Origin of the sequence: Pediococcus stilesii, from assembly GCF_001437075.1 — a bacterium.
GTDB classification, from domain to species: Bacteria; Bacillota; Bacilli; order Lactobacillales; family Lactobacillaceae; genus Pediococcus; species Pediococcus stilesii.
Genome location: NZ_JQBX01000003.1, coordinates 57672 through 113868, shown reverse-complemented (window position 1 = coordinate 113868; position 56197 = coordinate 57672). Strand labels below are relative to the sequence as shown.

Sequence of the window (56197 nt, the reverse complement as noted above, 5' to 3'; positions counted from 1 at the left end):
CTTGAACTTCATTTAGGAATGGCCGCTCGTAATCTTGGTATTCATATGACCACACCGGTTTTTGATGGTGCTCAAGATAAGGATATTTGGGAAGCTGTTGCTGAAGCTGGAATGGATTCGGATGCTAAGACTGTTTTATATGATGGTCGAACAGGTGAACCGTTTGAACAACGTGTAGCCGTAGGTGTCATGCACTATATGAAGCTTGCTCACATGGTTGATGATAAGATCCATGCTCGTTCGATTGGACCTTACTCACTTGTTACACAACAACCACTTGGTGGTAAAGCTCAATTTGGTGGGCAGCGTTTTGGTGAAATGGAAGTTTGGGCTCTTGAAGCATACGGAGCTGCATACACACTTCAAGAAATTCTGACTTATAAATCCGATGACGTTGTTGGTCGTGTGAAGACTTATGAAGCCATCGTTAAGGGTGAACCAATTCCTCGTCCAGGTGTTCCGGAATCATTCCGAGTGCTTGTAAAAGAATTACAGGCTCTAGGATTGGATATGAAGGTGCTTGGTGATGATAACGAAGAAGTTGAACTTCGTGATATGGATGAAGACGACGATGATGTTGTTAATGTAGATGCACTTAGCAAGTATGCTGAAAAGCAAAACGAAAAGGCTAATGCAAGTGAAGCGGAAACTAAGTCAACGGAATCTGCTCCTGTTGAAACTGAAAACAAACAAAAATAATTTTTAAAAGAAAGAGGAGGTCAGCCCGTTGATCGATGTTAATAAATTCGAAAGTATGCAAATCGGTTTAGCTTCTCCTGATAAGATCCGTATGTGGTCTTATGGTGAAGTTAAGAAACCGGAAACCATTAACTATCGAACTTTAAAACCAGAAAAAGATGGATTATTCGACGAACGAATTTTTGGACCAACTAAAGACTATGAATGTGCCTGTGGAAAGTACAAGCGAATTCGTTATAAAGGGATCGTTTGTGATCGCTGTGGTGTTGAAGTTACAAAGTCTAAAGTTCGTCGCGAACGCATGGGACATATCGAACTTGCTGCACCAGTAACACACATCTGGTACTTCAAGGGAATCCCAAGTCGAATGGGATTAGTTCTTGATATGAGTCCTCGTTCACTGGAAGAGATCATTTACTTTGCATCATACGTAGTAGTAGATGCAGGAGATACTCCACTAGAAAAGAAGCAATTACTAACAGAACGCGAATATCGTTCTAAGTTAAGTGAATATGGCGATAAGTTCACTGCCAAAATTGGTGGAGAAGCAATCCAAGCCCTTCTTGAAACAGTTGATCTAGAAAAAGAAGCTGCTTCATTAAAAGAAGAGTTAAAGGAAGCATCTGGTCAAAAGAGAACTCGTGCGGTTCGTCGTTTAGATATCGTTGAAGCATTCCTTAAGTCAGGTAATCACCCTGAATGGATGGTAATGGATGCCATCCCGGTTATTCCACCTGATTTACGGCCAATGGTTCAATTAGATGGTGGACGTTTTGCAACGTCTGATTTAAATGATTTATATCGTCGAGTAATTAACCGTAATAACCGTTTGAAACGCTTATTGGACCTTAACGCTCCTGGAATTATCGTTCAAAATGAAAAACGAATGTTACAAGAAGCCGTTGATGCTTTGATTGATAACGGTCGTCGAGGCCGTCCGGTTGCCGGTCCTGGTAATCGTCCATTAAAATCTCTTTCACATATGTTAAAGGGTAAGCAAGGGCGTTTCCGTCAAAACTTACTTGGAAAGCGTGTAGATTATTCTGGCCGTTCAGTTATTGATGTTGGTCCATCATTGAAGATGAATCAAATGGGTCTTCCAGTTCCAATGGCAATGGAATTATTTAAACCATTTATCATGAAAGAATTGGTTGGTCGTGGACTAGCTTCAAACATTAAAAATGCTAAACGTAAAATTGATCGTAAAGATAACGACGTTTACGACGTTTTAGAAGACGTAATTAAGGAACATCCAGTTCTTTTGAACCGTGCCCCTACCTTGCATCGACTTGGTATTCAAGCTTTCGAACCTGTATTAGTTAGTGGGAAAGCTATGCGTCTACATCCGTTAGCTTGTGAAGCTTACAATGCTGACTTTGATGGAGACCAAATGGCTATTCACGTTCCACTATCAAATGAAGCCCAAGCTGAAGCACGTCTTCTCATGTTGGCTGCACATCATATTCTTGCTCCTAAAGACGGGAAACCAGTTGTTACGCCATCACAAGACATGGTTATTGGTAACTACTGGCTAACAATGGAACGTGCTGAGAGTGTTGGCGAAGGAATGATCTTCAACGATCTTGATGAAATTCGCTTAGCACTTCAAAATGGCTACGTATCAATTCATACAAGAATTGGTGTTCGTGCTAGTTCAATGCCTGAGAAGCCATTCACTGATGCACAACGCAAGCAAGTTTTGATTACAACGGTTGGTAAAATGCTATTTAACGACATTTTGCCAAAGGGATTTGTCTATCTTAACGCACCAACCAATGAAAATTTAGTCGGTGGAACACCGGATGAATTCTTCTTGGAAAATGGTGAAAATATTCATGAACAGTTGAATCAACGTCCATTGATCGATCCATTTAAGTCTGGATTTTTAAGTGATGTAATTGCCGAAGTATACAAGAAGTACAAGGTTACAGAAACTTCATTATTACTTGACCGTATGAAAGACTTAGGATTCTATCGTTCGACACTTTCTGGTTTAACGGTGGGAATTGCTGATATCACCAATCTTCCAGATAAGCCTGAAATTATTGCTGCAGCTCATAAACAAGTTGCAACTGTCACCAAGCAGTTCCGTCGAGGTTTAATTACTGATGACGAACGTTATGAACGAGTAATTGGAATTTGGAACGACGCCAAAGATGAGATTCAACAACGATTGATGGATACATTTGATCAACAAAATCCAATCTTTATGATGTCCGACTCCGGAGCTCGTGGTAACATTTCTAACTTTACACAGCTTGCTGGAATGCGTGGATTGATGGCTGCCCCTAATGGTAAAATCATGGAGCTTCCAATTCTTTCTAACTTCCGTGAAGGACTTAGTGTTTTGGAAATGTTTATCTCTACTCATGGTGCTCGTAAAGGTATGACCGATACGGCTTTGAAGACCGCTAACTCTGGTTACTTGACACGTCGTCTGGTTGATGTTGCGCAAGATGTTATTGTTCGTGAAAAAGATTGTGGTACTGATCGTGGCTTGTTAATTTCAGCAATCGCTGATGGAAATGAAATGATCGAACCATTATACGATCGTATTCTTGGCCGTTATACAATGAAATCAGTTTTCGATCCTGAAAACCATGAAACAATCATTGGACCAAATGAGATGATCGATGAACAAATTGCTCAACGAATCATTGAAGCTGGTGTTCAAGAAGTAACGATCCGTTCAGCATTTACATGTAATACTGCTCATGGTGTTTGTGAGAAGTGTTATGGTCGTAATATGGCTACTGGTGATCGTGTTGAAGTTGGTGAAGCAGTTGGTACAGTTGCTGCTCAATCAATCGGTGAACCCGGTACACAGCTTACAATGCGTAACTTCCATACTGGTGGTGTTGCTGGTAACGCTGATATTACCCAAGGACTCCCTCGTATCCAAGAAATTGTGGAATCTCGTAATCCTAAGGGACCTGCTGAGATTTCAGAAGTAACTGGTGCGGTTGAATCAATTGAGGAAGACCCAGCAGAAGGAACAAAGGATATTACGATTAAGGGTGAAACCGATACTCGGACATATACTTTGCCAATTACTGCTCGTATGAAGGTTGCTGAAGGTGATTATATTCATCGTGGTTCAGCCTTAAACGAAGGTTCAATTGATCCTAAAGAGTTAATTAAGGTTCGTGATGTGCTTTCTACTGAGAATTACTTGCTTAGTGAAATTCAAAAAGTTTACCGTATGCAAGGGATTGAAATCAGTGACAAGCACGTTGAGATTATGATTCGTCAAATGCTTCGAAAAGTACGTGTTATGGATCCTGGTGACACAGATATTCTTCCAGGAACATTGATGGATATTGATGATTTCAAGAATGATAATTACAAGACATTGATTGCTGGTGGAATTCCTGCCACATCACGTCCTGTCATTCTAGGAATCACGAAGGCAGCTTTGGAAACAAATAGTTTCTTATCTGCAGCCTCATTCCAAGAAACAACACGTGTCCTTACGGATGCTGCTATTCGTGGTAAAAACGATCCACTTGTTGGTTTGAAGGAAAATGTTATCATTGGTAAGATTATTCCTGCGGGAACTGGTATGACTGATTATCGTCAAATCAAACCCGAAATTGTTGGCGGTAACGTTGAACAACCCCAATCATTGAGTGACGTTGAAAAAGAAATGAACGAAACTGTTGAAAAATAGTTCGAAATAAATAATAAACCTTACCATTTCGATGGATATATTGAGGATTTTTCCCAAATATATTTGTTAAAAATGGTAAGGTTTTTTATTTTGGCACAAAAATTAAAAATGATGTCAATAAATAGGGAATAAAGGGAACCGAGCGATTTTTAAAGATCATCATTGAAAAAAGTGCTAGACCTGAAGAAATAAAAACAGCTCGGACCGTTAAACTAAATGTAAATAATAAATTAAAAAACAGGATAACTTCCAAATCACCTTGTCCAAATTTAGAAAAGAAAAATGTATTTTCAAAGTCATTTGAGATAAAGAATAGAAGACAAAGAAGTGCAAAAAAATTAGTTAAGTCAAAATTAAGAATGGTGTAAAAGAACGCCGGAATGGCGAGCAAGGAGGTATTGGATCTTTTGATCGCTAAATCTTCAGTCGCAAGATAACTGACAAGCATTAAACTGGCAGCAAAAAATAAATTTTCCAGAAAAAGTTGGTGACAGTATAAAAAAATGATTCCAGATAAAAATTCAACGCGTAATGATTGAGCAGAAATGACACTACCACAGAAACAGCAACGATGGTGACCAATTTGATAGCTAAAAATTGGAAAAAGTGACCAATAGGGTAGTTTATTTTTACAAAAATCACAGTGAGAAGACGGAAAAGCAATTGATAAACTAAGTCTTGTTCGCTCATAAACTAAAAATAAAAAAGATCCCCAGCAGGTGCCGAGGTAAAAGAATAAAAATAGCAATGTGAAAGTCATAATTTCATACGCTCCCTTTAAGAATAGATATTGAAATATACGCAACAGACGAGCACTTTTTTTATTTAATTTACTTGCAATAAAAAAAATTGCGTGATATTCTATTTAAGGTGCTTTTTGTGGACAGGTTTTCTGCTGAATGCAGACATGCTGACTGGAAACGTTAGCCCTGGTACTTGTCCGGGCCATATTTTTTTGTAGCAAAAAAAGAACCGCCTGGATATGTGTACTTAAAAGAATACTTAATTATTTCATTTATTTGGAAGGAGAAACATCGATGCCTACAATTAACCAATTGGTTCGTAAGGGTCGTCGTTCACAAAGCTCGAAGTCAAAAGCTCCAGCTTTGAACTACGGCTATAACAGCATGAAGAAGTCTCAAGTTAACAATCCAGCTCCTCAAAAACGTGGAGTTGCAACGCGTGTTGGTACAATGACGCCTAAAAAGCCTAACTCAGCTTTGCGTAAATACGCTCGTGTTCGTCTATCAAACTTGATCGAAGTTACAGCATACATTCCTGGTATTGGTCACAACCTTCAAGAACATAGTGTTGTTCTTATTCGTGGTGGTCGTGTAAAGGATTTACCTGGTGTTCGTTATCACGTTATCCGTGGTGCGCTTGATACAGCAGGTGTTACTGATCGTAAACAAAGCCGTTCTAAATACGGTACAAAGAAACCTAAGAAGTAAGGAGGTCGTGTATAAATGCCAAGAAAAGGTCCAGCACCAAAACGCGAAGTATTACCAGATCCAATTTATAACTCAAAGCTTGTTACACGCTTAATTAACCGTTTAATGTTAGATGGTAAGCGTGGTAAAGCTTCAAAGATTCTATACAGTGCTTTTGATATTATTGAAAAAGAAACTGGTTCAGAACCTACAGGAGTATTTGAAGAAGCAATGAACAACATCATGCCTGTCCTTGAAGTTAAGGCTCGTCGTGTTGGTGGTTCTAACTACCAAGTTCCAATCGAAGTACGTCCTGATCGTCGTACAACTCTTGGTTTACGTTGGTTAGTTAACTACGCTCGTCTCCGTGGTGAACACACAATGCCAGAACGTCTTGCACGTGAAATTATGGATGCTGCTAACAATACTGGTGCATCAGTTAAGAAACGTGAAGATACACATAAGATGGCTGAAGCTAACCGTGCATTTGCACATTACCGTTGGTAAAATTCAGTCGTTGCAATTAATTATTGCAACCATGATGACTATTATATGGATGCATATAGTAGTCATTTTTTCTAACAAGCTATTAATTGATTTTATATTGGAAGGAGAACCCTTAATATAATGGCTAACAAACGTGAGTTTCCCTTAGAAAAAACTCGTAACATCGGTATCATGGCCCACATTGATGCCGGTAAAACAACTACTACCGAACGTATCTTGTACTATACAGGTAAAATTCACAAAATTGGTGAAACCCATGATGGAGCTTCACAAATGGACTGGATGGAACAAGAACAAGAACGTGGTATTACAATCACATCTGCAGCAACAACAGCCGCTTGGAAAGGTCATCGAATCAATATCATCGATACACCAGGACACGTTGATTTCACAATCGAAGTTGAACGTTCATTGCGTGTGCTTGATGGTGCTGTAGCAGTGCTTGATGCCCAAGCTGGTGTTGAACCTCAAACAGAAACTGTTTGGCGTCAAGCTTCAGATTATAGTGTTCCACGTATTGTATTTGCTAATAAGATGGATAAACTTGGAGCTGACTTCGATTTTTCAGTTCAATCAATTCATGACCGTTTACAGGCAAATGCTCTACCTATCCAAATGCCAATTGGTGCCGAAGATGACTTCGAAGGTGTTATTGACCTTGTTGAAATGAAGGCCGATTTGTATGACGAAGACGAACTTGGAACAGAATGGGATACAGTTGATATTCCTGATGAATACAAGGAAGAAGCTGAAAAGCGTCGTAACGAAATGCTTGAACAATTAGCTGATATTGACGAAAACATCATGGAAAAATACCTTGGTGGAGAAGAAATCTCAGTTGCTGAAATTAAGGCTGCTATTCGTAAGGGAACCTTAGCTCTTGAATTATTCCCAGTTCTTGCTGGTTCAGCATTTAAGAACAAGGGTGTTCAAATGATGCTTGATGCAGTTGTTGATTACCTACCATCACCATTAGACGTTAAGCCATATAAGGCTACTGACCCTGAAACTGGCGAAGAAGTTGATTTAATTGCTGGCGATGATAAGACATTCGCAGCCCTAGCATTTAAGGTAGCTACTGACCCATTTGTTGGTCGTCTAACGTTTATCCGTGTTTACCAAGGTACTTTGGAATCAGGTTCATACGTTCTTAACGCAACAAAAGAAAAACGTGAACGTGTTGGTCGTTTGCTACAAATGCATTCTAACCAACGTCAAGAAATTTCAGAAGTGTTCTCTGGTGATATTGCTGCGGCAATCGGTCTTAAGAACACAACAACTGGTGATTCATTAACTGATCCAGATCATCCTTTACATTTGGAATCAATGCAATTCCCAGATCCAGTTATTCAAGTTGCTGTTGAACCTAAGTCAAAAGCTGATCAAGATAAGATGGATATTGCACTTCAAAAACTTGCTGAAGAAGATCCTTCATTCCGTGCTGAAACAAACCCTGAAACAGGGGAAACAATCATTGCCGGAATGGGAGAACTTCATCTTGATATCATTGTTGACCGTATGAAACGCGAATTTAATGTGGAAGCAACAATTGGTGCTCCTCAAGTATCATATCGTGAAGCATTTACCAAGAAGACATCTGCTCAAGGTAAGTTTGTTCGTCAATCTGGTGGTAAAGGTCAATATGGTGATGTTTGGATTGAATTCGAACCTAATGAAGAAGGTAAAGGATTTGAATTCGAAGATGCCATTGTTGGTGGGGTCGTTCCTCGTGAATACATTCCTTCAGTTGAACAAGGTCTAAAAGAATCAATGAATAATGGTGTTCTTGCTGGATACCCATTAGTTGATTTGAAGGCTAAACTTTATGATGGTAGTTATCATGATGTCGATTCTAGTGAAGCCGCATTTAAGGTTGCCGCATCAATTGCGTTGCGGGCTGCTGCTAAAACTGCTGCTCCCGTAATTCTAGAACCAATCATGAAGGTTGAAATCCGTGTCCCAGAAGAATACATGGGTGATATCATGGGTCAAGTAACCGCTCGTCGTGGACGCGTTGATGGTATGGAAGCAATTGCTGGAGCCGAAGAAATTCATGCATATGTACCTCTATCAGAAATGTTTGGTTATGCAACAACACTTCGTTCTGCTTCACAAGGTCGTGGTACATTTACAATGACTTTTGACCATTACGAAGCTGTACCAAAATCAATTCAAGAAGAAATTATCAAGAAAAATGGCGGACATGCCGAATAATTTCTAAAAAATTAAGAAGTCTAATCACTGATTTATAAATTTAGTGAAAGGGCTTCTTTTTTTATTTTAAAATAAATTTATCAAAACCCTTGTCATACAAGGAATTATCATGTATTATTATCAAGTACCGTTTTTAGAGAGGGAGTATTATGCCCTCCGAACGGTGGTGTATAAGCATAGCGTTGATGTGAAAGGTTGCGACACACCCGGCCGCTTTGCCACAGGGTGTGGCGGTAATTTTCACGGAGCAAGTCTTATTTTTTAAAATAGACGAAGGAGGTAACACAATGGCAAAACAAAAAATTCGTATTCGCCTTAAGGCTTACGAACACCGCATTTTAGATCAATCTGCTGACAAGATTGTTGAAACAGCAAAACGTACTGGTGCAACAATTTCGGGTCCAATCCCATTGCCAACAGAACGTACAGTATATACTGTTTTGAGTTCTCCACATAAGTTCAAGAAGGCTCGTGAACAGTTCGAAATGCGCACACACAAACGATTGATTGATATCGTTAACCCAACACCAAAGACAGTGGATTCATTGATGAAGCTTGACTTGCCAAGTGGTGTAGATATCGAAATCAAACTATAATTTAATCACAAACGGAGGTGTACTAATGACCACAAAAGGAATCTTAGGTAAAAAGGTCGGAATGACACAGGTTTTTACTGAAGCAGGTGAATTAATTCCCGTTACAGTAATCGACACAACTCCTAACGTTGTCTTACAACTTAAGACTGTTGAAAACGATGGTTATTCATCAGTTCAATTAGGTTTTGACGACAAGCGTCAAGTGTTGAGTAGCAAACCTGAACAAGGCCACGTAGCAAAAGCAAATACAAATCCTAAGCGCTTCATTCACGAAATCAGAAATGTTGAGCTTGGGGACGTCAAAGTCGGAGACACAATTGCAGCTGACATTTTTGAAGCAGGCGAAATCGTCGATGTAACTGGTACTACTAAGGGACATGGTTTCCAAGGTGTTATCAAAAAAGACGGTCAAAGTCGTGGTCCGATGGCGCACGGTTCTCGTTATCACCGTCGTCCTGGTTCTCTTGGAGCAGTTATTAACCGCGTATTCCCAGGGAAGAAATTACCAGGTCGTATGGGTAACAAAACAGTTACAATTCAACATCTAGAAATCGTTAAGGCAGATACAGAAAACAACGTATTATTAGTTAAGGGTAATGTACCTGGTGCTAAGAAATCATATGTAGTTGTTAAAAGTACTGTAAAGAACACTAAATAAGAGAGGAGGACCAAATAAATGGCTAACGTATCATTATTCAAACAAGACGGAACTCAAAATGGTGACGTTGAATTAAATGCCGACATTTTCGGTATTGAACCTAATAACGACGTAGTTTTTGAAGCTGTAGTTATGCAACGCGCATCTATGCGTCAAGGAACTCACGCTGTTAAGAATCGTAGTGCTGTACGTGGTGGTGGTAGAAAACCATGGCGTCAAAAGGGTACTGGACGTGCTCGTCAAGGTTCAATTCGTTCACCTCAATGGCGTGGTGGAGGAATTGTCTTCGGACCAACTCCTCGCTCATATGCTTACAGCATTCCAAAGAAAATGCGTCGCTTAGCATTGAAGTCAGTACTTTCACAGAAGGTATTGGACGAAAGCTTAGTAGTCGTTGACGAATTTAAGTTCGAAACTCCAAAGACTAAGGACTTCGCTAAATCATTAAGTAATCTTAATGTTGAAAAGAAAGCTCTATTAGTTCTTGAAGAAGATAACGAAAGTGCTGTATTGGCTGCTCGTAATTTATCTAATGTAAAGATTGTTGAACCTTCAGGTATCAACGTTTTAGATATTATGAATAGCGACAAACTTGTCATTACACAAAAGGCTCTTTCTCAAGTAGAGGAGGCTCTAGCATAATGGAATCACGTGATATTATTTTACGCCCTGTTGTTACAGAAACTTCAATGGCGCTAATCGATGACAAACGTTATACATTTGATGTAGATCCACGTGCTACAAAGACTCAAGTTAAAAAAGCTATTGAAGAGATCTTTGAAGTTACGGTTACAAAAATCAATATTATGAACGTTAAAGGAAAGTTAAAGCGTCAAGGCCGTTACGCTGGTTACACAAAGAAACGTCGTAAGGCAATCGTTCAACTTTCTGAAGATTCAAAAGAAATCCAATTATTTGGTGAAGAATAAAAAAATATAGGAGGAAAACAACGTGGGGATTAAGAAATTTAAACCAACAACGAATGCTCGTCGTGGCATGACACAATTGGACTATTCTGAAATCACAAAGAAGAGTCCAGAAAAGTCATTGTTGGAATCTCAAAGCCATACTGCTGGTCGTAATAACTACGGTCGTATGACAGTTCGCCATCGCGGTGGTGGAAATAAACGTCAATATCGTATCATCGACTTTAAACGTATTAAAGATGATGTTCCAGCTACAGTAAAAGCTATTGAATATGATCCAAATCGTACAGCTAACATTGCTTTGCTTGTTTATGCTGACGGTGTTAAATCATATATCATTGCTCCTAAGGGACTAAAGGTTGGCGACAAGGTTCAATCTGGTCCAGAAGCTGATATTAAAGTAGGTAACGCACTACCACTTACAGATATTCCTGTTGGTACGGTTATCCACAATATTGAATTAAAACCTGGTAAGGGTGGACAACTTGTTCGTTCCGCTGGAACATCTGCTCAATTACTTGGTAAAGAAGGTAAGTATGTACTTATCCGTCTTGCTTCTTCTGAAGTTCGTATGGTTCTTGCAACAAACCGTGCAACAATCGGTGCAGTTGGTAACGAAGAACATGAACTTATCAATGTTGGTAAAGCTGGACGTACTCGTTACGCTGGTCAACGCCCACATGTTCGTGGTTCTGTAATGAACCCTAACGATCATCCACATGGTGGTGGTGAAGGTAAAGCACCTATCGGTCGTCCATCTCCACTTTCTCCATGGGGTAAGAAAACAATCGGTAAGAAGACTCGTAACAAACATAACAAGTCAAACAAATTTATCGTTCGCGGTCGTAAGCGCGGTCGCTTAGGTAATATCTAGAACAGTTTTCGAAGGAGGTCAAATTAATGGGTCGTAGTTTAAAAAAGGGACCATTTGCTGATGAACATCTTTTAAAGAAGATTGATGCTCAAAAAGATTCTGACAAGAAGTCAGTTATTAAAACATGGTCACGTCGTTCAACAATTTTTCCAAGCTTCATCGGATACACAATCGCTGTATACGATGGTAGAAAACATGTTCCAGTTTATATCCAAGACGATATGGTTGGTCATAAGCTTGGCGAATTTGTTCCAACTCGCACATTCCGTGGTCACGGTGGCGACGACAAAAAGACATCTGGAAAGTAAGGAGGATGAATCATGGCTGAACAAGTAACATCTGCACAGGCAACTGCAAAGACTGTTCGTATTGCCGCTCGTAAGGTTCGTCTCGTAGTCGATCTTATCAGAGGTAAAAGTGTCGCTGAAGCTTTTGCAATTCTTAAATTTACACCACGCAGTGCTTCACCTGTTGTTGAAAAGGTTTTGAAGTCTGCAGTGGCAAATGCTGAAAACAACTTTGATTTGGATCGTGAAGATCTAGTGATTAGCAAAGTTTTTGTTAACGAAGGACCAACGTTGAAACGTTTCCGTCCTCGTGCGAAAGGTTCTGCATCACCAATCAACAAACGTACAAGTCATATTACAGTTGTAGTATCAGAAAAACAGGAGGGATAACGCGTGGGTCAAAAAGTAAATCCTAATGGATTCCGTGTTGGTGTCATTCGTGATTGGCAAGCAAAATGGTATGCTGATAAAGACTTTGCAAAGTTTTTAGCCGAAGATATCAAGATTCGTGAATTTATCGCAAAGCAACTCACTGATGCTTCTGTATCTACTGTTGAAATTGAACGTGCTGCAAATCGTGTAAACATTTCAATTCACACAGCTAAACCAGGTATGGTTATCGGTAAAGGTGGATCAGAAGTTGAAAAGTTGCGTAATCAATTAAATCAATTAACTGGCAAACGTGTTCACATTAACATTGTTGAGATCAAAAAACCTGATCTTGAAGCAAAACTTGTTGGTGAAAACATTGCTGCTCAATTAGAAGGTCGTGTTGCATTCCGTCGTGCTATGAAGCAAGCAATGCAACGGACAATGCGCTCTGGCGCTAAAGGTATTAAGACACAGGTTGCCGGTCGTTTAAACGGTGCTGATATGTCTCGTGTAGAACACTACTCAGAAGGTAAAGTTCCTCTTCACACACTTCGTGCTGATGTGGACTATGCTTGGGTTGAAGCTCGTACTACATACGGACAACTCGGTGTTAAGACATGGATCTACCGTGGTGAAATTTTACCTGAAGTAAAGGAAGTAAAGAAAAACTCTAAAGAACAAGGAGGGAAATAAGCATGTTAGTACCTAAGAGAGTAAAACATCGTCGCGAACATCGTGGACGTATGCGTGGTGCCGCTAAAGGCGGTAAGACAGTTGCTTTTGGTGAATATGGTTTACAAGCCTTGACTTCATCATGGATTACTAACCGCCAAATCGAAGCTGCACGTATCGCTATGACACGTTATATGAAACGTGGCGGTAAAGTTTGGATTAAGATTTTCCCTCATAAGTCATACACATCTAAAGGTGTGGGTGTTCGTATGGGTAATGGTAAAGGTACTCCAGAAGGATGGGTAGCTCCAGTAAAACGCGAAAAGGTTATGTTTGAAGTTGCAGGTGTTCCTGAAGAAGTTGCTCGCGAAGCTCTACGTTTGGCAGCAATGAAACTTCCTGTGAAGACAAAGATTATCGAACGCGAGGAAGTAGGTGGCGAATCAGATGAAGGCTAAAGAAATTAATGAATTAACCACTGACGAAATGATCAATAAGGAAAAAGAGTATAAGGACGAGTTATTCAACCTACGTTTCCAATTGGCTACTGGCCAACTTGAAAATACTGCTCGCCTTAAAGCTGTTCGTAAGAACATTGCTCGAATCAAAACTGCTCTACGTCAACAAGAATTAAACAAGTAAAAGAATACGAAGGGAGGACTTAGTTAATGAGTGAAGAACGTAACGCACGTAAGGTTTATCAAGGACGCGTTGTTTCCGACAAGATGGACAAGACAATTACAGTTCAAATTGATACTTACAAAACACATCCTGTTTATGGTAAACGTGTAAAGTACTCAAAGAAATATAAAGCACATGATGAAAATAACACAGCAAAGATTGGCGATATTGTAACAATCATGGAAACAAGACCTTTGTCAGCTACAAAGAGATTCCGTTTGATTGATATTGTTGAAAAAGCGGTTATTATCTAACTCATATTTCGTATTCTGATACACAATTGAAGGGAGGACACTAACTGTGATCCAACAAGAGAGTCGTTTAAAAGTTGCTGACAATTCTGGAGCACGTGAACTGTTGGTAATTAAAGTATTGGGTGGTTCCCGTGTTAAATTTGGTTACATTGGTGACATCGTTGTTGCTACTGTAAAACAAGCAACACCAGGTGGCGTTGTCAAAAAAGGTGACGTTGTTAAAGCTGTTGTTGTTCGTACGAAACATGGTGCACACCGTGCTGATGGTTCATACATCAAATTTGACGAAAATGCTGCAGTATTAATTAAAGATGATAAGAGCCCTCAAGGAACACGTATCTTCGGACCTGTTGCACGTGAACTACGTGACAAAGATTACATGAAGATTGTTTCTTTGGCTCCTGAAGTATTGTAATCAACCATCATAACGAAGGAGGTGCGCCATTAAATGTTCGTAAAAGTTGGCGACAAAGTTCGCGTAATTAGCGGAAAAGACAAGGGCAAGGAAGGTACCATTAAACAAACACTTGCTAAAAAGAACCGTGTTGTTGTTGAAGGTTTAAACATGATTAAAAAACATCAAAAACCTAACAATGCAAATCCTCAAGGTGGAATTCTTGACGTTGAAGCACCAATGGATGTTTCAAATGTTATGCTTATCGATCCATCTACAAATGAACCAACACGCGTTGGCTTCAAAGTTGTTGATGGCAAGAAAGTAAGAGTTTCAAAAAAATCTGGCGAGAGTATCGACAAGTAATCTAAGCGAAGGGAGGAAATATAATTCATGGCAAATCGTTTAAAAGAAAAATTCGTTAACGAAATCACACCTGATTTGGTTAAAAAGTTTGACTACACATCAGTTATGCAAGTACCTAAGATTGAAAAAATTGTCTTGAACATGGGTGTCGGTGACGCAGTTACTAATTCTAAAAACTTAGATGAAGCAGTTGCTGAGTTGGAACTTATTTCAGGTCAAAAGCCTCTTGTTACGAAGGCTAAGAAATCAATCGCTGGTTTCCGTCTTCGTGAAGGTATGTCAATTGGTGCTAAAGTTACACTACGTGGGGAAAGAATGTATGATTTTCTAGATAAGTTAATCAATGTTTCATTACCTCGTGTTCGTGACTTCCGTGGTGTTAGCCGCAAGGCATTTGATGGTCGTGGTAACTACACATTAGGTGTTCGCGAACAATTGATTTTCCCAGAAATCGATTTTGATAATGTTAACCGCGTTCGTGGTTTAGATATCGTGATTGTTACAACTGCAAATACAGATGAAGAATCACGTGAATTATTGGCACAATTAGGAATGCCATTTGAAAAGTAAGCGAAGGGAGCAAACAAATTGGCTAAAAAATCATTAGTTGTAAAGAGTGAACGTCCTGCTAAGTTCTCAACACAGGCATACACACGTTGTGAACGTTGTGGTCGTCCACACTCTGTATACCGTAAATTCCATTTATGCCGTATTTGCCTTCGTGAATTAGCTCATGAAGGACAAATTCCTGGTATGAAGAAAGCTAGTTGGTAAAAAAGAAATCAGAGTCAAAGGAGGGTAATACTGAATGTCTATGACAGATCCTATTGCAGACTTTCTTACTCGTATTCGTAATGCGAACATGGTTCGCCACGAATCTTTAGAAGTACCTGCATCAAAAATTAAAAAGGATATCGCCGAAATTCTTAAGAACGAAGGCTTTATCAAAGATGTTGAATATATTGACGATGACAAGCAAGGCATCATTCGTGTATTCCTAAAATATGGAAAGAACAACGAACGAGTTATCTCTGGTTTGAAACGTATTTCAAAACCTGGATTACGTTCATACGTTAAATCTGACGAAGTTCCTAAGGTGTTGAACGGTTTGGGTATCGCAATCATCTCAACTTCTGAAGGTGTAATCACAGATAAAGAAGCACGCGCTAAGAAAATCGGTGGAGAAGTATTAGCTTACATCTGGTAATTTTTAGATAAGGAGGTGCCGTTCAATGAGCCGTATCGGAAGAAAGCCAGTTGAAGTTCCAGCTGGTGTTGAAATTAAACAAGACGGAAACGTCGTAACTGTTAAAGGACCTAAGGGTGAATTAACACGTACTATGAATGCTGACATTACTATGAGTGTTGACGGAAACGTCGTAACATTTGATCGTCCAAATGACGATAACAAGATGCGTGCATTACATGGTACAACACGTGCTAACTTCAACAATATGGTTGAAGGTGTTACAAATGGATTTGAAAAGAAGCTTGAGTTGGTTGGTGTTGGTTACCGTGCTCAACTTAAGGGCAAGACATTGATTCTTAACCTTGGTTATTCAAATCCTGTTGAAATGGAAGCTCCAGAAGACCTTAAGGTTGAAGTTCCTGACAACACACACATTAACATCAGTGGTATCAGCAAACAACGTGTTGGTGATTTAGCTGCTGAAATTCGTGCCGTTCGTTCACCAGAACCATATAAAGGTAAAGGTGTTCGTTATGTTGGTGAATATGTTCGCCGCAAAGAAGGTAAAACAGGTAAATAATCAAGCAGCCTGATAAATTGACTGCGAGTTTAAAAATATGAGGTGAAAATTTTGATTTCTAAACCAGACAAGAACAAGAAACGTCAACGTCGTCACGCACGCGTTCGTTCAAAAATTTCTGGTACTGCAGAGTGCCCACGCTTAAATGTATATCGTTCTAACAAAAACATCTACGCTCAAGTAATTGATGACGTAGCGGGTGTAACGCTAGTTAGTGCCTCAACATTAGATAGCGAAATTTCAAGTGGTTCAAAGACTGAAGTAGCATCACAAGTTGGTGCTCTAGTAGCCAAGCGAGCTGTTGAAAAGAAAATTGAAAATGTCGTTTTTGATCGTGGTGGATACATCTATCATGGTCGCGTTCAAGCTTTAGCTGAAGCTGCACGCGAAAACGGACTTAAATTTTAAGGATAGGAGGGAAATACGTACATGTCTAAATTTATCGATCCAGAAAAATTGGAAATTGAAGATCGCGTAGTTGCCATCAACCGTGTTACAAAGGTTGTAAAAGGTGGACGTCGTCTTCGTTTTGCTGCTTTAGTCGTTGTTGGTGACAAGAACGGTCATGTAGGTTTTGGTACAGGTAAAGCTCAAGAAGTTCCAGAAGCTATTCGTAAAGCAGTTGAAACTGCACGTAAGAGTTTGATTGAAGTTCCTATTGTTGGAACAACTCTCCCTCACGAAGCCGTCGGTGTTTACGGTGGTGGACGAATTCTGATGAAGCCAGCTCCTGAAGGTTCCGGAGTAGCTGCTGGTGGTGCTGTTCGTGCCGTTATGGAATTAGCCGGTGTTGATGATGTTACAAGTAAGCGTTTGGGTTCAAACACTCCAGTTAACGTTGTTCGTGCTACTTTTGAAGGTTTAAAGAGCATGCGTAATGCAGAAGAAGTTGCTGCCCTTCGTGGGGTTTCAGTCGATCATTTAGCTGAATAAGGAGGATATTCTGATGTCACAATTAAAGATTACACTAATTAAAAGTGCCGTACATCGCCTCCCAAAACAACGCAAAATTGTTAAGGAATTAGGTCTTGGCCGAGTAAACAGCTCCGTTGTCCTACCTAACAATGAGGCAACTCGTGGAGCTATTTTCCACATTGCACATTTAATTGAAGTTGAAGAAGTAAAATAAATTTTGTAAGATTGGAGGTTTCCTTGCATGAAGTTGAATGAATTAAAGCCTAGCGAAGGCTCACGTAAGAACCGTAAGCGTATTGGTCGTGGTACTTCTAGTGGTACAGGTAAAACTGCTGGTCGTGGACAAAAAGGCCAAAAGGCACGTGGTAAGGTTCGTTTAGGTTTTGAAGGTGGACAAATGCCTCTTTACCGTCGAATTCCAAAACGTGGATTCACAAACATTAACCGCAAAGAATTTGCTATTGTTAATTTAGATGCACTTAACGCATTTGATGAAGGTGCTGAAGTAACACCTGAAGCATTGCTTAAGGCGGGCATTATTGGCAAGCAACTTAGCGGTGTTAAAGTTCTTGGTAACGGTGAAATTTCTAAGAAGCTCACTGTTAAAGCTAACAAATTCTCTGAGACTGCTGTAAAAGCAATCGAGGCTGCTGGTGGTAAAACCGAGGTGATTTAATGCTAACGACTGTCAAAAATGCTCTAAAAGTGAAGGATATTAGAAATAAGATTCTTTTTACACTTGGTATTTTGATTGTATTTCGGTTAGGATCGTATATCACTGTACCTGGCGTTAACGCGAAAGCTTTGCAAAGCATGTCATCGTCAGGCTTGGTTGGAATTTTGAATACATTCAGTGGTGGTGGGTTAACGAACTATTCCATTTTTGCAATGGGTGTTTCCCCATACATCACGGCACAAATTATTGTTCAATTGTTACAAATGGACATTGTTCCTAAATTTGTGGAATGGAGTAAGCAAGGTGAAGTTGGGCGTCGGAAGCTTAATCAAGCAACTAGATGGCTAACAATCGTCCTTGCTTTTGCTCAATCAATCGGGATTACAGCTGGTTTTAACTACCTTAGTCAGATGAATCTGGTTAAAACTCCTAATGTACAAACCTTCTTAACGATTGGTTTGATTCTTACGGCGGGAACGATGTTAACAACCTGGTTGGGAGACATGATTACTGAACGAGGCATTGGACAAGGTGTCTCAATGATCATTTTTGCAGGAATTATTGCACGAACCCCAACTGGTATTTACCAGATTTATACTGAACAGTTTGTTAATACTCCGAAGAGTCAATGGGCTCAGAGCTTTATGTACGTTGGATTGATTTTAATTGCTATTTTAGCCATTGTAATTTTTGTTACATGGGTACAACAAGCAAGTAGAAAAATTCCAATTCAATATACTAGAAGAGCATCAGGAGCATCTGACAGTAGTTACTTACCTTTAAAGGTTAACGTTGCTGGTGTTATTCCAGTAATTTTCGCTAGTTCTTTTATTTCTACTCCACAAACAATTCTAATGGCTTTTGCATCGTCGCATTCTGAAGATTCTTGGTATAAAGTTTTGAATGATGTGTTTAATATGCAAACTACCGATGGAGCGATCTTGTACACTGTTTTAATTGTTCTGTTTACATTTTTCTACGCGTTTGTTCAGGTTAATCCTGAGAAATTAGCTGAGAATTTACAGAAGCAGGGCAGTTATATTCCTGGTGTTTGGCCCGGAAAGAAGACCCAAGATTACATGTCTGGTTTATTAATCAGACTTAGTGTTGTTGGAGCTCTATTCTTAGGACTAGTTGCATTAATCCCATTACTTGCTTCAAATATTTTTGGTTTGGACGAGTCAATTGGATTAGGTGGTACAAGTCTTTTAATTGTTGTTGGTGTAGCAATTGAATTAGCTAACCAGATTGAAGGATTAATGATGAAACGAGAATACATCGGATTCATTCATAACTAATTCGTCAGATTAACAATGAAGGAGAATTACAATGAGTAAATTAAACCTCGTTTTAATGGGCCTTCCGGGTGCTGGTAAAGGTACGCAGGCTCAAAAAATTATTGAGGATTATAAAATTCCACATATCTCAACCGGCGACATTTTCCGTGATGCCATGAAGAATGAAACCGAAATGGGAGTGGAAGCTAAGAAGTTCATTGATAAGGGTGAACTTGTTCCCGATAGTGTTACTAACGGGATCGTTGAAGATCGTCTTGCAATGGATGATGTCAATGATGGTTTTATGTTAGACGGTTTTCCGCGGAATATTGTCCAAGCAGAAGCATTAGACGAAATGACGTCACGCTTGAATAAACCATTAACTGCAGTGATTAATATACATGTTGATCCTGAAGTTTTAGTTGAAAGACTATCTGGCAGATTTATTTGTAAGAATTGTGGAGCAACTTATCATAAGCTCTACAATCCACCAAAGGTTGCTGGAACGTGTGATGTTTGTGGACATCACGAGTTTTTCCAACGTGAGGACGACAAGCCAGAAACAGTAAAAAATCGCATTGCTGTTAATACAAAACTTAACACGCCGTTGATTGATTACTATGAAGAAAAACATCTCCTTTACAATATTAATGGCGATCAGGATATTAACGATGTTTATTCTGAAGTCAAAAAGGTATTAGAGAGTCTCTAATTTTGTGCTTGTTGTACTATAGATAACGTTCATTGTTTGCAAATAGTTTTTTCGTATGGTAAGCTAATTCAGGTTTGGCTTCGAAATACATATTTTGGAGCTTTTTGTTGGTTATTACTATTAGAAAAGTTAAATGGGAGGCACAAATTTAGTGGCTAAAGATAATGTCATTGAAATTGAGGGCACAGTAAAAGAAACTATGCCTAATGCGATGTTTAAAGTAGAACTTGAAAATGGTCATGAAATTCTTGCCCATGTTTCGGGGAAGATTCGCATGCACTATATCAAAATTTTACCAGGTGATAAAGTTACGGTTGAAATGTCACCGTACGATCTATCAAAGGGTCGCATTACCTATCGTTTCAAATAAGTTTTATTCGTTTAGGAGGATTTATTCATGAAGGTACGTCCATCAGTTAAGCCAATGTGTGAACATTGCAAAGTAATTAAACGTAAAGGGCGCGTTATGGTAATTTGCTCAGCAAATCCTAAGCACAAACAGCGTCAAGGAAAATAATAATATACTTGGAGGTGAAATTTAATGGCCCGTATTGCAGGTGTTGATTTACCACGTGACAAGCGAATTGTCATTGGTTTGACATATATTTTCGGTATTGGTAACACTACCGCTCAAAAAATCTTAAAGAATGCAGAAGTATCAGAAGATATCCGCGTTCGTGATTTAACAGCTGATCAAGAAGACAAGATCCGTGCAGAAGTTGATAACTATCTTGTTGAAGGTGATCTTCGTCGTACAGTTAGTCTCAATATCAAGCGTCTCCAAGAAATCGGTTCATACCGTGGTATGCGTCATCGTCGTGGTTTGCCAGTTCGTGGACAACATACGAAGAATAACGCTCGGACTCGTAAAGGTAAGAAAGTTTCTATCGCAGGTAGAAAAAAATAATTAAAGGAGGCTAACTTTTTATGGCAACGAAAAAGAATACTCGTAAGCGTCGAGTAAAAAAGAATATTGAATCTGGAGTAGCTCATATCCACTCAACTTTCAATAATACTCTTGTTATGATTACAGATCCCCAAGGTAACGCTGTTGCTTGGTCATCTGCTGGTGCTCTTGGATTTAAGGGTAGTCGTAAGTCGACACCTTTTGCCGCACAAATGGCATCAGAAGCAGCTGCTAAAGCTGCAATGGAACATGGTATGAAGAATGTTGAAGTTGCTGTTAAGGGACCTGGTTCAGGTCGTGAAGCTGCAATCCGTGCACTACAAGCTACTGGGCTTGAAGTAAGTGCAATTCGTGATGTTACACCAGTTCCTCATAATGGATCTCGTCCTCCAAAGCGCCGTCGTGTATAGAGTTCGGTTCTGTTTGAGGGCAAACTTTATAATGCATTCAAAATCGAAATGCAGACTGCGTTTTGAAAGGGGTAAAAATTAGAATGATCGAATTTGAGAAGCCAAAAATTCATAAAATTGACGAAAATGACAATTATGGCCGATTTGTTATTGAACCCTTAGAACGGGGATATGGTACAACACTTGGTAATTCACTTCGTCGAATCCTGTTGTCATCTTTACCAGGGGCTGCTATTACTAGTGTCCAGATTGATAGCGTATTACATGAATTCTCAACCGTTGAAGGTGTTGTGGAAGATGTTACGCAAATCATTTTGAATCTTAAAAAAGTTTCATTAAAGATTGAATCTGACGATGAAAAGACGTTGGATATCAATGTTGTTGGACCTGCTAATGTTACGGCTGGTGATATTATGGGCGATGGAGATGTGACGATTCTTAATCCTGAAGCACCAATTTGTACCGTAGCTGAAGGTACCACATTCCATGCGGTACTCACTGCTGACACTGGACGTGGATATACATCCGCGGACGAAAACAAGGCTCGAAAGGTTGATATGCCAATTAGCGTATTACCAATCGATTCTATTTATACCCCAATTGAACGTGTTAATTATCAAGTTGAAAATACTCGTGTTGGTCAACGAGACGACTATGATAAACTTACGCTCGATATTTGGACTGATGGTTCTATCACTCCTAGTGAGGCTACAAGTTTATCTGCTAAAATTTTAACAGAACACCTTGCTATCTTCGTTAACCTTAATGATCAAGCTAAAGAGACTGAAATTATGGTTGAAAAAGAAGAAACTCACAAGGAAAAAATGCTTGAAATGACAATTGAGGAATTAGATCTTTCGGTCCGTTCATACAATTGCTTAAAACGAGCAGGTATTAACAGTGTTCAAGAATTAACTGATCGCACTGAAGCTCAAATGATGAAAGTACGTAATCTTGGTCGTAAATCATTGGTTGAAATCCAAGAGAAACTTGGCGCATTGGGCTTAGGTTTCCGTTCAGAAGACTAATCATAAGGAGGGTTCCCATAGATGAGTTATCGTAAATTAGGTCGTACAAGCTCCCAACGTAAAGCGTTGCTTCGCGATCTCACAACAGAATTAATTGTTAATGAAAAGATCGTTACAACTGAAGCACGCGCTAAGGAAGTTCGTTCTACTACTGAAAAAATGATCACATTGGGTAAGCGTGGCGACTTACATGCCCGTCGTCAAGCTGCAGCATTTGTTCGTAATATCGTTGCAGATGTTACAGAAGATGGAGAGGACGTTAAGGTTTCTTCAGCACTTCAAAAACTTTTTGCTGATTTAGCTCCACGTTATGCTGATCGTAAAGGTGGATATACTCGTATCTACAAGACGATGCCACGCCGCGGAGACGGTGCCCCAATGGTTGTTTTAGAATTAGTTGATTAATTAATTTAAAACGATTTTAATAATAACAAAATCTATCACTTAAGATATTGGTAGGGTGTTACGATGTTGGAGAAATCCTAGTCTAGCCCACGGCGAGTTTTTAACTTGCTACCACTATCTTCAGTGATTTTTTTTGTATACAATGATAAAATTAGTTCCATATTGTTTAGGGAGATAGGAATCTTGGATAACATAATTAACGTAAAGAATTTAACGTATAAATATGCTAATGGTGGCGAAAAAAAAGCCCTTGATAATGTTTCATTATCAATTAAAAGGGGTACATGGACGTCAATCGTCGGACACAATGGTAGTGGTAAAAGTACCCTTGCCCGTTCAATTGATGGACTGATGACTTTTAGCGATGGGGCAATCACTGTTGACGGGATTACATTATCCGACGATACAGTATGGGACATCCGAAAAAGAATTGGCATGATTTTTCAAAATCCGGATAATCAATTTGTTGGAGCAACCGTTGAGGATGATGTTGCCTTCGGACTCGAAAACTTGGGCGTTGAAACTGCACAAATGCATTCCATTGTTGCGGACGTATTGGAAAAAGTACGAATGACCGATTTTAAGGAACGACAGCCTGACCAACTTTCGGGCGGACAAAAGCAACGAGTTGCAATCGCAGGAGTGTTAGCATCAAAACCTAAAATAATTATTTTAGATGAAGCAACGAGCATGCTCGATCCACAGGGACGTCATGAGATTATTGAATTAATTAACGAAATTCATCGTGAAAACAACCTAACAGTGCTTTCTATTACACATGACGTTAGTGAGGCGATGCTTTCTGATCACGTGGTTGTTATCAATGACGGCAAAGTAGTTGAAACTGGTGCGCCAAAAGATGTGTTTAAAGATAATGAAATGTTAAAAATAACTGGATTAGAACAGCCATTTAGTGCGCAATTATTTGATGATTTAAAACAAAAGGGTGTCTTTCTTCCAGAAGAGCTAAAAATGAATGAAAAAGGTTTGGAGGAGTGGCTATGGCAATCACTTTTAAAAGCGTAGACTTTATATATCAAGCGCATACACCCTTTGAAAATTTATCCTTAAAGGATATTAATCTGACGATTCCGGACGGCTCCTATACCGCCATTATTGGACACACAGGGAGTGGAAAGTCCACACTGATTCAACACGTTAATGGGCTATTGAAACCAACTACTGGAGAAGTAGTTGTTGATGATCAAACAATCACTGGCACTACTAAAAATAAAGAACTCGTTCATCTTAGACAACATGTTGGGATTGTTTTCCAATTTCCAGAAAGTCAGCTTTTCGCCGAGTCGGTCATTGAGGACGTCAAGTTTGGACCAATTAATTTTGGGGTAACTAACGAAGAAGCACAAAAACGTGCTGAATCTGCGTTACAAAAGGTTAAAATGCCGCAAGAATTTTGGGATAAATCACCGTTTGAACTTTCGGGAGGACAGATGCGTCGGGTTGCAATTGCGGGTATTTTGGCTACTAATCCGAAGATTTTAATTTTAGATGAACCGACTGCGGGGCTTGATCCACAAGGTCGACGAGAAATGATGGAACTTTTCGCAGAATTACATCAAAAAGAAAAATTGACAATCTTATTGGTTACGCATCAAATGGATGATGTTGCGAATTTTGCTGACAACGTGATCGTGATGGATCGCGGTTCTGTTGCTAAGATTGGAACGCCTACGGAGGTTTTTAGTGATACAGAGTGGTTAATAAATCACCAACTAGGACTTCCTAGCGCAGCAAATTTTGCTCAAAAATTAATTTCACATGGTGTTCAATTTAAAAAAATCCCTCTTGATATGGGAGAATTAGTAGATCAGATTATTAATCTGGAAGGGAAGGGAAATCGTCATGAATAAAATTCTATTTGGACGTTATGTTCCAGGAAATTCTTTTATTCATAAAATGGACCCAAGGGCAAAACTAGTTTTAAGTTTGCTGTATATTATTGCGGTTTTTATGTCCAATTCCTGGTTAGCATATGGAACTAGTTTTTTGATTGCCATCATTATTATTGGATCATCATCTATTGCCCCTAAATTCTTCTGGGACGGTGTGAAACCCTTAATTGGTGTGATTCTATTAACGATGATAATACAGGTCTTCTTCGGCGTGGGAGGACAGGTATATTGGCATTGGGGAATCTTATCCATTACTAGCAATGGATTGCTGAATGCCATTTACATTGCAATTCGGTTTATTCTTATTATTTTAGTTTCAACTGTCTTAACCTTATCGACGTCTCCATTAGAGATATCTGGAGCAATTGAATCACTTTTTATGCCGTTAAAAAAATTACATTTTCCCGTCTATGAAATGGCGCTCATGCTTTCGATTGCGTTACGTTTTGTGCCAACGCTCATTGATGAAACTGAAAAAATTTTGAATGCGCAGCGTTCAAGAGGAGCGAATTTTAGTTCCGGATCGATAATGACCAGGTTAAAAAAACTAGTTTCAATCTTAATACCACTTTTCGAGAGTGCTTTTAGTCGAGCAGAAGAACTCGCAACGGCGATGGAAGCCCGAGGATATCAAGGTGGTGAAGGACGCAGTAAATACCGAGTCTTAAATTATACAAAAAATGACATTTTAGGCACTATATTTATGATTATTGCAACGATGAGTGTACTATTACTTAGAAATTGGAGTTAGGAATGCGATACAAAATTATTTTAGCTTACGATGGCACTAAATTTGCAGGATTTCAAGCGCAACCGAATCAACGAACCGTTGAAGGTGTGTTAAAAAAAGCTGTAAATAAAATTGCAAAAGAGCCAACACCTGAGATTCAAATTTATGGCTCGGGGAGAACCGACTCTGGAGTTCATGCTTTGGGGCAGGTGGTGCATTTCGACTTACCAATTGAAATGTCAGAAGTAAACATGTTAAATGCTTTAAATAGTATACTACCTCTAGATACAGTGGTTAAAAAAGTAGAAATTGTTGACCAAAATTTTCATGCTCGTTTCACAACTCATGGGAAAAAATATGAATACCGAATGGCTTTGGGGAAATTTGTGGATCCTTTTAAACGAAATTACACAGGTCATTGGAAATTTCCGGTTAAAATTGAATTAATTGAAAATGCCATTAAAGATTTAGAAGGAACCCATGATTTTTCAAGCTTTGTGGCTTCAGGTAGCACAGTAAAGAGTCATGTTCGAACAATATATCAGGCGTCCGTTCGAGAGGATAAAGCGCAAAATGAAATTATTTTTGAGTTTTACGGTAACGGCTTTCTATATAATATGGTTCGAATTATGGTGGCCGTATTAGCAGAGATTGGAAGCGAACGTCGACCAGTTGATGATATTCCACGGTTATTAGAGGTGAAAGATCGAGATCAGGCGCGCGGAACGGCACCCGCAAGCGGTTTATATTTAAAAGAAGTAGATTATTAGATTTTTGATTGACTTTGAACGGGACTGTTAATATAATGGAAGTTGGTATTGTTTACCTCCACAAAATAGGCCCCGGAAACTTATTAAAGTTGAGTTAAACAAAACAGAAATTGGAGGAAATTCAAGTGCGTACAACATATTTGGCTAAACCAGGTGAAGTAGAACGTAAATGGTATATCGTTGATGCTACAGACATTCCTTTGGGACGTCTTTCAACAGTTGTTGCATCTATTTTGCGTGGTAAGAATAAACCAACATTCACTCCTAATGTGGATACTGGTGACTTCGTTATCGTTATCAATGCTGAAAAAATTAAATTAACTGGTCGTAAGACTACTGGTAAGATTTATTACCATCATACATTGCATCCAGGTGGTATTAAGTCTAAGACTGCTGGTGAAATGCGTGAAAAGACCCCTGAACGTTTGATCGAAACATCTGTTAAGGGTATGCTTCCACATAACACTCTTGGTCGTAAGCAAGCTTTGAAATTGCATGTTTATGCTGGTTCAGAACATAATCATCAAGCTCAAAACCCAGAAAAGCTTGACATCACGAACTTAATTTAAGGAGGAATTGAATTTTGGCTGAAGCACAATATCGCGGCACTGGCCGTCGTAAAAACTCCGTTGCTCGTGTACGTCTTGTACCGGGAACCGGTAAAATCACAGTAAATGATCGTCCGATTGAAGAATACATTCCATTTGCAAACTTACGTCAAGTAGTTGTTCAACCATTTGGTGTAACTGAAACATCTGGTAACTATGACGTTATTGCTAACGTTAATGGTGGTGGATTCTCAGGACAATCTGGAGCAATCCGTCATGGTATCGCTCGTGCACTTTTGGATGTTGATCCTGATTTCCGTGCACCATTGAAAAAAGCTGGTCTTCTTACTCGTGACCCTCGTATGAAGGAACGTAAGAAATACGGTCTTAAGAAAGCTCGTAAGGCAGCTCAATTCTCAAAACGTTAATATTCAATATATCAGCGTTCAAAAGACATCTACTTTTTGTAGATGTTTTTTTTTTGCAAAAAAGTGACTGATAATGCTGAAAACCATTTGTTAACAATAGAATTGGAAGAATATTCATAATTATTATTTTGGATAAATAATTGATCGACTAGCCAGTTATAAGCATATATTTTAAAAGAGTTGATATCAAACCTATGCAATTTTTTTAATTTAAAGTTAGCTATTGATGTTAATAAGAAAACTTAGATTGCAATGAACATTGACACTTATTATTTTTTTAAATACTATTTAAGATAGGTGTGTTTTTTTAAAACGGAGTAAATTTATTTTAATTAGCATACGAAAAACTTTTGAAGTAAAAGATGGAGGAGTTTACAATGCTAAAGATTACAAGTTGCGTCGTCAATCTAGCTGTAATGTTAACCGCGGGTGAAACTGAATAATGAAAAGAAGAACTTTTTTGGAAATACTGACGGTGATGTTTTTAGTGTTAATGGCGACATACAGCCTGACAACACCCAGTAAAAAAAATGCGCATTATACATTAGATAATAATAAGATTAGCTATGATGGTAGCATGTTAAAAGGTAAGTTTAACGGCTATGGTAAGTTGAGTTTGGCAAATCATGATCGCTACGTTGGTTACTTTAAGAATGGCCAGTTCTCAGGAAAGGGTACTTTTACATCGCATCAGAATTGGCAATATAAGGGTAATTTTAATGCAGGAGTACCCGACGGATCAGGCACTTTAACAACAGCAAACCATAAAAAATATTCAGGTACTTTTAGTAAAGGAGAACTCCGTCATGCGAATTAAATGGTTTAGCTTTGTCAGAATAGCTGGGTTACTATCGGTTTTAACGTATCATTTCTTTAAAAATGCTTATCCGGGTGGATTTATCGGAGTTGATATATTTTTTACTTTTTCAGGTTTTTTAATTACAGCATTAATGATTGATGAGTTTTTTGGTAAGGGAAAATTTAAATTAATTGCCTTTTACCGACGTCGATTTTATCGAATTGTTCCACCACTAGTTTTATCCGTTTTGGTGGTTGTCCCATTAACCTACTTGGTTAGTCCCGACTACATTACGGGGTTGGGCCGCCAAATTGCCGCTGCAATTGGATTTACGACGAATTATTTCGAGATTGCAACGGGTGGGAGCTATGAGAGCAAGTTTATCCCACATTTATTTGTTCATACATGGTCATTAGCCGTCGAAATGCATTTTTACTTAATATGGGGACTATTAATTGCCATCGTTACCGGAATTATTCGCAGACTAAATATTAATTTAAAAACAAAAAATCATCTTTTTAGATGGTCAATTGGGATTATATCGCTTGGATTGGCCATTGGTAGCAGTATTTTAATGGCTCGCAACAGTGCCGGTTTATCCGACTTTTCACGAGTGTATTTTTCAAGTTTAACGCATAGCTTTCCGTTCTTTGTTGGAGCAACTTTGGCAAGTTTGACAGGTATTAAATATGTTACGGCACCGTTTGATTGGTTGTTAAAGAAGTCCAACGCGTGGTTAGTTACAATTGCATTATTACTAACTTTTTTTGATTTAGGAATGCTTGGCTTGCAGCTTCAATTTACCAATAGAACTACTTATACGGGTGGAATATTAGAAGCCAGCGTCTTGGCTGCCTTGGCTATTTTTCTCACTAGATGTTTACACAATGCCACGCCTAATGTAAACGAGCCAAAGTGGGCAACCTTTATTGCTGATATTAGTTACAGTATGTACTTATATCATTGGCCCTTGTTCGTAATTTTTTCTAAATTAATGAGTGTTCCTGAAGCAGCATTGCTAACGGTTATCGTGGGGGTTCCATTCTCCGCCTTATCCTACTACGTAATTGAACCCTTAATTGCAGGAAAACATCCGCGGGTCCTTAAAAATGTGAAATTATCAAGGGTTACGGTGCCGTTAACCATTGTCACGGTTGGATTGATCGCAGTTGCTACGTATACCTCAGTCAAAGCACCGAATTTAACCAGTTTGGAGCAAAATTTGTGGGTTGGTGGATTAAAACAATCGGTTGATCAAATGACCACCACAAAAGATGTGATTCTCGCATCTGCAAAACCTAAGCAGGTCTTTGCGGCTTCTAGCGGGAAAATTCCAAAGGGAGCTTCAATCATCGGAGATAGTGTAACTCTGGGAACACGCGATTATCTTGGAAAGAATGTTAAGGATAGTACAATTGACGCTAAAGGTGAGCGAACGATGGACTTAGCGTATAAAGTGATGATTGCGCAGCAAAAAAATGGTGTTCTTCGGCAAAATGTTGTGATTTCAATCGGAACGAACGCGCTTGATGGAACTGATAAACAGTTACTCAAGTTGATTCATGATTTAGCGCCAGGACATCGACTAATTCTTGTAACCCCGTATGATCAACGAGCAGAGCCGGATTGGAATTCATCAAAGTTGGCGGATTTCGAACGAACGTTGCCTAAAAAATATTCATTCATAACGATTGCTGATTGGCAGAAGATGGCCGCCAAACACCCGGATGTTTTTAAGGGAACGGATGGTGTCCATTTTGCTGGACGACATGAGGGGGATGTTATTTTTGCACAGGTTGTTAACGACGGGTTGAAACGAGCAAGCAAAACGCCACTGAAGTCAGACGCTTGATTTGATTTTTAGGTTAGATTGAAAATGATCTTTTACAGATTAAAACTGTGAAAGATCATTTTTTTAATGGTTCAGTCCGATTTTCTTGATAAAGAAAGCCTTTTCATTTATACTAAAAGCGTAATAAAAGTAGTTTATATTTTGAGAGGAGCTGTTAGGATGGCAGAACGCGAATTACAATTTCCAAAGACAATGGCACAGCTAAATCAGTTAATTGCTGATATCAGTCAGTTAGAAACTAATATTCAACAAATCCATTGGTACATGAGGGGCTCAGAATTCTTTAGACTTCATCCACAAATGGATAGCTACAATGAAGATTTAGACGAACAATTGGATGAAATTGCGGAACGATTGATTGCTTTAGGTGGAACGCCATATGCAACAACGCATGAGTTCATTGAACATACCGGATTACCTGATGACAAAATTGCATGGAATCAATATTCTTTACCAGAATTAATGCAACGTTTAGATGATCAATTTGGGTACTTAGGCAAACAGTATCGAATTGGAATGGAAGTTTCAGACGAGGAAAAAGACTTTTCTACTCAGGATATGCTTAACGGCTTTAAAGCCGATGTTGACAAGTGGATTTGGATGATTAGCGCTTACCTTGGTAAGGGACCGCTAGATTAATTATATAAACCTAATATGTGAAGAAAACCCGTACAAAGTGCTGCACAACACTTTGTACGGGTTATTTATTGCAACAGCCAAATATAGTAAGCATGGGGAAACCTGCTAGAACTTCGAACAAGGCCATTGCAATACCAATTTAATTTTATAATAAGATTGTGTGTAGATTATTATTTACAGGTTGAATTAACAGTAATTATCTTTTTAAATGTTAGTTAATATCTTTGAAAAACTTTTCGAAGGGGACGTTAAATTGGTCATGAATTTGTTTTATTTCTGAAATTTTAAATTCACTTGCACCGTTCAACTTTCTGTTTAATGTAGTTCGACCAATGCCCAAAAAGTTAGCGACATCTTCTTGTTTGATTTGCTTGGTTTTTAAGTAACCCAGTACCTCCCGTGAGGTAGGGTAATCATAATTCACAAAGATCACCATCCCGTCATTTTGTATTATCCCGTTTAAAGATTCCTCTTACGGGATTATAGCCCTAAAAAGGCTTATCCATCAACGTTTTGTACTTTAATTGATATTAATGTATCGAAATTAAAACATCTATCAACATAGGAGGACCTACCTTGACTTTTGGTTCTATTTTAAGGAGCGCTCGTAAAGAAAAGAAACTATCACAGATTGAATTAATTCGTAAAATTCACGATGAATATGGAATTGATATATCAACCAGTATGCTATCTAGATATGAAGATGATCTAACACCTCTACCAAAACGGATGTCAATTGAGGCCATGTTCGCATTGACCCTTTACTTAGATATCGATTTAAACGATTTGGCACGAACTGAGATCCAAGAAATCAAAACGAAAAGAAATCGTTAAAATTTTTAGCTTATTAGGAACTTTAAATACACTATAACATATCGATAAGGATGTGTTAATCACAAAATGTTACATGAAATAATGTTCACGGCTCTCTCAAAAGCAGCGTGCATCATCCTCGGCCAGTTAAAAAAGCAGGCAAGACAGAATGGATATGTCTTACCTGCTTTCATTGGTCCTTTTGAAAGTATAGGACAAGATTAGTTAGTTAAATTCAGAAATAAATTGTAATCGACAGGAGCTCGAAGGTTCAAGTTAGCCTTAACAATAGGCTTTTCTTTGCCTTTAATAGTACGAAATTGTTGCTCGATGGAGTCGAAATCAAAGTCAACCTGTCCTAGATAATAAAAATCAGATCCTTCATCATCATTTTTTTTAACAAAAAGCATCAAATCGATGGTATCGTTTTTGTTTCCATCGAATAGGCGAACAACTTCGTTTGAATCAAGTCGACGTGGACTTTTGGTGTACCAGCTGAGGGTAGTAGAATTGAAAAAAATATTGTTATGATTCAATTCATCCGGAATATCCACTCGCTTTTGGTACGTAACAAACATCGGACAGAATCCCATTTTTTCTTTATAACCATAAATTGCGGAAGATTGATCCGTTGGCCATCCTAATAGACTATTAACATTTCGACGTGTGTATTTTTTATTAATAGTGAATTTTTGATTAGATAAATATTTTTGGCTGTTTAAAAAACCAATATTTAGCGCATCATCAACTAAGCTTCTAAAGTAGGAGTTTTTGTGATACATATCCACTATACGTGAGTCCAACATGTATGAATGATTTTTAACAGTAACGTAAGGCAAGCTACCATATTTTTTTTGATCATTTGGTTGAAAATAACTCAAATTGAGGTGACTTTCAACGGAAGAAATCGTTGTCGGATCCGTGTAAGTGTGTAGGCTCCGTAATTCATTTAGGTAGTCACTTTGCGGATATGGGGATGAACGTTCAAGCAGTTGCTTGAGCAACACCAACTCATGAATACGCATGCCGTTTGAAAACTCTCTTGAAACGAGCCGTAAAAAATGATCCTCAAGTTCGGATAGATTTAAGGCATCGTGCATTTTTAACAAAAATTGGTGGTAATTTCCGTATTTATCAATTAGTACCTGTGCATCGAGGGAACCTATTTTCTGAAAGTCACCAAGTAGCGGTCGACGTCCAAGTCTGTTTTTAAGATTAATATAGGAATCACGAAGCTTTGATAGTAGGGTTAAATTACTACTATTAATGGAATTATAGATACGTTCTCGTGCGATTTCGCTGAAATTAATCGAAGATAGTCCGATTGTTTGATCAATTAATACATGGCTGCGGAGATTATTTTTATTCATCGATTGGTCTCCCGTTAATGCAATTGGAATCAGGTAGTTATTTTGGTAATTCCCAATAAAATCAATAATGGTTACGAATTCTTTGTTGGGATATTTGCGAAGACCACGTCCTAACTGTTGAATAAAAATAATACTCGATTCTGTATTTCTGAGCATAATAACTTGATTCACTTTGGGGATATCAATTCCTTCATTAAAGATATCAACGGTTACAATATAATCTAACTTTCCGTGTTCAAATTCATTGATAACTTTTTCCCGTTGCTGAATTGAATCATCTCCAGTTAAGGCAATTGAAGGATGCCCCTTGGCTGACATTATTTTAGCAACTTCTCGAGCTTCATCTTTTCGACTACAAAAAATCAGACCATAAATTTGGTCCCCATCATGACCGTAATAATCTAATTGTTGTTCAACATATTGCATTCGTTCTTCAGAAACGAGGTGTTTCAGCGGTGTTTGATCGTTAATAACGGGTTCACCATTAAACTCGTAGTCTGTGATTCCAATGTAGTGAAATTGGCTAAGCATGTTTTCTTCAATGGCATCTTGCAAACGAATTTCATAGGCAATGTTGTAATCAAAAAGTTCATAAATATTAAAATCGTCGGTTCTTTCAGGAGTGGCAGTCATTCCCAACATGAATTGCGGCTGGAAATAATTGATGACCGAGCGATAAGACTTTGCTCCCGTCTTGTGAGCCTCATCAACCAGAATATAGTCAAAAGCCTGTGGATCAAATTGGCTAAGAGTTTTTTCTTGAGACAAGGTTTGAATGGTTGCAAATAAATATTTTCGATTAGTTTCTTTGATATTTCCAGAAAGAACTCCGTAATCTGACTGGGGTCCGCCAAGGATTTTTTGAAAGCTTTTAATTGCTTTATTCAGAATCTGTTCACGATGAACAACAAATAAAAATTTTTGAGGAGCAAAATTTTGTACATCAAAGGCTCCTAAATAAGTTTTACCGGTCCCCGTGGCCGAAACCACTAGTCCCTTTTTTTGACCGCTTTGGCGAAGACTTTGAAGAGCTTGCAAGGCGTCTTTTTGCATTTTATTTGGCTGCAAAGATTTTAAATTTGTTTTGGCTTCTGCTTGAAAAACTGGAACGTTTTTAGGCTTCAGGCTGCTAATCGATTGGTAGTATTCAGAATATTGATCAATCCAATCTGAAGTCAGGGGATGGGCTGTTTGCCACTCCGCTTCAATTTGCTGGTTGATTTTAGTGGTTAACGCGCCATTTTCTAAAGATGAAAATTTAATGTTCCATTCGTAATTTTTAATTAAAGCGTTGCTGGTTAAATTCGAACTGCCAATAATGGTGGTTTGGTAGTCTGATTTATTAAAAATATATCCTTTTGCATGAAAATCCGCGTTTTGATCTAAAACGCGGACTTCTAAGTTTGGAATTTTTAGCAGTTCTTGAAAAACTTTAGGCTGGTTGAACCCTAAATAAGTTGAAGTTAAAATGCGCCCATGAATATTTTTAGTTGCCAGATCAGCAAATTGAACTTTTAAATCAGTTAACACGGCATTTGAAATAAATGCGACGGCAAACGTGAAGCCTGAACATGTTCGTAACTCTTGTTCAATATGGGTTTTAACTTGCTCGTCTTCAGAGTTTAGTACCAATTGTGGTGTAAACTCCGTTTGTGCCGGAAAATGATCATCAACCATGGCCGACAATACAGAGTTTGAAAAAGCATTGTAATCTAGGTTCATTTGTAAATTTTCTCCATCCTAAAATTAATATCCCTTTGATAGGTCAACAATTTTTTCAGAAGGCTTTCCATCTTTTAAAAATGATTTAAGGTTTGTCAAAAAGACTTCTTTGACTCCTGGAAGCATTTCTGAACTCACCGACGAGTTATGTGGTGTGATTAGTACTTGTTTATAATTCCATAAAGGACTGCTAGAAGGGAGCGGTTCTTCTTCGAAAACGTCTAGAGCTGCATGTTCGACTCTGCCTGAATCAAGGGCGTCAATGAGATCCGCAGTATTAACGGAAGGACCCCGGCCGACATTAATGAAAAGAAACAGATGATCTAATTTTTCAAAAAAGTCGGCATTAAACATATGATGCGTTTCATCTGTTAGAGGTAATATGTTAACAACAATATCGGCTTTTTTTAATTCACTATCGTAGTTGGTATCTGAAACGGTTGAATCAAAATTTTCGGCAGAATGTCCAGTATGGTTAACACCGACCGTTGTCCCACCCAGTAGGCGAACTTCTCGAGCAATTTCACTTCCAATATGACCGGTACCAAAAATTAACCAACGCTTCTTTGTTAATAATCCAAGTTGATTATAATTACGCTTGTCGTTCCACTGCTTTTGATTACGCATGTCGAGTGCCAAGTTTAGATCACGATTAAAGAATAATGCATATAAAAGTGTGGTGTTAGCTATCGCGACGCTATGAACGCCACTTGTATTGGTTACCATAATATTTTGACTTGCAATTTGTTCTTTTGGAAAGTAATCTACACCGGCGCTAAACGACTGAATCCACTTTAAGCGGTGATCGTTCTGGTTCAAAATATCTTTAACAGTTGCATCAAGTCCCCAAGCTACTTCAATTTGAGAATAATCAGATTCAGTAATAGACGAACTATTAAGGTATGTCACATTATTTTGTGGTAAATTTTCTCGAATTTGATTGGGAATCTGGTTAGATATATATATTTTCATGCGTAAGCCTCCTTTGATTTACCAACTTCATGATATAATATGTTCAATGTTTTTTACAGTAAGGAGCTTATAATGACGAGGAAAACGAATGCCGGTAAGATTAGTATTTTAGCGCTATTTGCCGCAATTATAATTATTCAAAATTATGTTCCGTTAATTGGATATATTCCAGTTGGGCCTTTAGAAATTACGACGATTCACATAACGGTGATAATCGCTGCGACTGTATTAGGTCCGGTTGATGGAGCAATCGTGGGTGGAATTTGGGGACTGGTTGATTGGTTGCGAGCAATCACAGTAACCTCTAGTGCCTTGGGGAACGTCGTGATGGTTAATCCGATGGTATCAGTTGTTCCTCGAATTCTAATCGGACTAGTTGCGGGTGCGTTAATTAATTGGCTAATTAATTTGAACATGAAGCAACAGCCCGCGATTATTGTTGGTTCAGTGGTGGGTTCACTGGTTAATACCGTTCTAGTTTTAAGCATGATTTATGTTTTCTTTCATAATGGTTCCAACGTCTATTCAGCACTTAATATCAAAGAATTAATGCCATACTTGCTGACGGTTGCTGGTGCGCATGGAATTCCTGAAGCAATTGCGGCTGGTATAATTGCACCACTAATTTCAATTCCACTGCTAAAATTTTCGAAGTTTGGACAAGAACGATTTAAAAGTCCGAAAAAATAGTTAAAAAAGCTATATTTTTACCTTGAATCATAGTTGAAGGACTATGATTTTTTAAACGGTTCAGTTACACTAAATATGTACACCAAAATGGAGGGTCCTGACCACTAGTGGCGAAGAAAAAAAGAAAACGAAAAAACGGTTTTTTCTATAATCAAGGCCAACTGCGCGTTTCAAGTTTAATCGGCGCTCTTTTATTAGGGTGCTTTGTTGTTGCGGTAGGCATGCGAATTTATGTCAATCGGGTTAGTAACCTGAATAGCACTGCGGTCACTACCGTGGATGCCACCGCTGGACAGCATGAAAAGTTTATTAAAACGATTGCTCCGTATGCTCAACAAATGCAACGACAATACGGTGTTTTATCCAGTATTACGATGGCTCAAGCAATTTTAGAGTCAAACTGGGGTGAAAGCACGCTTTCAAAAAAGTTTAATAATTACTATGGAATTAAGGGTGATTCGGATTCCAATAGTAAATACTTTAAAACTCAAGAATTTGTTAATGGAAAGTGGGTTACAATTTCGGCTCGTTTTAGAGTGTATTCGTCTTGGCAAGAGTCAATGCGGGACCACTCACTTCTTTTGGTTAATGGGACTAATTGGAATCCGCAACAGTACGCCACGGTAGTTTCGGCGACAAACTACAAACAGGCTGCTCAAGCGTTGTACGATTCACAATATGCAACAGATCCGGATTATCCGGAAAAACTGATTGAATTAATCCAAAAATATGGGTTAGATAATTACGATAAATAGGGGGATATTATGAAGTTACTTGAAGATAAGATTAAATCCGAAGGGATCGTACTTCCAAATAATGTTTTAAAAGTCGATGGTTTTTTAAATCACCAGGTTGATCCACAACTAATGTTTGAAATTGGTAAAGAGTTTGGTCGACTATTTAAAGACCAAAAGGTAACTAAAATTTTAACGGTTGAATCTTCAGGGATTGCCCCCGCCGTAATGACTGGTTTAGCAATGAACGTTCCGGTGGTATTTGCTAGAAAGCATAAGAGTTTGACGCTCACTGACGATTTGTACACGGCTTCTGTATATTCATATACAAAACAAACTAGTAATCAAATTTCAATTTCAAAGCGATTTATTGACAAAGATGATCGGGTTCTAATTATTGATGACTTTTTAGCTAATGGGCAAGCAGTTTCTGGACTTTTTGACATTGCTGATGCCGCTAGCATTGATGTTGTTGGAGTTGGAATTGTTATTGAAAAAACTTTCCAAAAGGGAAATCAGATTATTAAAGATCGTGGTGTTCAGTTGGAATCGTTAGCTCGAATTAAAGCGTTAACGGACGATGGACGAGTTGAATTTGAATAAGATGGATTTAAGAGATTGATGAACAGGCGGGATGAGTTAAAGTGGAAAACGAAGTAATTACTTCTAGAAAGATTATTTATCCAGGAGATATGATTGGTATCATTGGTGAAGGACGTTCAAGCGTACAACTGGTGGCGACAGCCAAATCAATGGGATTTAAGGTTGCAACGTATGTTACTTCCGAAAAAAATGAAGTTAGTCATTATGCGGATGCAAGTTTCATCGGCAGTATTCATGATGGAGAAAAGCTTCAACGTTTTGCACAAAAATGTAAGATTGTTTTGTATGAATCTGAAATGATTGATATCAAAACAATCCAGTACTTACAACAGTTTGTGTCGATACCACAAGGCGTAAAATTATTAGAGCTAAACCAAGATCGAATTATCGAGAAGGCTTCGATTGAACAACTTGGTATCAAGGTGGCACCATACGTTACGATTGTTGATTTAGATGACCTTTACGAGTCGATCGCTGAGATTGGCTACCCAGCAATTCTTCGACCAATTCTAAAGGATCCATTGACAGAAGAGGGGCTATTGCTAGAAAGCGAAATGGATTTGCCTAAGGCTAGTCCTTTACTTGAAAGAGGAACTTACTTACTTCAGTCCTGGATGGATGAAGGCGATGAGGTCGCAGTCAGTGTTGTTAAAGATCAAAATCACCGACAAAAAATGTTTCCGATGGTCGAAAACATCTATCAAGATCACCATTTAAAAGAAACGAAAGTACCACTCGACGTCGACCCTCGAATTCAAAATAATTTATTGGAAGCAGCAACCAAAATTGCTAACTTCATTGATTATGTTGGGGTATTTTCAATTGTATTTTATATTCATAATGATGAAGTTTATTTAAAACGATTGATTCCCGGAATTCACCGTTCACAAAATATTTTCAATTTAGCTTCCAACACGACGGTGTACGAGGAAACGCTACGAGCTTTGAGTGGAATGCTCATTAGTGACATTCGGCTCCAAGTTCCAACGGTTATGTTAAATATTTCGGATCACCAAATGCAGAAAATAAAAACACAATGGTTAATTAAGGATAATTGGCATTTTCATTTTTATCCACAGGTTAACGAAAATGAAGACAAAGCACACATTGGCTACATTCTAGCTGATGGTGATAATGTTGGTCAGATTCAAGAACAAATTGATAATACTGATATTTGGTAAAAGTCTTTAAAGTCGGTAAATGAGCCGGCTTTTTTTGCTATAATGGTCTGTGGTTATTTTAGGAATCAGCAAACAAGGAATAGAGAGGATTGAATAAATTGCCAGAAGTTAATTTATTAAAAGGGCTTAATGACATGCAAAAAGAAGCGGTCCAAACAACGGATGGTCCGCTTTTAATCATGGCTGGGGCCGGCAGTGGTAAGACACGTGTGCTAACTCATCGGGTGGCCTACTTAATTGAAGAAAAAGACGTTAATCCATGGAATGTTTTGGCAATTACCTTTACAAACAAAGCCGCACGAGAAATGCGCGAACGTGTTGCTAATTTGTTAGGAGAAGTTGCCTCTGAAATTTGGGTATCAACCTTCCATGCCCTTTGCGTTCGTATTTTAAGACAAAATATTGATCAAATTGGTTATAATCGGGCCTTTTCGATTGCAGATCCGAGTGAACAAAAAACATTAATCAAGCATATTTTGGCCGATCTTAATTATGATCCGAAAAAGTTTGATCCGCGTTCAGTATTAGGAACAATTTCAAATGCTAAAAATGACCTAAAGACGCCACTAATGTATCGTGAAGCGGCAAGTACGCCGTATGAAAACGTGGTTGCAGATATTTATGAGGAATATCAGAAACGATTGAAGATTAACCAAGCATTAGATTTTGACGATTTAATCATGCAAACAATTAGTTTATTTGAAAAGAATCCTGAAACTTTAGAGTTTTATCAAAATAAATTTCATTACATCCATGTCGATGAATACCAAGATACTAACCAGGCTCAGTATCAGTTGGTAAGTATGTTAGCAAAACGGTTCCGAAACATATGTGTGGTTGGTGATTCTGATCAAAGTATTTACGGTTGGCGTGGTGCTGATATGCAAAATATTATGAATTTTGAGACCGACTATCCAGATTCAAAAACGGTTATGTTGGAACAAAATTATCGTTCAACAAAAAATATTTTAAATGCCGCCAATGATGTAATTAAGAATAATGTTGAAAGAAAGCCAAAGGAACTTTGGACGGATAACAATGAGGGCGATAAAATTTCATACTATCGTGGTCAAACCGGAAACGACGAAGTTCATTTTATTGTCCAAAAAATTCGTGAACAAATTAAGGAAAATCATTTAAACTATGGTGATTTTGCAATTTTGTATCGAACAAATGCTCAATCTCGTCTAATTGAAGATACTTTTGTAAAGACCAATATCCCGTACATCATGGTTGGTGGGCATAAATTTTACGATCGTAAAGAAATTAGGGATGTTTTGAGTTACCTTACTTTGATCGCCAATGAAGACGATTCAATGAGTTTTGAGAGGGTAATTAACGAACCTAAACGTGGGATTGGAGCTACTTCGCTAGCTAAACTACAAGCTTTTGCTAATGAAAATAATTGGTCACTACTAAAAGCCGCTCGAAGCGTTCAAATTGCCAATGGCATTTCCAGCAGAGCACGTAATTCAATTGAAGACTTTGCTAAAACCATTGATGCTTTACGCAAAGAGGGCGAATTTCTAAGTATCACGGATTTAACAGAAGAAGTCTTGGAAAAGACAGGATACCGTCGAGCGCTTGAAAATACGCGAACAATGGAGTCGGAAGCTCGATTAGAAAATATTGATGAATTTTTAACGGTAACAAAGCAATTTGACGATAAGAATGAAGCAGAAGGTAATGAAATCGCCGACGAAAATGGTGATAATATTCAACTTGTTGACTTTTTGGCCGATTTAGCATTAGTTTCTGATCAAGACGACGTGGAGGAAGAACCTTCAGCAGTGACATTGATGACACTTCATGCGGCTAAAGGTCTAGAATTTCCGGTAGTTTTTCTGGTCGGAATGGAAGACGGAATCTTTCCATTATCAAGAGCAATGATGGATCAAGATCAGCTAGAAGAAGAGCGCCGTTTGGCATATGTTGGTATTACTCGAGCTCAAAAAAAGTTATACATTACAAATGCCTATTCCAGAATGCTTTATGGACGATCGCAAAATAATCCTGCTTCACGCTTCATAGCTGAAATTGGGCAACAGTATCTGAAGAATGAAAATGAAGATGGTCATACAAAAGCGGCGGGAACATCCGCTAAAAGCTATCCATTTGATCGAAGTCGAAATGCACGTGCGACAACTAGTGTGTATGGCAACACGCGTTCCGCAAGTGTCGCATCAACAACTGGTACCGGAGCTGATAAAGTTCAGTGGGCGGCCGGAGATAAGGTGCAACATAAGGCATGGGGAACCGGAACGGTCGTTAAGGTATCCGGCTCAGGCGAAGATGCAGAGTTAGATATTGCCTTTAAAGATCAGGGGATTAAACGATTGTTAGCTGCCTTTGCACCGATTAAACGTGTGGTTTAATAAGTTAATTTTATGATTTATTCAGGTAGCGGTATAATTAGGGGATAAATGAAAGTTTGAGGAACCTTTTTTATGAATGTAACTAAAAAAATCAGTTTACTGGTTGCAATACTATTGGTTGGAATTGGCTTAGCAGCGTGTGGTAGCCTAGATAATTCATCAATGTCTTCCTCCACTAATAATGTTACTGGTGAAAAAAATAAAAAGAATACTTACCAAACGACGGGATCAGCATCAGGCGAATATGCTGGGGTCATTAAAAATGGGCGATATGTTACCAGTAAATCGAGAGGCTTAACTGCCGATCAAAATGGAAATGTTAATAATACCAAGAGTTTTGAAAGTGGATTACAAGATGTTTCTAAAATCGTTTTTTCGCCGTCAAAGTATATTTTTCAAGAGGGACAGTACCTAAGTACGGATACAGTTCAGGATTGGTTAGATCGTAAATCCAAGAGCAATCCTGATGGATTAAATCCTGAAGATAATGGCTCAAAAGATTCGGAAAAACGGAATCCAATTTATTTGCAAGCATTAGAAGAGCAGGACTATATGGAAAAGTCAGGAACATCTTTAAAGCTAAAAGGTGTGACGATCGGACTAGCCATGAATTCTGTTGACTATTATCAAAAAGAACAATATGGGGCTGAATACGAAACTAAGATTTCAGACGCTGACATTAAAGCAAAAAGTACTGAAATTGCAAAAGAAGTATTAAAGCGACTGCGAAAGAAATCTGAATTTAAAAATGTTCCAATCGTAATTGCGGTTTATAAACAAGCGTCAAATGACAGCTTGACTGGTGGGACATTTATAAGATATACCAATAATAGTGGCGAAAAGCTTGCTGCATGGAAAAATTTAGATTACAAAAATGTGATTTATCCGTTGGGCAATGACGAAAGTTCCCCTAACAGTAATGATTCAACCGCCTTTGACAATTTTAAAACACAGGTTGAGAGCTTTTTTCCTAATTTGAGTGGGATTACGGCTAAAACACGTTATAAAGGCGATGCAATGCAAGGGATGAGCGTCACCATCACTACTCAATTCTATAGTGAAACGGAGATTAAAAGCTTTACCCAGTTTGCATCGACGCAGGCTGAAAAATATCTACCAAGTGGTGTTAACATTGATATAACAATCCGATCAAGCGATGATGTACAAAGCTTTTTATCACGTTCTGCTAAAGAAAAGAGCTTTAGTTCCCACGTTTTTTCTAGTTATTAAATCTTAGAAGGAGAATTCAATGACAACTGAAAATAATATTACCAAAGCTGATGTAGCACATGTTGCCTCATTGGCAAAACTGAAATTTAATGATAACGAGCTTGAAAAATTTACCGGTCAAATTGAAGATATTATTGATATGGTAAATACTTTGAACGAGGTTGATACCGATAATGTTAAACCGACCTTTAATGTTACGGATCAATTTAATCGAATGCGCGAAGATGTTGCCGTTCGTTCTGGGGATAAAGAGGCTTTGTTAGCTAATGCACCAGATACAGAAAATGGATTTATTAGAGTCCCTGCAATTCTTGATGAAAGTGAGGAAGCATAATGAAATTTTTTGATATTAGTGTTAGTGAACTCCATCAAAAATTAGTTGATAAGGAATTAACGGTTACAGAACTAGTTTCACAAACCTTAGACCAAATTGAAGCCGATCAAAAAGTATTAAACGACTTTATCACCATTAATCGAACGGATGCCTTGTCAAAGGCCAAAGAAATTGATGAAAAGGGGATTGATCCTGATAATATTTGGGCTGGAATTCCAATTGCAGTTAAGGATAATATTATTACTAAGGGATTAAAAACGACGGCTGCTTCAAAAATGCTGGGTAATTTTACACCAATTTATGATGCAACGGTGGTTGAACGGTTGCAAGCTCACGATGTAATCATTATTGGTAAGACCAATATGGATGAGTTTGCAATGGGAGGCTCAACAGAAACATCATTCTTTGGCGATACACATAATCCTTGGGATCATACGAAGGTTCCAGGTGGATCTTCTGGTGGATCAGCAACAACAGTTTCTGCCGGCAATTCAATTGCGGCTTTAGGATCAGATACAGGTGGTTCAATCAGACAACCGGCTTCTTATACCGGAATTGTTGGGGTTAAGCCAACTTATGGTCGAATCTCACGTTATGGATTGATTGCCTTTGGTTCAAGCCTTGATCAAATTGGTCCAATGACCCGCTCGGTTGAGGATAATGCAGCTTTACTTAATATAATTGCTGGATTAGATGAACGCGATTTGACTAGTTCAGATAAAGAAGTTCCCGATTTTGCGTCGAAGATTGGTAAAGATATTAAGGGAATGAAAATTGGTTTACCTAAAGAATACCTCGGAGAAGGAATTGATGAAGCGGTTAAAGCGGTTATTCAAGAAGCCGTTCAAGTTTTAACGGATTTAGGCGCGGTTGTTGAAGAAATTTCTTTACCCCGTAGTAACTACGGAGTTGCCGCATATTATATTATTGGCTCTTCGGAAGCTTCATCTAATTTACAGCGTTTCGACGGGATTCGTTACGGATACCGCGCTGATGATGTGAAAAGTTTAGAAGACGTTTATGTTAAAACACGTTCAGAAGGGTTTGGTGATGAAGTTAAGCGCCGGATTATGTTGGGAACATACTCTCTTTCGGCAGGATCGTATGATGCGTACTTTAAAAAGGCCGCACAGGTACGTACTTTAATTATTAATGACTTTAATCAGGTTTTTGAAAATTACGATTTAATTATCGGACCAACGGCACCTACTCCAGCTTATGCAATTGGAGCGGAAGTCGACGATCCGACAACAATGTACATGAATGATATTTTGACAATTCCAGTTAATCTAGCGGGATTACCAGCGATGTCTCTACCAGCCGGTTTTGTTGATGGCATGCCAGTTGGATTACAGATAATTGCGAAACCTTTTGATGAAGAAACCATGTATCAAGCTGGTGCTGCGTTTGAAAAGGCTACTGATTTTCATCAAAAACATCCTGAAATGGAGGACAAATAATGAATTTTAAAACAACTATCGGACTCGAAGTTCATATTGAATTAAAAACTAATTCTAAGATTTTTAGTCCTTCGCCGGTTGAATTTGGTGATCAACCGAATGCAAATACAAATGTAATCGATTGGGGTTACCCTGGTGTTCTACCACAAACTAATAAAGGGGTGGTTGAAGCAGGAATGATGGCTGCCAAGGCTTTGCATGCCAATATTACTAAAACACAACATTTTGATCGAAAAAATTACTTTTATCCCGATAATCCTAAAGCATATCAAGTAACCCAGGCGGATACTCCAATTGGTACGGATGGCTGGATTGAGATCGAAGTTGAAGGAAAAAAGAAAAAAGTCGGTATCGCTGAAATGCATATTGAAGAGGATGCGGGTAAAAATACCCATAATCCAAATGGCTATTCTTATGTTGATTTAAACCGGCAAGGTACGCCACTAATTGAAATTGTTTCAAAACCAGATATTGAATCGCCAGATGAGGCGTATGCTTATTTGGAAGCATTACGGCAGAGAATCCAGTTTACTGGAATTTCTGATGTGAAGATGGAAGAAGGTTCAATGCGTGTCGATGTTAATATTTCAATTCGGCCGATTGGTTCAGAACAATATGGAACTAAAGCGGAATTAAAAAATATTAACTCGTTTAATTTTGTCCGTAAGGGGCTCGCGTTTGAAGAAAAAAGACAGCAAAAGATTTTGTTAGCGGGCGGGGAAGTTCGTCCTGAAACTAGACGTTATGATGAAGCTAGTGGAGAAACAATTTTGATGCGTGTCAAGGAAGGCGCGGACGATTACCGTTATTTCCCAGAACCTGATTTACCAAGCATTACGATCAGTGATGAATGGATTAAAGATGTTGAAGCTAAAATGCCTGAAATGCCCGGAAAACGTCGGGCACGTTATGTGAACGAGTTGGGCGTTACAGACTATGATGCAATGGTTCTAACCCAAACCAAAGAGATGTCTGACTTCTTTGAAGCGGCAATTAATTATGGTGCGGATGCGAAACTTACAGCAAACTATTTAATGGGTGATGTAAATGCGTACTTGAACGATCAAAAAATGGATCTTCAAGACACCAAGATTACCCCGGAAAACTTGGCTAATATGGTGAAAATGATCAGCGATGAGACGATTTCATCTAAAATTGCCAAAAAAGTTTTTAAGGCGATTACGCAAGGCGAAGAACCGACCGCATGGGTAAAAGCAAAGGGACTCGTTCAGTTATCAGATCCTGCCGTATTAACGCCGATTATAGTTAAAACGGTTGATGACAACGAACAATCAGTAGCTGACTTTAAGAACGGTAAAGATCGTGCCGTTGGGTTCTTAGTCGGTCAGATTATGAAGCAAACAAAGGGACAGGCCAACCCTAAAGTGGTCAATCAGATCCTAATGAAAGAGCTTAACTCTCGTTAGAGGATAAGAATCGGAGGAAGACGTACGATGCGGAAACGTGCGCGAATTATATATAACCCAACTTCAGGACGGGAAATGATAAAGCAACACTTAGTGGAGATTCTGGCAGTAGTCGAAAAAGCGGGATACGAAACTAGTGCATTTGCTACTACACCTGAACCCGATTCTGCTAAAAACGAGGCTCGACGGTCTGCAAAAGATGGATTTGATCTAATTATTGCGGCTGGCGGAGATGGAACGATTAATGAGGTAGTTAACGGAATCGCTCCATTGTTAAGACGACCCAAAATGGCGATTATCCCAACTGGAACTACGAATGATTATGCGCGAGCTTTAAGAATTCCGCGAGAGGATCCCGTCGCGGCCGCAAAAGTAATTTTACAAAATCAGCGAATGAAAATTGATATTGGCAAAGCTGGTGATAATTACTTTATTAATATTGCGGCTGGTGGGTTACTAACGGAGCTGACTTACGATGTTCCATCTAATTTAAAAAGCATTTTTGGATATTTAGCCTATATTGTTAAAGGTGCTGAAATGTTACCACGTGTGAAACCTGTCGAAATGGATATTGAGTATGACGGCGAACATTACCGTGGAAAAGCCTCGATGTTCTTTCTAGCGTTAACCAACTCCATTGGCGGTTTTGAACAAATTGTGCCGGATGCTTCGCTAGATGACGGTAAATTTACAATGATTATCGTAAAGTCTGGAAACTTGCCAGATTTGTTGCATTTGATGGTTAAAGCACTGAATGGTAAGCATGTCGATGATAAACGGATTATTTATCGCAAGGCTCGAAAAGTTACGGTTCGCCCAGTAGATGACCGAGTAATGGTTAACTTAGATGGTGAATATGGTGGGGATGCCCCAATGCTCTTCAAAGATTTGAAACGGCACATTGACTTTTTCACTAACTTAGAAGATGTTCCGGTTAGTTTAGCGGAAGAGGACGATCAGTATCGTCAAGTAGAACAACAATTTGTGGAAGAAGTTGAAAATCTTCCAGAAGATACGGATGTTAAATAGTTAAAAACTTGAGAATTGTGTAGAAATGAGTTAAAGTTCTTGAGTAGCTATATGAGAATAAAAACAGGTTGGTATTCTGAAGTGCCAGCCTGTTTTTATCAGCAAATGAATAGGGGAAATAAATGAAAATTAAAGCACCAGTTGAAAAAAATAAAATCTATACCGTTAAAATTGAAGATTTGACATATCAAGGGATGGGAGTCGCCAAAATTGAGCATTTCCCAATTTTTATTGCGGACAGTATTCCTGGCGAAAAAATTGAGTCTAAGATAACCAAGGTTCAAAAGAACTTTGCCTTTGGACGTGTTGAAAAGGTTTTAGAAGAAAGTCCCGATCGAGTTGCCGGCAATGGCGCGGCATATACACAAACCGGGATCGCACCATTGCAGCATTTAACTTATGATGCTCAGTTGAAGTTTAAACAAAATCAAATTAACAATCTTCTAAAGAAATCTCATTTGGAAAAAATTGAAGTTGCCGATACGATTGGAATGGAAGATCCGACTGGTTATCGAAATAAGGCACAAATTCCAGTTCGAAAAATTAAAGGCCAACTGGAAACAGGTTTCTTTAAACGCAATAGTCATGACCTAGTTCCAATCGAAGATTTCTATATTCAAGATCCGATCATTGACCAAGTGATTGTTAAAGTACGTGATATTCTTCGAGAATACCGGGTTGAACCTTACGATGAAATTAATCATAAGGGGATTATCCGAAACATTATGGTGCGGCGAGGACGTCGTTCCGGTCAAGTGATGGTGGTTTTAATCACTAGAACTAAAGACGTTCCACATCTTGATGAAATTACGGCTGCAATTACGCAAATTGACGGCGTAGTGAGCGTTATCCAAAATATTAACTATAAACAGACCAACGTAATTATGGGTGAAGAAGACCGGGTTTTAGCCGGTGAATCTGTTATTCACGACGAATTGCTTGGTCAAGATTTCATTATTTCAGCGCATTCTTTCTACCAAGTTAATCCACTTCAAACGGAAAAATTATATCAGCTTGCGATTGAAAAAGCGGGTCTAACTGGGAATGAGACAGTTTTAGACGTTTATAGTGGGATTGGAACAATTTCATTAGCGATGGCTCAGGCAGCTAAGAAAGTTTATGGAGTTGAGATTGTTAAAGAGGCAGTTCAAGACGCCAAAATTAACGCATTCCAAAACAATGCAACCAACACCGAATTCGTTGTTGGTAAAGCTGAGGATCAGATGCAAACATGGCAAGCAGACGGACTAAAACCAGACGTTGTCGTGGTTGATCCGCCACGGAAGGGATTGGATCAAAGTGTTATTGATGCTACCGTTGCAATGCAACCGACTCGCGTTGTTTATGTTAGTTGCAATCCTGCAACCTTGGTTCGTGACATTGAACGTTTTGGAGAACAAGGATACGATGTAAACCAACCAATTGTCCCAGTTGATCAATTCCCACAGACGCCTCACGTGGAGAGTGTGACGGTTTTGGAACGTAAAGACTAACTAAAATATTTTTAAAGGTTTGACCGCTACGGTTAAACCTTTTTGTTTTGCATATAAAAAGCAGAAGCTCTAGAAAAAGGAATTTACTAGAATCTTCCGCTACTGAAGTGTCTAATTAGATACTAAAGATCTAATTTTAAATGTTTGTAATGATGATTTGATACAACTTGCTCATGGTCATCTCTAAAGCCAATTCGGCGATAAAGACGCTCGGCATTTGGGTTTAAATCATCAACTAAAAGTCCAACTTTGGTTAAACCGCGTTGTTTAGCAAATTTTGGAATGGCGTTTAAAAGCGTAGTGCCAATTCCCTGATTTTGAAATTCCGGATTAACTACTAGTGAGTCAAGGTACCACTCATCAGCGTCAGCTTCGGGATCCTCATAAATTTCTTGTGCAGGAATATTAACCTGATCAAAGTGCTTTTGGAATTCGTCATCCAAAACGTCTTCATTTTTTCCAGGATAACCAAAGGCTAATCCCGCTACTTGATTGTCCACTTTGGCGACGAGTACATCAGCGTCATTTGTGTAAGTTTTACTTTGGAAAGTCTTGGTAAATAATTTTGTAACTTCGTTTTGATCATTATTTAAATAAAATGGTAGTTCCATTTCATCCAAAATGATTTTGAGTAATTCAATTACCTGAGGCATATCAGAGGTCGTTGCTTTTACTACTTGCATTAAAATTCTCCTTTGAAAAATTGTTATAACCGGCGGCATCGGATTCAATCTTCCAACTACGAACCAGTTTTGGTTCACGTAAAGGTGGTCTTTTTTGAATCCAACGGTCTAAAATGGCTGCCAGACAGATGAAAAGGGGGATCTGTTCTTGGTCATAGACATTTAATTCAATATAGGCCGAGCCATTAATTTGAACACGGTTGATTTCTAGAATGGTTGATAAGCCACGGTAAATTTTAAAGTGACAAGTAACGGTGTCACCAACAATTAACCAATGTAAGTTTTGCACAAATAGTAACCCCTTGATAAAACCGACGGGGGTTATTACCGTTCCAACTTCAACGCCCTCTAAAAAAAGCTTGAATTTTGGTAATTTACCTACGGATAGTTGCTTTAATTCTGACAACAGTTGACCACTCATATCATAAACTGAAAGGGTATCACTTTTAATTCCCCATTTACCAACCAGCAAATATTTTGAATTATGATTTTCGTCACTGACGGCAGTGGCTCCCTTATTTTCAAGCCCCTGACTTTTTAGATAGAATCTACGCATGGCATTTGTCCCACTTATTGATGATTTTGTGCAAGCTGCTCGAGAATGGCCTTAGCGACTCCGTCTTCATTATTAGTAACGGTTAGGTGGTTAGCCAATTGCTTAATTTCAGGAATGGCATTTCCCATTGCATAACTGACTCCAGCAACTTCTAGCATTGAAGCATCATTCATATTATCCCCAATTGTCATTACCTGTGACATCGGAATATTGAGGCCATCGGCAAAATGCTGAACGGCAATTCCTTTTTGCGCGCGGGGGCTGTTAATTTCAATATTATTTTCAAAAGAAGAGGAAATTGCAACTTCAACTTTTGCATTGATAGATTCTCGAACAGGTTTTAATTCCTTTTGCCCATTTTCACCAAAAGCAACAAGTTTTAAGATTTTAATTTTTGGATCATCAAGCAAGACTTGATAGTCTTCAACGTATCGAATATCCATTAGTTCAACCCGTGCGGATGACATCGCTACAGCAAGTTTGAACGGTGTATCTGGGTTAACCGTTTCCAACAAGCGTGATACGGTTTGAATCCGACGAGTCCGACTATTAGAAACAACCCCTTCATTAGTTGTAATTTCATAGTATAGCCCCGCTTTTTCAAGCTGATGCATAATTAACTTAGTTGCGGTTTTAGTAATGGGAACCATATCTAATGCCTTCCCATCAACATCAAAAATTGCAGCTCCATTTAAGGTAATCAAAGGAACTGATAATCCATATGCTTCGAGAAGAGGTTTTGCTTCACGATATTCGCGTCCGGTGGCAACAGCAAAATGGACGCCGGCAGCTTGAGCCTTCTTGATTGCATCTGCATTTGCACTTGAAATTTGCATTTCTTCATTTAGTAGTGTTCCATCCATATCTGAAGCAATAATCGAAATCATTATATAAGCACATCCATTCCATATATTTATCCTAATTCTAACATGAACGTGGTTTTTTTTTTAGGAAATCGGTTAGAATAGAAGTAATAAGTCACACGAGGAGCTTCAAAGATGAAAGAAATAATTCATAATGATTGGCAAGAAGTTTTAGAAAAGGAATTTTCAAAGGAATATTATGCGAAATTACATGCCTTTTTAAAGACAGAGTATGCAACTCAAAATATTCATCCCGATATGTATCATATTTTTCAGGCATTCGAGTGGACACCATTTTCGAAAGTTAAAGTGGTCATTCTTGGGCAGGATCCATATCATGGTCAAAATCAAGCACACGGGCTGAGTTTTTCGGTCCAACCTGGCGTTCAAATTCCACCTTCGCTACAAAATATTTATAAGGAACTTCAAACAGATTTAGGAATTGCTCCAGTTAAGCATGGATACTTAAAAAAATGGGCTGATCAAGGAGTGCTTTTGTTAAACTCTGTTTTAACTGTTCGAGATGGGCAAGCCTTCTCACACCAAGGGATGGGCTGGGAACGGCTAACAGACACAGCAATTAAAAGTCTTTCAGAGCGTGATCAACCGGTGGTCTTTATCCTATGGGGACGAGCAGCACGTGATAAAATTAAATTAATTGATCAATCTAAAAATGTTATTATCCAGTCGGCTCATCCTAGTCCACTTTCGGCATATCGCGGATTTTTTGGTTCGCGACCGTTTTCAAAGACTAATGCAGCCCTGGAAGCAATGGGTGAAAAACCAATCGATTGGCAATTACCGCAAACAGTTTTGGAGGAAAAATAAGTGATGGAGACATATCAACTAAGAAATGAAGCTGAAACAATCAGTTTTGGCGAAAGAATTGGTGCGTTTTTAAAACCAAACGATGTGATAATTTTAGATGGTGATCTTGGCGCTGGGAAAACGACGCTGACGAAGGGGATTGCTAAATTTTTAGGAATTCAACGTTATGTGAAGAGCCCAACCTATACGATTGTGCACGAGTATCGGGACGGTAGGATTCCCCTGTTCCATATTGACGCTTACCGACTTGAGGAAGGTGGAGCAGATGATATTGGTTTTGATGAATACTTTGACGGCAATGGTGTGACGGTGGTTGAATGGCCACAATACATTGAGGAATATTTGCCTGAAGAATATTTAAAAATTGCCTTGGATCGAAACAGTGACAACACGCAACGATTCTTAACGGTCGAACCGAACGGTGCCCGTTATGAAAAAATTGAACAAGCAATTGAGGATGAAGTTAATGGCAGATGAAGTTGAATTCATTGAAGGAAGTCATGCGGACGCCGAAAAGATTGTTAAATTAATTCAGCAATTAGAATTTGAAACGGATACAATTCAATTCGATGCTGCAATTCATGATTACAGTGTTGAACAAATTGGTAAAAATCTGGATTTGATTAAGGAGAGCCCAACCAACTTTTTGTTAATTGCAAAATACGGAGACCAACCAATTGGAATTGTAACGTTGATTGAGACCCCCAATTACGAGCAACGTGCCGAACTAGGGGTGGGAGTTCTTCAAGAATACTGGCACAATGGCATTGCAACGGTCTTGGTTGACGAAGCAATTTATTGGGCGAGCAATTTTAGTTGGTTAACTTCAATTTGGCTAGATGTTCTTGAAAGTAATCAATATGCAGTTCATTTGTACAAAAAAATCGGATTTAAACCAAAAAAATCCTTAATCGATGATCAAGGACGTAAAATTATTAACATGGAGTTATCTTTTAACCAGCCTGACGAATAAAGCTTGAAATGGCATCAATACCAAACTGATTTTCCTCGTGTAAGAGAATGTTTGCACACGCGCGGCTATCATCCAAAGCATTATGATGATGTTCTAGCTCGATGCCCAAATTATCACAAATTGTATTAAGCTTGTGATTAGCATATTCAGGATAAAAACTTTTAGAAGTTTTCAATGTATCAAGCGTTTGGTAGGGCAAACGACCTAACTCATACCGTTCGAGAGTTTTTTTCAGAACGCTGTTATCAAAATTGGCGTTATGAGCAACAACCAACTGATCAGGTCTGAAAAATTGCTCTAGAACAGGCCAAAGTTCAGGAAAAGTTGGCGCATCGGCAACGTCCTGCTCATGGATGCCGTGAACCTTAACGTTCCGCCAGTTGAAATCCGTTTCTGGATTAATTAACGAATAAAGTTCGTCAGTAATAATATCGTTTTTAACGACTGTTAACGCAATTGAGCAGGCACTCGCCCGAGCGGGGGCCGCAGTTTCGAAGTCCATTGCAATAAAATTCAAAAAAATCACTTTCCTTATATTAATTTAAGATTAGTGTAACTAATTAATAATGGAGAGTAAAGGAGATTGTTTTATGTTAAAAGTTGGGGTAATCGGATTAGGTAATATTGCTCAAAAGGCATATTTGCCGGTGTACAGCAAACTACAAGATCAATTTGAATGGCATTTAATGACTAGGAATGGTGCTAAGCTAGCACAAATTCAAAAACGCTATGGATTTCAGCATGGGACAACGAACCAAGATGACCTAATCTCAGCGGGAGTAGATGCGGTATTTATTCATACACCAACTCCGACACATTATCAAATTATTAAAAAATTCCTTAGCCATAAAATTCATGTTTTTGTTGATAAACCTATTTCAGAAGATTTGGATGAGGTTAAAGAACTCTATCAACTTGCTGAACAAAATCAAGTATTTTTAACAGCTGGATTTAATCGGCGATTTGTCCCAATGGTGCAGCAATTAACCGATCATAAATTACTACACAGTATTCGGGCAACTAAAACGCGCGAAAATGAAACACAGGAAACTAATTTTGCAATTTTTGATTTAATGATTCACGTTATTGATCTGGTTCAATTTTTGATGGGATCAAATGGAGTTGAGTTACTAAATGGTAGAATTGTTGAAAAGAATGGTAATTTAGTGTCTGCTGAAGTTCAACTTGGACATGGTCAGTTGAGCGGCATGGCCCAAGTGGACATGATGGCCAATGCCAATACTGAAGTATTGCAAACGACTGGGCAAAACGGAATCATGGAAGTTGAAGACTTAAATCAGCTTACCATTCAAAAACGAGGACAGAAGTTAGTTCAAAAGACGCCTGATTGGCAGGAGAACCTTGAAACGCGTGGCTTCAAACCATTGATTGAACTCTTTTTAAAAGCGATTGTCAACGGTGAAGAAAACCCCGTTTCACCCGCTTCATCAATCTTATCGCATGAATTATGCGTGCGTTTAATAAACGAGACTAAAGTGATAAAATAATCGTTGAGTTTTTAACTGAATAATGAGTAAGAGAATAAGATAAGAGGAGACAGCATGATGGATCAATCAATAACCAGTGTGTTCCCGGAAATTAAAGTACTAATGAATGAGCCCTTATCAAAGTACACGAACACCCAGACCGGTGGACCGGCGGACATGTTAGTATTTCCTGAGTCCGTGACCGAAACTAAAAAATTAATTATCTGGGCCAAAGAAACCAAAACGCCGCTAACCGTTATTGGAAATGCAAGTAATTTAATTGTTCGTGACGGTGGAATTCGCGGGTTAACATTAATTTTAACTAAAATGAACGATATTCAAATTAACGGAACGGATGTAACTGCTGAGGCGGGTGCAGCATTAATTCAAACGACAGAAGCAGCTTACCAAGCTAGCTTAACTGGACTAGAATTTGCTGCAGGAATTCCAGGATCGGTTGGCGGCGCTGTTTTTATGAACGCCGGTGCTTATGGAGGCGAAATTAGTGAAGTCGTTTCGGAAGCCGAAGTACTCACTAGTGATGGGGAAATTAAGCGATTAAACAATCGTGAACTTGACTTTGGCTATCGCCACAGTAGCGTGCAAGATTACCATGATGTGGTCATTTCGGCGACGTTTAAGTTGCGTGCGGGAGACTCCAATCGAATTCGTGCTAGGATGGACGAGTTAAATCGATTAAGAGCGTCGAAACAGCCCTTGGAATATCCTTCTTGCGGAAGCGTCTTTAAGCGACCAACTGGATATTTTACTGGGAAATTAATTCACGAGGCTGGTTTACAAGGCTATACAGTTGGTGGTGCACAGGTATCAATGAAACATGCTGGTTTCATAATTAACGTGGGAGGCGCAACGGCAACGGATTACCTATCTGTAATTCATCACGTTCAAGAAACGGTCCTAAATCAATTTGGTGTCGAACTGGAGACTGAGGTTCGAATTATTGGTGAAGAAAAATAAATTGGTATATATGGAAGTTTACGAAAGCTTTTACGCTTTTCGAGCTTCCTTTTTTAATTTAATCAATTAGAATCTCAACTGCATGGTATAATTGAGCTTGAATAAAATTTTGGAGGGACGGGTATGAATATAGATTGGTCCCAACTATTAACATGGAGTAATTTAATTAATCTAATCGATATAATTGCGGTTTGGTTTGTTATTTACGAATTGATTATGCTACTTCGCGGAACGAAGGCGGTTCAATTATTTCGCGGAATCATTGTAATCGTAATAATTATGGTTGGTAGTTGGTACATAGGATTAAGTACCGTGTACTGGATTATGAACCAGGTCATTAACTGGGGAGTAATTGCCATGGTTATCATTTTTCAACCGGAAATTCGGCGTGGTTTAGAGCATTTGGGGCGCGGATCGATTTTTTCTAAGAATCATTCACGAAAAGAAGCCGAAGAAAAATTAATTCAAGCGTTAGATAAGGCAATTCAGTACATGTCTAAGCGCCGGATTGGGGCTTTGATTTCTATTCAAATGGACACCGGATTAGACGATTATATTGAGACCGGAATTCCGTTGGATGCTGACGTCTCAGGAGAGTTACTAATTAACATTTTTATTCCTAATACCCCACTTCATGATGGTGCGGTAATCATCAAAAATGAAAAAATTGCCGTTGCGGCAGCCTACTTACCACTTTCACAAAGTAATTTAATTCCAAAAGAATTAGGGACTAGGCACCGCGCAGCAGTTGGAATGAGTGAAGTGACGGACGCTTTAACCATCGTTGTGTCAGAAGAGACTGGAGAAGTTTCGATTATGAAAGATGGGGAACTCCTTCGGGGAATGTCACAAGAGTCTTACTTAAAATATTTTCGAGCACAGTTAATTAGTGATGATGAGGGACCTACCCCATTTTTTACATCTGTAGTGGACAACGTTTCTTCTTTCTTTAAGGGAAAAAGGGGGCGGCATTAGATGAAAAAATTTTTTTCTCAAAATTTTTTATATAGGTTAGTTGCGTTAGTTTTAGCCATACTTTTATTTGCCTATGTTAAAACAGACCACCTTACTTCAACAAGGGTTGCTGGGACAGATTCAAACCAGAATAAAACGGCGTTGATGTCAACTAAGACAACCACTATATCCGTGCCAGTTGATCTTGATATCAATACCTCAAAGTACGTTACCAGCGGATATCAGGAGAATGTTAAGGTGACTTTAACTGGTTCAAGTGCGTTAATTACTACGTTAACCAATACTAGAAATTTTAAGGTGTACTTAGATCTTCAAAATTACGGACCGGGTAAATATACAGTTAAATACAAAGTAGATGGATTAGGGAAAGATATTAAATATAAAATTAACCCAGCAACTGCCAAAATAACGATTGCTAGAAGGAAAACTAAGAGTTTTGAAATCCGCTATCGTTATGATACCAACATGGTAAAAAGTGGGTACGTAATGGGGAACGTTAAATCATCGACAACCACCGTTCAAGCGACGGGATCCGCCGATGACATCAACCGGATTTCACAGGTGGTGGCGGACGTTAATGTTCCTAGCAATGCTACAAAGGATGTCTACGCTAGAACGGTGTTGCAAGCATTAGATACAAACGGTAACATTGTAAATGTGGTGCTAACACCGCAGTCAATTAATGTTACGCTTCCAATTAGTAAAGCGGAATCAAACTCAAAGAAATCTGATTCAAGCAGCAATCAAAGCTCTTCGGATTCAAGTTCAAGTTCAAATGAAAATTCCGATTCTACAAGTAAGGATGCTACATCTAGTGCGTCGGTGGCTGATGATAGCAGTTCTTCAAACAGCTCAAGTTCAAGTTCGAGCAGTACAGACGAAACACAGGCGAATTAACGAAGGAGATTATTAATAATGAAATTAAAATATTTTGGTACCGATGGAGTTCGAGGAATTGCAAATGAGACGTTAACTCCAGAATTAGCATTTCAATTGGGACGAACGGGGGGCTATGTTTTAACAAAACACGCCAAGGATAGTGA

Annotated in this window: 71 protein-coding genes (2 of these 71 only partly in view); 63 read left to right on the top strand and 8 right to left on the bottom strand. The window is 38.6% G+C overall.

The window, feature by feature from the left end; genetic code table 11:
- On the top strand, positions 1 to 699 hold the 3' end of the coding sequence (gene rpoB / locus IV81_RS02195) for a DNA-directed RNA polymerase subunit beta (protein WP_057801839.1). 2904 nt of this gene lie to the left of the window's left edge; the window shows 699 of its 3603 coding nt (coding positions 2905-3603); its start codon lies off the left edge, out of view; it ends in the stop codon at positions 697 to 699.
- A 28-nt stretch (positions 700 to 727) separates the two neighbouring features.
- Complete coding sequence (rpoC, locus tag IV81_RS02190; protein WP_057801837.1) at positions 728 to 4369, top strand: DNA-directed RNA polymerase subunit beta'; 3642 nt, start codon at positions 728 to 730, stop codon at positions 4367 to 4369.
- Positions 4370 to 4454: 85 nt separating this feature from the next.
- On the opposite strand, the gene IV81_RS09620 is transcribed toward rpoC, so the two are convergent.
- Complete coding sequence (locus IV81_RS09620; RefSeq protein ID WP_057801835.1) at positions 4455 to 5129, bottom strand: prepilin peptidase; 675 nt, start codon at positions 5127 to 5129, stop codon at positions 4455 to 4457.
- A gap of 277 nt (positions 5130 to 5406) precedes the next feature.
- Between IV81_RS09620 and rpsL the strand changes: the two genes are divergently transcribed.
- The 41 genes from rpsL to IV81_RS01985 all read left to right on the top strand — a co-directional run bounded on the left by rpsL (position 5407) and on the right by IV81_RS01985 (position 30378).
- Positions 5407 to 5820, top strand: a complete 414-nt coding sequence (rpsL, locus tag IV81_RS02180) for a 30S ribosomal protein S12 (protein ID WP_002832281.1) — start codon at positions 5407 to 5409, stop codon at positions 5818 to 5820.
- A gap of 15 nt (positions 5821 to 5835) precedes the next feature.
- A complete protein-coding gene (rpsG, locus tag IV81_RS02175; RefSeq protein WP_057801833.1) occupies positions 5836 to 6306 on the top strand; it encodes a 30S ribosomal protein S7 in 471 nt (156 codons plus the stop codon).
- Positions 6307 to 6426: 120 nt separating this feature from the next.
- Entirely contained in the window at positions 6427 to 8520 is a 2094-nt protein-coding gene (fusA, locus tag IV81_RS02170; RefSeq protein ID WP_057801831.1) for an elongation factor G, read from the top strand.
- 287 nt (positions 8521 to 8807) lie between these two features.
- Entirely contained in the window at positions 8808 to 9116 is a 309-nt protein-coding gene (rpsJ, locus tag IV81_RS02165; RefSeq protein ID WP_002832277.1) for a 30S ribosomal protein S10, read from the top strand.
- A gap of 25 nt (positions 9117 to 9141) precedes the next feature.
- A complete protein-coding gene (rplC, locus tag IV81_RS02160) occupies positions 9142 to 9774 on the top strand; it encodes a 50S ribosomal protein L3 (RefSeq protein ID WP_057801829.1) in 633 nt (210 codons plus the stop codon).
- 18 nt (positions 9775 to 9792) lie between these two features.
- Positions 9793 to 10416, top strand: a complete 624-nt coding sequence (rplD, locus tag IV81_RS02155; protein ID WP_057801827.1) for a 50S ribosomal protein L4 — start codon at positions 9793 to 9795, stop codon at positions 10414 to 10416.
- Positions 10416 to 10703, top strand: a complete 288-nt coding sequence (gene rplW, locus IV81_RS02150; protein ID WP_057801825.1) for a 50S ribosomal protein L23 — start codon at positions 10416 to 10418, stop codon at positions 10701 to 10703. Before rplD ends, rplW begins: the two co-directional genes overlap by 1 nt.
- Positions 10704 to 10725: 22 nt before the next feature.
- Entirely contained in the window at positions 10726 to 11574 is an 849-nt protein-coding gene (rplB, locus tag IV81_RS02145; RefSeq protein WP_057801823.1) for a 50S ribosomal protein L2, read from the top strand.
- 26 nt (positions 11575 to 11600) lie between these two features.
- Complete coding sequence (rpsS, locus tag IV81_RS02140) at positions 11601 to 11882, top strand: 30S ribosomal protein S19 (protein WP_057801821.1); 282 nt, start codon at positions 11601 to 11603, stop codon at positions 11880 to 11882.
- 12 nt (positions 11883 to 11894) lie between these two features.
- Entirely contained in the window at positions 11895 to 12251 is a 357-nt protein-coding gene (rplV, locus tag IV81_RS02135; RefSeq protein WP_057801818.1) for a 50S ribosomal protein L22, read from the top strand.
- A gap of 3 nt (positions 12252 to 12254) precedes the next feature.
- Entirely contained in the window at positions 12255 to 12926 is a 672-nt protein-coding gene (gene rpsC / locus IV81_RS02130; protein WP_057801816.1) for a 30S ribosomal protein S3, read from the top strand.
- A gap of 2 nt (positions 12927 to 12928) precedes the next feature.
- Positions 12929 to 13363 (top strand): 50S ribosomal protein L16, encoded by a 435-nt coding sequence (gene rplP, locus IV81_RS02125; RefSeq protein WP_057801814.1) that lies wholly within the window; start codon positions 12929 to 12931, stop codon positions 13361 to 13363.
- Positions 13353 to 13547 (top strand): 50S ribosomal protein L29, encoded by a 195-nt coding sequence (gene rpmC / locus IV81_RS02120; RefSeq protein WP_002832266.1) that lies wholly within the window; start codon positions 13353 to 13355, stop codon positions 13545 to 13547. Before rplP ends, rpmC begins: the two co-directional genes overlap by 11 nt.
- A gap of 26 nt (positions 13548 to 13573) precedes the next feature.
- The gene (rpsQ, locus tag IV81_RS02115) at positions 13574 to 13840 is read left to right on the top strand and encodes a 30S ribosomal protein S17 (protein WP_057801812.1); all 267 of its coding nucleotides are present in this window, start codon (positions 13574 to 13576) and stop codon (positions 13838 to 13840) included.
- A 46-nt stretch (positions 13841 to 13886) separates the two neighbouring features.
- Complete coding sequence (gene rplN / locus IV81_RS02110) at positions 13887 to 14255, top strand: 50S ribosomal protein L14 (protein ID WP_057801810.1); 369 nt, start codon at positions 13887 to 13889, stop codon at positions 14253 to 14255.
- 33 nt (positions 14256 to 14288) lie between these two features.
- A complete protein-coding gene (rplX, locus tag IV81_RS02105) occupies positions 14289 to 14600 on the top strand; it encodes a 50S ribosomal protein L24 (protein WP_057801809.1) in 312 nt (103 codons plus the stop codon).
- A 27-nt stretch (positions 14601 to 14627) separates the two neighbouring features.
- On the top strand, positions 14628 to 15170 hold the full coding sequence (gene rplE, locus IV81_RS02100) for a 50S ribosomal protein L5 (protein ID WP_057801807.1): 543 nt from the start codon (positions 14628 to 14630) through the stop codon (positions 15168 to 15170).
- Between the two features lie 18 nt (positions 15171 to 15188).
- Positions 15189 to 15374 (top strand): type Z 30S ribosomal protein S14, encoded by a 186-nt coding sequence (locus IV81_RS09200; protein ID WP_002832260.1) that lies wholly within the window; start codon positions 15189 to 15191, stop codon positions 15372 to 15374.
- A gap of 34 nt (positions 15375 to 15408) precedes the next feature.
- Positions 15409 to 15807 (top strand): 30S ribosomal protein S8, encoded by a 399-nt coding sequence (gene rpsH, locus IV81_RS02095; protein ID WP_057801805.1) that lies wholly within the window; start codon positions 15409 to 15411, stop codon positions 15805 to 15807.
- Positions 15808 to 15832: 25 nt separating this feature from the next.
- A complete protein-coding gene (rplF, locus tag IV81_RS02090; protein ID WP_057801802.1) occupies positions 15833 to 16369 on the top strand; it encodes a 50S ribosomal protein L6 in 537 nt (178 codons plus the stop codon).
- 42 nt (positions 16370 to 16411) lie between these two features.
- Complete coding sequence (gene rplR, locus IV81_RS02085; RefSeq protein ID WP_057801800.1) at positions 16412 to 16777, top strand: 50S ribosomal protein L18; 366 nt, start codon at positions 16412 to 16414, stop codon at positions 16775 to 16777.
- A gap of 21 nt (positions 16778 to 16798) precedes the next feature.
- Positions 16799 to 17302, top strand: coding sequence for a 30S ribosomal protein S5 (gene rpsE / locus IV81_RS02080; RefSeq protein ID WP_057801798.1), 504 nt, complete (start codon positions 16799 to 16801; stop codon positions 17300 to 17302).
- 13 nt (positions 17303 to 17315) lie between these two features.
- Positions 17316 to 17498 (top strand): 50S ribosomal protein L30, encoded by a 183-nt coding sequence (gene rpmD / locus IV81_RS02075; protein WP_057801796.1) that lies wholly within the window; start codon positions 17316 to 17318, stop codon positions 17496 to 17498.
- A 27-nt stretch (positions 17499 to 17525) separates the two neighbouring features.
- The gene (gene rplO, locus IV81_RS02070) at positions 17526 to 17960 is read left to right on the top strand and encodes a 50S ribosomal protein L15 (protein WP_057801794.1); all 435 of its coding nucleotides are present in this window, start codon (positions 17526 to 17528) and stop codon (positions 17958 to 17960) included.
- Positions 17960 to 19258: a preprotein translocase subunit SecY gene (gene secY / locus IV81_RS02065; RefSeq protein ID WP_057801792.1), complete on the top strand. Its 1299-nt coding sequence runs from the start codon at positions 17960 to 17962 to the stop codon at positions 19256 to 19258. The genes rplO and secY overlap by 1 nt, the downstream gene beginning before the upstream one ends.
- Positions 19259 to 19289: 31 nt before the next feature.
- The gene (locus tag IV81_RS02060) at positions 19290 to 19949 is read left to right on the top strand and encodes an adenylate kinase (RefSeq protein WP_057801790.1); all 660 of its coding nucleotides are present in this window, start codon (positions 19290 to 19292) and stop codon (positions 19947 to 19949) included.
- 151 nt (positions 19950 to 20100) lie between these two features.
- The gene (gene infA, locus IV81_RS02055; protein WP_002833349.1) at positions 20101 to 20319 is read left to right on the top strand and encodes a translation initiation factor IF-1; all 219 of its coding nucleotides are present in this window, start codon (positions 20101 to 20103) and stop codon (positions 20317 to 20319) included.
- Between the two features lie 27 nt (positions 20320 to 20346).
- Complete coding sequence (gene rpmJ, locus IV81_RS02050; RefSeq protein WP_011668476.1) at positions 20347 to 20466, top strand: 50S ribosomal protein L36; 120 nt, start codon at positions 20347 to 20349, stop codon at positions 20464 to 20466.
- A gap of 24 nt (positions 20467 to 20490) precedes the next feature.
- A complete protein-coding gene (gene rpsM, locus IV81_RS02045) occupies positions 20491 to 20856 on the top strand; it encodes a 30S ribosomal protein S13 (RefSeq protein ID WP_057801788.1) in 366 nt (121 codons plus the stop codon).
- Between the two features lie 20 nt (positions 20857 to 20876).
- Positions 20877 to 21266 (top strand): 30S ribosomal protein S11, encoded by a 390-nt coding sequence (gene rpsK / locus IV81_RS02040; protein ID WP_002833351.1) that lies wholly within the window; start codon positions 20877 to 20879, stop codon positions 21264 to 21266.
- A gap of 83 nt (positions 21267 to 21349) precedes the next feature.
- On the top strand, positions 21350 to 22294 hold the full coding sequence (locus tag IV81_RS02035) for a DNA-directed RNA polymerase subunit alpha (protein ID WP_057801784.1): 945 nt from the start codon (positions 21350 to 21352) through the stop codon (positions 22292 to 22294).
- 21 nt (positions 22295 to 22315) lie between these two features.
- The gene (gene rplQ / locus IV81_RS02030; protein ID WP_057801782.1) at positions 22316 to 22699 is read left to right on the top strand and encodes a 50S ribosomal protein L17; all 384 of its coding nucleotides are present in this window, start codon (positions 22316 to 22318) and stop codon (positions 22697 to 22699) included.
- Positions 22700 to 22882: 183 nt separating this feature from the next.
- Positions 22883 to 23725: an energy-coupling factor transporter ATPase gene (locus IV81_RS02025; RefSeq protein WP_057801780.1), complete on the top strand. Its 843-nt coding sequence runs from the start codon at positions 22883 to 22885 to the stop codon at positions 23723 to 23725.
- On the top strand, positions 23701 to 24570 hold the full coding sequence (locus IV81_RS02020; protein WP_057801778.1) for an energy-coupling factor ABC transporter ATP-binding protein: 870 nt from the start codon (positions 23701 to 23703) through the stop codon (positions 24568 to 24570). Before IV81_RS02025 ends, IV81_RS02020 begins: the two co-directional genes overlap by 25 nt.
- The gene (locus tag IV81_RS02015; RefSeq protein ID WP_057801777.1) at positions 24563 to 25363 is read left to right on the top strand and encodes an energy-coupling factor transporter transmembrane component T family protein; all 801 of its coding nucleotides are present in this window, start codon (positions 24563 to 24565) and stop codon (positions 25361 to 25363) included. Before IV81_RS02020 ends, IV81_RS02015 begins: the two co-directional genes overlap by 8 nt.
- 2 nt (positions 25364 to 25365) lie before the next feature.
- A complete protein-coding gene (gene truA / locus IV81_RS02010; RefSeq protein WP_057801775.1) occupies positions 25366 to 26112 on the top strand; it encodes a tRNA pseudouridine(38-40) synthase TruA in 747 nt (248 codons plus the stop codon).
- 125 nt (positions 26113 to 26237) lie between these two features.
- Positions 26238 to 26681, top strand: a complete 444-nt coding sequence (rplM, locus tag IV81_RS02005) for a 50S ribosomal protein L13 (protein WP_057801772.1) — start codon at positions 26238 to 26240, stop codon at positions 26679 to 26681.
- Positions 26682 to 26695: 14 nt separating this feature from the next.
- Entirely contained in the window at positions 26696 to 27088 is a 393-nt protein-coding gene (gene rpsI, locus IV81_RS02000) for a 30S ribosomal protein S9 (RefSeq protein ID WP_057801771.1), read from the top strand.
- Positions 27089 to 27530: 442 nt separating this feature from the next.
- Complete coding sequence (locus IV81_RS01995; protein ID WP_057801769.1) at positions 27531 to 27905, top strand: MORN repeat-containing protein; 375 nt, start codon at positions 27531 to 27533, stop codon at positions 27903 to 27905.
- The gene (locus IV81_RS01990) at positions 27895 to 29739 is read left to right on the top strand and encodes an acyltransferase family protein (protein ID WP_057801767.1); all 1845 of its coding nucleotides are present in this window, start codon (positions 27895 to 27897) and stop codon (positions 29737 to 29739) included. The genes IV81_RS01995 and IV81_RS01990 overlap by 11 nt, the downstream gene beginning before the upstream one ends.
- A gap of 159 nt (positions 29740 to 29898) precedes the next feature.
- Positions 29899 to 30378 (top strand): Dps family protein, encoded by a 480-nt coding sequence (locus IV81_RS01985; RefSeq protein ID WP_057801765.1) that lies wholly within the window; start codon positions 29899 to 29901, stop codon positions 30376 to 30378.
- Between the two features lie 211 nt (positions 30379 to 30589).
- Here IV81_RS01985 and IV81_RS01980 read toward each other — a convergent pair whose 3' ends face one another.
- The gene (locus tag IV81_RS01980; RefSeq protein WP_236696811.1) at positions 30590 to 30802 is read right to left on the bottom strand and encodes a helix-turn-helix domain-containing protein; all 213 of its coding nucleotides are present in this window, start codon (positions 30800 to 30802) and stop codon (positions 30590 to 30592) included.
- Between the two features lie 152 nt (positions 30803 to 30954).
- On the opposite strand from IV81_RS01980, the gene IV81_RS01975 reads away from it, so the two are divergent.
- A complete protein-coding gene (locus tag IV81_RS01975) occupies positions 30955 to 31212 on the top strand; it encodes a helix-turn-helix domain-containing protein (protein WP_057801761.1) in 258 nt (85 codons plus the stop codon).
- Positions 31213 to 31412: 200 nt separating this feature from the next.
- On the opposite strand, the gene IV81_RS01970 is transcribed toward IV81_RS01975, so the two are convergent.
- Positions 31413 to 34283, bottom strand: a complete 2871-nt coding sequence (locus tag IV81_RS01970) for a DEAD/DEAH box helicase (RefSeq protein WP_057801760.1) — start codon at positions 34281 to 34283, stop codon at positions 31413 to 31415.
- A 24-nt stretch (positions 34284 to 34307) separates the two neighbouring features.
- On the bottom strand, positions 34308 to 35255 hold the full coding sequence (locus tag IV81_RS01965) for an NAD(P)-dependent oxidoreductase (protein WP_057801758.1): 948 nt from the start codon (positions 35253 to 35255) through the stop codon (positions 34308 to 34310).
- A 72-nt stretch (positions 35256 to 35327) separates the two neighbouring features.
- Here IV81_RS01965 and IV81_RS01960 point away from each other — a divergent pair, with 72 nt between their 5' ends.
- The 11 genes from IV81_RS01960 to rlmD all read left to right on the top strand — a co-directional run bounded on the left by IV81_RS01960 (position 35328) and on the right by rlmD (position 47811).
- On the top strand, positions 35328 to 35945 hold the full coding sequence (locus tag IV81_RS01960; RefSeq protein ID WP_057801756.1) for an ECF transporter S component: 618 nt from the start codon (positions 35328 to 35330) through the stop codon (positions 35943 to 35945).
- 107 nt (positions 35946 to 36052) lie between these two features.
- Complete coding sequence (locus IV81_RS01955) at positions 36053 to 36700, top strand: glycoside hydrolase family 73 protein (protein ID WP_057801754.1); 648 nt, start codon at positions 36053 to 36055, stop codon at positions 36698 to 36700.
- A gap of 9 nt (positions 36701 to 36709) precedes the next feature.
- Entirely contained in the window at positions 36710 to 37282 is a 573-nt protein-coding gene (locus tag IV81_RS01950) for a xanthine phosphoribosyltransferase (protein WP_057801752.1), read from the top strand.
- 41 nt (positions 37283 to 37323) lie between these two features.
- Positions 37324 to 38463 (top strand): ATP-grasp domain-containing protein, encoded by a 1140-nt coding sequence (locus tag IV81_RS01945; RefSeq protein ID WP_057801750.1) that lies wholly within the window; start codon positions 37324 to 37326, stop codon positions 38461 to 38463.
- A 98-nt stretch (positions 38464 to 38561) separates the two neighbouring features.
- On the top strand, positions 38562 to 40838 hold the full coding sequence (gene pcrA / locus IV81_RS01940) for a DNA helicase PcrA (RefSeq protein WP_057801748.1): 2277 nt from the start codon (positions 38562 to 38564) through the stop codon (positions 40836 to 40838).
- Between the two features lie 72 nt (positions 40839 to 40910).
- On the top strand, positions 40911 to 42068 hold the full coding sequence (locus IV81_RS01935; protein ID WP_057801746.1) for a CamS family sex pheromone protein: 1158 nt from the start codon (positions 40911 to 40913) through the stop codon (positions 42066 to 42068).
- 19 nt (positions 42069 to 42087) lie between these two features.
- The gene (gatC, locus tag IV81_RS01930; protein ID WP_057801744.1) at positions 42088 to 42402 is read left to right on the top strand and encodes an Asp-tRNA(Asn)/Glu-tRNA(Gln) amidotransferase subunit GatC; all 315 of its coding nucleotides are present in this window, start codon (positions 42088 to 42090) and stop codon (positions 42400 to 42402) included.
- Entirely contained in the window at positions 42402 to 43862 is a 1461-nt protein-coding gene (gene gatA / locus IV81_RS01925; protein WP_057801742.1) for an Asp-tRNA(Asn)/Glu-tRNA(Gln) amidotransferase subunit GatA, read from the top strand. The genes gatC and gatA overlap by 1 nt, the downstream gene beginning before the upstream one ends.
- Positions 43862 to 45289, top strand: coding sequence for an Asp-tRNA(Asn)/Glu-tRNA(Gln) amidotransferase subunit GatB (gene gatB / locus IV81_RS01920; protein WP_057801741.1), 1428 nt, complete (start codon positions 43862 to 43864; stop codon positions 45287 to 45289). Before gatA ends, gatB begins: the two co-directional genes overlap by 1 nt.
- 27 nt (positions 45290 to 45316) lie before the next feature.
- Positions 45317 to 46318 carry a diacylglycerol kinase gene (locus tag IV81_RS01915; protein WP_057801739.1) on the top strand — a complete coding sequence of 334 codons (1002 nt, stop codon included), beginning with the start codon at positions 45317 to 45319 and terminating at the stop codon, positions 46316 to 46318.
- Positions 46319 to 46440: 122 nt separating this feature from the next.
- Positions 46441 to 47811 (top strand): 23S rRNA (uracil(1939)-C(5))-methyltransferase RlmD, encoded by a 1371-nt coding sequence (gene rlmD, locus IV81_RS01910; protein WP_057801737.1) that lies wholly within the window; start codon positions 46441 to 46443, stop codon positions 47809 to 47811.
- A 122-nt stretch (positions 47812 to 47933) separates the two neighbouring features.
- Here the strand turns inward: rlmD and IV81_RS01905 are convergent, their stop codons facing one another.
- The 3 genes from IV81_RS01905 to IV81_RS01895 are packed head-to-tail and all read right to left on the bottom strand — an operon-like array spanning position 47934 to position 49937.
- Positions 47934 to 48494, bottom strand: a complete 561-nt coding sequence (locus IV81_RS01905; protein WP_057801734.1) for a GNAT family N-acetyltransferase — start codon at positions 48492 to 48494, stop codon at positions 47934 to 47936.
- Complete coding sequence (locus IV81_RS01900; protein WP_057801733.1) at positions 48466 to 49050, bottom strand: LURP-one-related/scramblase family protein; 585 nt, start codon at positions 49048 to 49050, stop codon at positions 48466 to 48468. Before IV81_RS01900 ends, IV81_RS01905 begins: the two co-directional genes overlap by 29 nt.
- Before the next feature lie 14 nt (positions 49051 to 49064).
- The gene (locus tag IV81_RS01895; protein WP_057801731.1) at positions 49065 to 49937 is read right to left on the bottom strand and encodes a Cof-type HAD-IIB family hydrolase; all 873 of its coding nucleotides are present in this window, start codon (positions 49935 to 49937) and stop codon (positions 49065 to 49067) included.
- Between the two features lie 111 nt (positions 49938 to 50048).
- On the opposite strand from IV81_RS01895, the gene IV81_RS01890 reads away from it, so the two are divergent.
- The 3 genes from IV81_RS01890 to IV81_RS01880 are packed head-to-tail and all read left to right on the top strand — an operon-like array spanning position 50049 to position 51714.
- A complete protein-coding gene (locus IV81_RS01890; RefSeq protein ID WP_057801729.1) occupies positions 50049 to 50741 on the top strand; it encodes a uracil-DNA glycosylase in 693 nt (230 codons plus the stop codon).
- Between the two features lie 3 nt (positions 50742 to 50744).
- Complete coding sequence (gene tsaE, locus IV81_RS01885; protein ID WP_057801847.1) at positions 50745 to 51218, top strand: tRNA (adenosine(37)-N6)-threonylcarbamoyltransferase complex ATPase subunit type 1 TsaE; 474 nt, start codon at positions 50745 to 50747, stop codon at positions 51216 to 51218.
- Complete coding sequence (locus IV81_RS01880; RefSeq protein WP_083484668.1) at positions 51208 to 51714, top strand: GNAT family N-acetyltransferase; 507 nt, start codon at positions 51208 to 51210, stop codon at positions 51712 to 51714. Before tsaE ends, IV81_RS01880 begins: the two co-directional genes overlap by 11 nt.
- Here the strand turns inward: IV81_RS01880 and IV81_RS01875 are convergent.
- The gene (locus tag IV81_RS01875) at positions 51695 to 52231 is read right to left on the bottom strand and encodes a 3'-5' exonuclease (RefSeq protein ID WP_057801723.1); all 537 of its coding nucleotides are present in this window, start codon (positions 52229 to 52231) and stop codon (positions 51695 to 51697) included. The genes IV81_RS01880 and IV81_RS01875 overlap by 20 nt on opposite strands.
- Positions 52232 to 52304: 73 nt before the next feature.
- On the opposite strand from IV81_RS01875, the gene IV81_RS01870 reads away from it, so the two are divergent.
- The 5 genes from IV81_RS01870 to glmM all read left to right on the top strand — a co-directional run.
- On the top strand, positions 52305 to 53222 hold the full coding sequence (locus IV81_RS01870; RefSeq protein WP_057801722.1) for a Gfo/Idh/MocA family protein: 918 nt from the start codon (positions 52305 to 52307) through the stop codon (positions 53220 to 53222).
- Positions 53223 to 53276: 54 nt separating this feature from the next.
- Positions 53277 to 54179, top strand: a complete 903-nt coding sequence (gene murB, locus IV81_RS01865) for a UDP-N-acetylmuramate dehydrogenase (protein ID WP_057801720.1) — start codon at positions 53277 to 53279, stop codon at positions 54177 to 54179.
- 123 nt (positions 54180 to 54302) lie between these two features.
- On the top strand, positions 54303 to 55154 hold the full coding sequence (gene cdaA / locus IV81_RS01860; protein ID WP_057801718.1) for a diadenylate cyclase CdaA: 852 nt from the start codon (positions 54303 to 54305) through the stop codon (positions 55152 to 55154).
- Positions 55155 to 56051, top strand: a complete 897-nt coding sequence (locus tag IV81_RS01855; protein ID WP_057801716.1) for a CdaR family protein — start codon at positions 55155 to 55157, stop codon at positions 56049 to 56051.
- 18 nt (positions 56052 to 56069) lie between these two features.
- Positions 56070 to 56197 carry the beginning of a phosphoglucosamine mutase gene (gene glmM / locus IV81_RS01850; RefSeq protein ID WP_057801714.1) on the top strand. 1234 nt of this gene lie beyond the right edge of the window, so the window shows 128 of its 1362 coding nt (coding positions 1-128); the start codon lies at positions 56070 to 56072; its stop codon lies off the right edge, out of view.

Excerpts from the sequence above, each read along its gene's own strand:
- rplV (WP_057801818.1), top strand. The coding sequence starts at position 11,895 with ATGGCTGAACAAGTAACATCTGCACAGGCAACTGCAAAGACTGTTCGT.
- IV81_RS01855 (WP_057801716.1), top strand. The coding sequence starts at position 55,155 with ATGAAAAAATTTTTTTCTCAAAATTTTTTATATAGGTTAGTTGCGTTA.
- IV81_RS02060 (WP_057801790.1), top strand. The coding sequence starts at position 19,290 with ATGAGTAAATTAAACCTCGTTTTAATGGGCCTTCCGGGTGCTGGTAAA.
- IV81_RS01970 (WP_057801760.1), bottom strand. The coding sequence starts at position 34,283 with ATGAACCTAGATTACAATGCTTTTTCAAACTCTGTATTGTCGGCCATG.
- murB (WP_057801720.1), top strand. The coding sequence starts at position 53,277 with ATGATGGATCAATCAATAACCAGTGTGTTCCCGGAAATTAAAGTACTA.
- rplX (WP_057801809.1), top strand. The coding sequence starts at position 14,289 with ATGTTCGTAAAAGTTGGCGACAAAGTTCGCGTAATTAGCGGAAAAGAC.
- rplQ (WP_057801782.1), top strand. The coding sequence starts at position 22,316 with ATGAGTTATCGTAAATTAGGTCGTACAAGCTCCCAACGTAAAGCGTTG.
- IV81_RS02035 (WP_057801784.1), top strand. The coding sequence starts at position 21,350 with ATGATCGAATTTGAGAAGCCAAAAATTCATAAAATTGACGAAAATGAC.
- IV81_RS01895 (WP_057801731.1), bottom strand. The coding sequence starts at position 49,937 with ATGATTTCGATTATTGCTTCAGATATGGATGGAACACTACTAAATGAA.
- rpsG (WP_057801833.1), top strand. The coding sequence starts at position 5,836 with ATGCCAAGAAAAGGTCCAGCACCAAAACGCGAAGTATTACCAGATCCA.
- IV81_RS01985 (WP_057801765.1), top strand. The coding sequence starts at position 29,899 with ATGGCAGAACGCGAATTACAATTTCCAAAGACAATGGCACAGCTAAAT.
- IV81_RS01935 (WP_057801746.1), top strand. The coding sequence starts at position 40,911 with ATGAATGTAACTAAAAAAATCAGTTTACTGGTTGCAATACTATTGGTT.
- rplP (WP_057801814.1), top strand. The coding sequence starts at position 12,929 with ATGTTAGTACCTAAGAGAGTAAAACATCGTCGCGAACATCGTGGACGT.
- rplC (WP_057801829.1), top strand. The coding sequence starts at position 9,142 with ATGACCACAAAAGGAATCTTAGGTAAAAAGGTCGGAATGACACAGGTT.
- rpsJ (WP_002832277.1), top strand. The coding sequence starts at position 8,808 with ATGGCAAAACAAAAAATTCGTATTCGCCTTAAGGCTTACGAACACCGC.
- truA (WP_057801775.1), top strand. The coding sequence starts at position 25,366 with ATGCGATACAAAATTATTTTAGCTTACGATGGCACTAAATTTGCAGGA.
- rpsS (WP_057801821.1), top strand. The coding sequence starts at position 11,601 with ATGGGTCGTAGTTTAAAAAAGGGACCATTTGCTGATGAACATCTTTTA.
- gatA (WP_057801742.1), top strand. The coding sequence starts at position 42,402 with ATGAAATTTTTTGATATTAGTGTTAGTGAACTCCATCAAAAATTAGTT.
- rpmC (WP_002832266.1), top strand. The coding sequence starts at position 13,353 with ATGAAGGCTAAAGAAATTAATGAATTAACCACTGACGAAATGATCAAT.
- fusA (WP_057801831.1), top strand. The coding sequence starts at position 6,427 with ATGGCTAACAAACGTGAGTTTCCCTTAGAAAAAACTCGTAACATCGGT.
- IV81_RS01990 (WP_057801767.1), top strand. The coding sequence starts at position 27,895 with ATGCGAATTAAATGGTTTAGCTTTGTCAGAATAGCTGGGTTACTATCG.
- secY (WP_057801792.1), top strand. The coding sequence starts at position 17,960 with ATGCTAACGACTGTCAAAAATGCTCTAAAAGTGAAGGATATTAGAAAT.
- IV81_RS02020 (WP_057801778.1), top strand. The coding sequence starts at position 23,701 with ATGGCAATCACTTTTAAAAGCGTAGACTTTATATATCAAGCGCATACA.
- IV81_RS01905 (WP_057801734.1), bottom strand. The coding sequence starts at position 48,494 with ATGCAAGTAGTAAAAGCAACGACCTCTGATATGCCTCAGGTAATTGAA.
- rpsQ (WP_057801812.1), top strand. The coding sequence starts at position 13,574 with ATGAGTGAAGAACGTAACGCACGTAAGGTTTATCAAGGACGCGTTGTT.
- IV81_RS01965 (WP_057801758.1), bottom strand. The coding sequence starts at position 35,255 with ATGAAAATATATATATCTAACCAGATTCCCAATCAAATTCGAGAAAAT.
- IV81_RS09620 (WP_057801835.1), bottom strand. The coding sequence starts at position 5,129 with ATGACTTTCACATTGCTATTTTTATTCTTTTACCTCGGCACCTGCTGG.
- rpsL (WP_002832281.1), top strand. The coding sequence starts at position 5,407 with ATGCCTACAATTAACCAATTGGTTCGTAAGGGTCGTCGTTCACAAAGC.
- rplF (WP_057801802.1), top strand. The coding sequence starts at position 15,833 with ATGAGCCGTATCGGAAGAAAGCCAGTTGAAGTTCCAGCTGGTGTTGAA.
- rlmD (WP_057801737.1), top strand. The coding sequence starts at position 46,441 with ATGAAAATTAAAGCACCAGTTGAAAAAAATAAAATCTATACCGTTAAA.
- IV81_RS01870 (WP_057801722.1), top strand. The coding sequence starts at position 52,305 with ATGTTAAAAGTTGGGGTAATCGGATTAGGTAATATTGCTCAAAAGGCA.
- rpmD (WP_057801796.1), top strand. The coding sequence starts at position 17,316 with ATGTCACAATTAAAGATTACACTAATTAAAAGTGCCGTACATCGCCTC.
- gatB (WP_057801741.1), top strand. The coding sequence starts at position 43,862 with ATGAATTTTAAAACAACTATCGGACTCGAAGTTCATATTGAATTAAAA.
- rpsM (WP_057801788.1), top strand. The coding sequence starts at position 20,491 with ATGGCCCGTATTGCAGGTGTTGATTTACCACGTGACAAGCGAATTGTC.
- rpsE (WP_057801798.1), top strand. The coding sequence starts at position 16,799 with ATGTCTAAATTTATCGATCCAGAAAAATTGGAAATTGAAGATCGCGTA.
- IV81_RS01915 (WP_057801739.1), top strand. The coding sequence starts at position 45,317 with ATGCGGAAACGTGCGCGAATTATATATAACCCAACTTCAGGACGGGAA.
- rpsH (WP_057801805.1), top strand. The coding sequence starts at position 15,409 with ATGTCTATGACAGATCCTATTGCAGACTTTCTTACTCGTATTCGTAAT.
- IV81_RS01995 (WP_057801769.1), top strand. The coding sequence starts at position 27,531 with ATGAAAAGAAGAACTTTTTTGGAAATACTGACGGTGATGTTTTTAGTG.
- rpsK (WP_002833351.1), top strand. The coding sequence starts at position 20,877 with ATGGCAACGAAAAAGAATACTCGTAAGCGTCGAGTAAAAAAGAATATT.
- gatC (WP_057801744.1), top strand. The coding sequence starts at position 42,088 with ATGACAACTGAAAATAATATTACCAAAGCTGATGTAGCACATGTTGCC.
- rplD (WP_057801827.1), top strand. The coding sequence starts at position 9,793 with ATGGCTAACGTATCATTATTCAAACAAGACGGAACTCAAAATGGTGAC.
- rplW (WP_057801825.1), top strand. The coding sequence starts at position 10,416 with ATGGAATCACGTGATATTATTTTACGCCCTGTTGTTACAGAAACTTCA.
- IV81_RS01890 (WP_057801729.1), top strand. The coding sequence starts at position 50,049 with ATGAAAGAAATAATTCATAATGATTGGCAAGAAGTTTTAGAAAAGGAA.
- IV81_RS01960 (WP_057801756.1), top strand. The coding sequence starts at position 35,328 with ATGACGAGGAAAACGAATGCCGGTAAGATTAGTATTTTAGCGCTATTT.
- rplO (WP_057801794.1), top strand. The coding sequence starts at position 17,526 with ATGAAGTTGAATGAATTAAAGCCTAGCGAAGGCTCACGTAAGAACCGT.
- tsaE (WP_057801847.1), top strand. The coding sequence starts at position 50,745 with ATGGAGACATATCAACTAAGAAATGAAGCTGAAACAATCAGTTTTGGC.
- IV81_RS01950 (WP_057801752.1), top strand. The coding sequence starts at position 36,710 with ATGAAGTTACTTGAAGATAAGATTAAATCCGAAGGGATCGTACTTCCA.
- IV81_RS01900 (WP_057801733.1), bottom strand. The coding sequence starts at position 49,050 with ATGCGTAGATTCTATCTAAAAAGTCAGGGGCTTGAAAATAAGGGAGCC.
- IV81_RS02015 (WP_057801777.1), top strand. The coding sequence starts at position 24,563 with ATGAATAAAATTCTATTTGGACGTTATGTTCCAGGAAATTCTTTTATT.
- cdaA (WP_057801718.1), top strand. The coding sequence starts at position 54,303 with ATGAATATAGATTGGTCCCAACTATTAACATGGAGTAATTTAATTAAT.
- rplE (WP_057801807.1), top strand. The coding sequence starts at position 14,628 with ATGGCAAATCGTTTAAAAGAAAAATTCGTTAACGAAATCACACCTGAT.
- rpmJ (WP_011668476.1), top strand. The coding sequence starts at position 20,347 with ATGAAGGTACGTCCATCAGTTAAGCCAATGTGTGAACATTGCAAAGTA.
- IV81_RS01880 (WP_083484668.1), top strand. The coding sequence starts at position 51,208 with ATGGCAGATGAAGTTGAATTCATTGAAGGAAGTCATGCGGACGCCGAA.